The sequence below is a fragment of the Brotomerdimonas butyrica genome, from assembly GCF_025567305.1.
Classification (GTDB): Bacteria; Bacillota; Clostridia; order Peptostreptococcales; family Anaerovoracaceae; genus Lentihominibacter; species Lentihominibacter butyricus.
Genome location: NZ_JAOQJP010000013.1, coordinates 1 through 57,671, shown reverse-complemented (window position 1 = coordinate 57,671; position 57,671 = coordinate 1). Strand labels below are relative to the sequence as shown.

Below are 57,671 nucleotides of genomic sequence, written 5' to 3'. Positions count from 1 at the left end.
AAGTCTGTATCTTCATCGTAAAATTCTATCCTTACATTGCTCTTCTTTGCTGCGAGCTCCAGGTAGTTCCTGTTTTTCTCTCTGCTCCTGAGCACATCGCTTCCTGCCTTCGGATCGCTGAGACCCGCCGCATTCGCCGTTCCGCCCTGAGAGTTCTCCACTCCGGCATCATCGCCGCCTGCCGTCTTCATCACGAACAGGTACGCGTTCGACTTGCCATCTTCAGGGATGCTGATGACATCATCGTAGCCGCAGTCGGACAGTATCGCCCGCCAGCCTTCCACCGGCAGCGTGATCCTGTCTCTCTCAGGATCTCCGTAATAGTTCCACCATCCCGGCGCATATCCGAATATCATGTTCAGCATATCGCTGCCTCCACACGTCTGGACGAACGAGAAATATCCACCGTCAGACAGGAGCCACTTTATATTGCCTATCGTCTTCCTTATATCCGTCGTAGCCTGGATCACGTCGTACAGCAGGATCACGTCGAAGTATCTCTCTGTGAAGCCCTGCGCAGCCGGATCCTCGCTTATATCGATCACGCCGTATCTCATCATGTCCGCATGCTCAGGTTTTTCGTTCGCCTGTCTTTCGAGCACGAGAGATCTCTTTATATCTGTGAACCAGTATTCGCAGTCGCAGCCCTCGAGCATCGGCAGTATGCGGTCGGTCATCTCGCCGGAGCCCGCTCCGACCTCGAGTATCCTGACTTTCCTGTCAGCCTTCGCCGCTCTCGCGACAGTCTCCGCCAGCGCATCTATACAGCTGTCAGTGTAGCTGTACGCAGGCATCCTCTTTTCGAAGCTGTCCAGGAAATCGAATCTGCCGTCATGGTAGATCACCGTGCTGCCCTCGCGCTCGCCTCTGAACACTTCGCCGTAAAAATCCGAAGCGTACACAGCCAGCTCCATGTATGCGCAGCAGTCCGGCAGCCTTTCCGCACACTCTGCAAGCACCGTGCGCTTGTCAGGCAGCTCCGCGCCCTTTTCCATAAATCTCAGCAGCCCATGGTCATCCGCCGCATATCCGTTCTCACGCATGAACTTCACGAAGAAATCCACGAACGGAACGTACTTTTCGATCACGCCGCCCATATCCAGCAGCTTCCCGAATGTGTAGACTCCGCCTGCATCGAAGCCGTCAAGGCTTCTGAAGTAATCCATTATGCAGGCCGCCGTGAGCCTGTCGGCCATCTCGTCGTATCCCGGGATATCCTTGAGCAGAGTCACGCCTCTGCCGCTGAAATACTTCTCCCTGTACTCTTCCTTCGTACGCTCGAGATCCTCATAGATCCCCGCCGTGCTGAAGCTGCCGTCGTATTTCTCCGACACATGCTCGAGGAAAACCACATCTCCCGCGTGGTTTTCCACGATATATCTGCTCTTCTCTATATTCTTCTCGTCAAGACCGCCTGCTACCGCGAGCGTACCTGTGTCTGCCGCGCGCTGCGCCTTTTCCGAAAACTCCTTCACATAGCGGCTGCGCTCGAACGGGTACTCCGTGAGCTTGACTCTGTAAGGCTTCTCGTCGTAGAGCAGCTCCCAGTTTATCTGCTTTCCTGCGATCCACATGTTGCCGAGCAGCGAAAGCATGCCGCTGTAGAGATCGTCCGAAGCCGGCGAATCTGAAAATGCGAACGCTGTGTTCCACTTTCCGCCGTTTTTCGTCTTCCTCGTGATCGACGTCAGCATGTCTCCGAGTCCTATCTCGATAAAGATCGAGTCTTTGTCCTCTGCGATCCTCTGCACTGCGGCGTCGTATCTGACAGGCATGGAAAGGTGCGCTTTCCAGTACTCTGCGGTTTTCATCTCATCGCTGCTGCACGGTATGTCCGCGTATCCGGAATACTGATCGATCGCAAAATCGCCGAAGCTGATATCCGATATCGCCTCGCAGAAATCGTCCGCGATCTCGTCCATCAGATAGCAGTGGCCTGCCCTGTCCGCAGCTATGCGGCTGTATTTGAGGTCTGCATCGATGATGACTTTCTCGAATTCGTCTATCTTTTCACGCAGCCCCGACACCATGCATCGCGCCGGCCCGTTGTACGCGCCGATCACCACGCCGTCTGTCAGCATGCCGCTCACCTTTCCCGGGCTTTCCGCGATATTGATCATCGCGCCCTCCGGCAGTGTCTCGACGAGCTCCGATCTGATCCTGAGCATCCTCGAAGCATCTTCCACCGTCAGGATCCCCGAGATCACTGCCGCCGCGTATTCGCCATTGCTGTGACCTGTCACCGCGTTCGGCTTTATGCCGAATCTCGCCAGCGTGTTCGCCTGGGCGCACTCTATCGCGAGTATCAGCTGCAGTCCGTATACGTTGTCCATCTCGTCTGCCGCACGTTCCAGGAAAGCTTCGCGGATCCTGTCCGCTCCGGCTCTCTCGCACGCGTCCATCACGCTGTCCATCTCCGTTCTGAAAACGCTGCTGCTCCTGTAAAGCTTTCTCGCCGCCTCGATATCGAAGCTGCCCGCTCCGGAGAACACGAACACGGTCCTCTTTCCTGCAAATTCCGCAGTGTCGTGCGGTCGCCTCGATGTGACGACTCTCTTCCTGCTCCTGTCCGCTATCGCGAATGCTCTGTGCTGCAGCACGCGCCTGCCGCACTGGAGCGTGTATGCCGCGTCATCGAATCGCACGTCGTTTTCGGTCACATATGCTGCGACATCTTCCGATATCTTTTTCGCAGCTTCCTTCGAAGCTCCGCTGTATATGAACAGGTACGGCTTTGCCTCTTCCTCGCCGCGCTGTATGTCTTCCACGCATTCCCCAAGGACTGCCATCGCGTTCGCGCCGCCCATGCCTACCGCACCGCAGACTGCGATCCTCTGGCTGTCGCTTTTCCATTCCTCCGTCTTCGTGCAGACGGTTATCGCGCAGCCCGGTGTCTTCAGCTCGTCTGCCGGTTCACTGTGGTTTATGGTCGGGACGAAAGTCCTGTTCTCGAGCATAAGCGCGGTCTTGATCACGTTCGCCACGCCTGCCGCCATGTTCGTATGTCCTATATTGGACTTCACCGAACCTATCTTCAGCGGTCTCGAGCCGTAGACATTCTTCAGCATCCTCGCCTCGATCGCATCGCCCAGCTCCGTGGCTGTGCCGTGCGCCTCGTAGTATCCGACTTCGTCTTCGCCGACCTCGGAAACAGCGAGTACGCTCCTCATGCACTCCTCCTGTCCGAAAACGCTCGGTGCTGCAAAGCCCGCCTTGCGGCTGCCGTCATTGTTCACGAACGTGCCCTTTATGACTGCCACTATGTGGTCGTGATCCGCCACCGCATCCTCATATCTCTTCAGTACCACTACCCCTGCCGCCGATCCCGGCACCAGGCCGTCGGCTTTTTTATCGAACGGTCGTATCACTCCTGTTCCCGACTCTGTCGTCAGGTACGAAGGATAGCCTTCCTGTCTCAGCTCAGCCGTCACACCTCCGGAGACCGCCATGTCGCACTCGAAATTGAGCAGCGACTGGCATGCCTGGTGGATAGCATTGAGCGAGGACGCGCACGCGTACTCACTCATCACCGCAGGGCCTCTGAAGTCGAACTTGTATGCGATCTTCTCGGCTCTGGTGGCGATATGCACCTTGTTCAGCTGGTATGCATCGAACCAGTCTTCTCCGCTGTGTATTATGTTGTTCCACACATACGCACCGTTGTCAAAGCTGACGTACAGCCCCGTTCTCCCCCTGAACGCGAGACTGTCGTAGCCCGCGTTTTCCAGTGCGTTGTATGTAAGCTCCATCATGATCCTCTGTTCAGGATCGGAATCTCTCGCTTCCGCCGCCGGTATCCTGAAAAATCCGGCGTCGAAATCGTATATATCCCTCAGCACTCCGAATGCACCTACGAAAGTCCCGGTATCAGCTTCCGGCTTTCTGGTTATGCAGTTCTTTCCGGCTTTGAGGTTTTCCCAGAATTCGCTGACATTCCCCGCCTCCGGGAACCTGCCCGCCATTCCTATTATCGCTATGCTGTATTCGGATTCTGCCATTTACCTCTCCTTCGCTATTCGACCGCCTTGAGCGTCTCTATAGTGTTAAGCTTCTTGATCTTTCTTCTTACTGTCAGGTTCGCTATCAGCGAGTATACCAGTATCATGCAGAACGAGATGATCACATTCAGCAGTACCGGCGGCTTAGGATATGCGCATGTCGTTGTCTGTACCAGATCGAGCACGGAGAACAGCAGTCCTATGCCTGCCGGGATGCCCAGCAGTCCGCCGATCACCGACACGAACATGTTCTCTTTCACGAACACCTTGAATATCCTGCCGTTGCTGTAGCCTGTCGATTTCATCGTCGCCAGCACTCTCTTTCTTTCGATGTAGTTGATGTTCGAAATGCTCGATATCACTGCCAGCGATATCAGGAAGGCAACGATAGAAAGCACGATCGTATCCATTACTATCACCGAAGTGAATTCCACAGCATCAGCCTCGATATCGTCTATCATCCTTGCAGCTGACACCTCTTTCATATCGCCGAACTCTGCTGCAACATCTTTCGCCGAAGTTCCCTTTTCCACGTTCACGTACATGTTGAGCGGGTTCGGATCGATGTCATATGACTCCATGAATGCCTCTGTGCAGTAGATCTCCTGAGTGAGATACTGGTATGAGATATCGTTTATCTCAGCCTCGATGTCTGTGCTCTCATAGTTCGAATCTATCGTCCTGAGCTTTATCTTGTCGCCGGTCTTGTATCCATATTTGTTCGCGATGCTCTGCGATATCACGACGCCGTCATCCTTGAGATCGATGTTTTTGTCATTCTTGTCGAGTATCGAGATATAGTCCTCATAATCACCGTCGAATGATACGAGGCTCGCGTATATGATTTCTTCCGCATCGCCGCTTCCTACATGGACTTCACTCGGGATGCTCGTGTATGCGAGCGCTTTCGTTCCCTCAGGAAGCTCTATGTCTTTTACATCAGTGTAGTCGTACATGCCGCTGTCATTTCTGACCGCATAGTTGAAGTTGACCTCAACATCCGAGATCAGGATATCCTTGTACTGGATCTTCAGCAGCTCGTTGCATGAATCCTTGAGGCCGAATCCAACGACGATCAGCATCATGCTTCCTGTTATCCCGAGTATGCTGAGGAGTGTCCTCTTCTTGTTCGAGAAGATGTTTCTCATCGCCATCTTCGAATCTGTCTTCATAGATGACCAGAGGCCCGGGATCCTCTCCATCAGGATCTTATGATCCGCCTTCGGGCTCTTAGGTCTCATCGCAGATGCAGGACCTTCCTTGAGCGGCTTCCTGCATGAAAGAAGCGTCGCCACTGCAGCGATCGCCGACATCAGCAGTGCAGCCGGTATTATGTTCAGATAATGGAATCCGAAAGTCACCTCGGGAACGTCAAGCTGTCTGAGCAGCGCAGCTACCAGGATCCTCGGCATCACGATGTTTCCGATGACGCCGCCCACCACCGTTCCGAGTATGCTGACAGCGATCGAGTTGAACATGTAGTGTTTCACGATCATGCTCTTCCTGTATCCGAGCGCCTTCATGACTCCTATCTGCGTCCTCTGAGTATTGATGAGGTTGCTTATCGTTATGAAAAGTATCATCGCCGCGATCAGGAAGAAGATCACCGGGCATATGAATCCGAATCTCTTGTTCTGATCAACGTTGGCGCTGAATGATGCATAACCCGTGTTCATCTGTCTGTTTGCCGCGTTTATATAGTTATAGTCTCCAGTCTTGTCTTTTATCTCGTCCGACAGCTTGTAAACGTCTGTATCCTTGTCAGCCGTCACGATCACCTGATTGTAGTCGGGCTGCGCGCCGAACTCGGCCTTTATAGTATCAGTGTAAAAATACCCGATACCGTATGCCTCATGATCAGGGATGTCCGAAAGCGAGTTCGCCAGCTTGAGCATGTGCTCCACGCTTTCCACTGTTCCAACGACTTCCATGTCGATGTCGTAGCCTTCAAGGCTCACTGTCAGCTCGTCGCCGATCGAGATATCGTTAGCGTCCGCGTATTCTCTGTCCACGGTCATCTCGTGGTCGTTCTCAGGCAGTCTGCCCTTGCACACGTACGGCTCTGTTATATTCGAATCCTCGTCATAGCTCGTGAGCGTCAGCTTGGACTGATGTCCGTCATCGTAATCGACGCTGACGTCATACGTATATCTCGCTTCGATCTTGTCGACATCGTCGATGTCAAGGATCTCATCTGCCTGATCTTTTGTTATTCCCGAGTAGTACACCCAGAGATCCGGCATATTGTAGTCTTTGCAGTAAGTCTTCAGGTAGTTATCCATGAACGACGACGTCGTCGAAAACCCGAGAAACAGTGCCGTTCCAAGCAGGATAACGATAAATACCGAAATATACTGCAGTTTGTTTTTTAGTAGATCTCTTAATGATTTTTTATATATCTTTTTCACTGTCTATCACCACTCCAACTCTGTCACAGATACCTTCACCGAATTTTCCACCACGCTCTTGATCTTTCCGTCATGAACGGTGATCACCTTGTCTGCCATCGGGCAGAGCGCATCGTTGTGCGTTACGAGAACGACTGTCATGCCCAGGTCTCTGTTGAGGCTTTCGATTATCTCGAGCACCTGTTTGCTGTTTTCGTAATCGAGCGCACCTGTCGGCTCGTCGCAGAGCAGGATCCTCGGCTTCTTGGCTATAGCTCTCGCGATCGCAACTCTCTGCTGCTCGCCGCCCGAAAGAGTCGACGGGAAAGCCTTGAGCCTCTTGTCCATCTTCACTTTTTTGAGGACTTCCGTCGAATCAAATGTGTCTTTCTTCACTTCGATGCCGAAATCCACGTTTTCGACTACATTGAGGTTCGGGATCAGGTTGTAGAACTGGAACACGAAGCCGATCTTTCCTGCGCGGTATTCCGTCAGCTGCGCTTCTTTGTATCCCGATATGTCGTCTCCGTCTACAACGACTTTTCCTGACGTTGGCGTATCCATACCGCCGATGATATTCAGTATCGTACTCTTTCCCGCTCCGCTGGTGCCGACGATGACAGCAAGCTCGCCCTCATCCACTGTAAAGTCCACTCCATTGAGCACCTGAGTGCTGAGAGTTCCAACGGTATACTCCTTTTTGACATTTTCAAATCTGATAATTTCTCTGCTCATCTTTTTCTCCTCACATCGTATTTCTTCTTGATCTTCTCTTTGCCAGCACGCTGCTGCCGCCGTTGTCTTCAGGTGTTTCCTCACTCTGCAGCTTTTCGCACAGCATGTTTATATTCGGATACATCATCAGATCCATCGGTGACAGCTCCACTGCATATTTTTCTTTTGACAGTGCGCTTATCTTGTAGATCATCAGCGAATTGCCTCCGATATCCATGATGTTGTCGTTATCCGAGAAGTCGCTCGTACCAAGTACGGATTCCCAGACATCCCTGAGTTGTTCTTTCAGACTCATTCTCTCCTCCTGTCGATCTGATCTCTTTTCTCTCTTTTCCTGGATCGGCGCTATTAGCTTGAAATAACTCAATTAGCACCGACTAACCCTGCCGAAAAATTTAAGACTGGTGCCTTTATGTCTCGATCATATTGACTCCAATCTTTGTTTAGTATATTATTTACTCCAGTTAGCAGTTGCTAACTACGAAATTATACACGCTGCAGAAAACTTTGTCAATCATTCAGATAACAAAGTGCTTTCTGCTTTTTTTCAGTTAATTTGATCTGCAAAGCTGCACGTATCCGCTCTGCGACGTGTGTAGATACACGTCCGGGGAGAACATCCGCAGCATTTGCAGGAATGAAAGGAGGATATTCGTGGACGTCATATATCTGCCGATTTCAGAAAACTTCACTGCTGAAGATCAGGCGCTGATGAGCTTCGTATCACGGCGCCGCGCGGAAAGCATCGGAAAATTCCATCGCGGCTCGGACCGCAAAACGTCGCTGTATGCGACTCTGCTCGTCATCATGTATCTGCAGTCGCACTGCGATATCCCTGCAGGCGGACCGCGCTTCGAAAGGACACCTGACGGCAAGCCTTACGTTCCCGGACTTCCGATCCGTTTCAGCTGCTCGCATACAGACGGCGCAGTCCTCGCCGCATTTTCTGAGCTCGATGAGGCCGGATGCGACGTCGAGCTGATCGCAGATCCTCCTTATCAGATATCGTCTATAGCCTTTTCGCAAAACGAGCGCGATGCGCTGGACCGGTGCATCTCAGCAGGGGAATGCCTGACGAGTGCGGATAGCACTGCACCCGATGAAGACCTGCCGGCCGGCGGATGCGCTGCCCCCGGCATCTCCATCGATCCCGAGGAGCGCCGCGCGCTGACCTTTTACACGATATGGACCCGCAAGGAAGCATATCTCAAATACCTGGGCACCGGCCTGTCCGGCGATATAACGAAGATCGACGTATGCGATCCCGCCATTTCCGGGCGGTTCATCTCAAAGTGTATGGGCACTCACATGTGTTCCGTGTTCAACGGCGCCGGCGAACCGGTGGACTTCACCACTATGGATGAGTCCGCGGTGCGCAGATTTTTCCTCGGCTGACGCCGGCCGCCCGACAGCATCACCAAAAACCAGCCCGACGATCGCCATTCCTGGTATTTTTTATCATGAAGAGCGCCGATTTCTTCTCAAAAATATACCAAAATCGCCCATCCACAACGAGGATCCTGGTAAATCCACCCTCCGCCAGCAGCGATAAAATACCAAAACCAACCCCTCGACTGCAGCTTTTTAGCATAAAAACAAGCCGCAGAAACCGATATCGCCAGAAAAAATCACCAAGATCCGGCAACGCGAGCCTCCATTTTGGTACAAAAAAGCAGTCTCGCCAGACTTCACCTGCCCCACGCTGATCCACCACTAGCGCATACAGTTATCCATCACTAACTTTTTTATTGACTTTTATCTTACCATGCGCTATCATTGTTTTATATTTAAGTTAGTTAATTCTAACCGAAACCATGCTCATTGATCAAGCGGGCAAGAATCAAATACTAACAGAAAGGAGTGACACGATGAAGAACTTTACAGAGATGACTGAAAAGGAAATGATGAACATCAACGGTGGTATGAGCGTTCTCCAGAAGCTTTATGCATGGAGCGTGAAACTTTTCGGATACAAGCGCTAGGCTTTGTTCGACACCGATCAGAGACTGTACTGCTTGCAGGCAGTCTCTTTTATTTCATCTGCGGGAGGTAACGAAAATCATGAAATACATCTGCATAAGGCAGCAGGATGAAATGGACTGCGGCGCGGCGTGTCTGGCTTCGGTCGCCGGATACTACGGACTGAAAATGCCCGTTGCGCGGCTGCGCAGGCTTGCCGGTACTGACAGAGAAGGCACCAGCATATACGGACTCGTGAAAGCCGCCGAAAAGCTCGGCTTTACAGCTAAAGGCATGAAAGGCGATCCCGGAGCGCTGCTTTCCGACATCCCTCTTCCGGCCATCGCGCATGTGATAAAAGACGGGAACATCCTTCACTTCATGGTGATATACGAGATCAGCGCAGAGCGGGTCACTGCAGCCGATCCCGCCAGAGGCATAGTCAAGTACAGCTTTCAGGATTTCGTCTCGATATGGACCGGCGCGCTGATATTCATCGAGCCCGGCAGTCACGGCACTGCGGTCAGCTCCGACACAGCAGGCCCCGGCAACCCCGAGTACCCATCATTCGGCAGCAGGCTCAGAAATATTCTCGCACCCGCGAAAAAACAGATCCTGCTCCTTTTCATGCTCTCGCTCCTGATAACCGGCGCAGGCATCGCAGCATCGTTTTACTTCGCGCTCATCACCGACACGATCGTGCCGTCCGGCAGCCGAGGTATGCTCATCCGCATCACCGCCGGCATCACAGCCCTGTACCTGCTGAAGAACCTGCTTTCCGTAATGCGCCAGAAACTGCTGCTCCACATCTCCGCCCACATCAGCGGATCCCTGATGACCGGCTATTTCAGACACGTGATCCGCCTGCCGATGGACTTTTTCAGCACCCGCAGGACGGGCGAGATCATCTCGAGATTCAGCGACGCTTCGAAGATCCAGGAAGCTGTCTCGAGCACCGTGCTGACCGCCCTCATAGACACCGTGATGGTGATAGCTGCGGGCATCGTGCTTTACATGCAAAGCGGCAGGCTCCTGGTTTTCAGCATCCTCACGGCAGCCGCATACGCGTGCGTCGTGCTGTCATTCAGCCGCAGGCTCAAGCAGAACAATGAGGAGCAGATGGAACAGAACGCACAGGTATCGTCGTATTTCATCGAAAACATCGAAGGCATCGAGACCGTCAAGGCATACTCTGCAGAGTCGCGTTCATCGCGCAAAGCCGATATGCTTTTCAGCAGACTCATCGGCTCCGTGGTCAGAGGCGGCCGCATCAGCAGCGTGCAGATGACCCTTGCCGGAACGATCTCGGAGATCGGATACACGCTCATCATTTTCGCCGGAGTGCTCGAAGTGCTTTCCGGGAACATGAGCATCGGATCGCTGATGACATTCTACGTGCTGCTGGCGTACTTTCTCGAGCCGGTGCACAACATCGTCGATCTGCAGCCCGTGATACAGACCGCCAGAGTTTCGGCGCAGCGCCTCGGTCAGGTGCTCGACCTCGAGACAGAGGATCTTGAGTCTCATGCAAAACCGCAGGCCTCCGGCTCTCTTCCGGAAAATTTCCGTCTGCCGGTCAGCATCCGTCATCTCGATTTCAGATACGGCATGCGTGAAAAGACGCTGGAAGACATCTCTCTCGATATATGCCCGGGAGAAAAGATCGCGCTTGTCGGCGAAAGCGGCTCCGGCAAGACCACCCTCGCAAAGCTTATGCTGCGATTTTACGAATGGGAGCATGGAGATATCTTCATCGGCGACCACCTACTGGATGAACTCCCGCTCGAACTGATACGCCGCAAAACCGCCTACGTATCACAGGACGCGTTTTTCTTCAGCGGCAGCATCATGGAGAACCTGACGCTTTCGGACAGCTCCATCACCCGCGAGGAAGCGGAAAACGTCTGCAGACTTTGCAGTGCAGACACTTTCATAGAAAAGCTCCCGGTGAAGTACGATACATACCTCACGGAAAACGCATCCAATCTCTCCGGCGGCCAGCGTCAGCGACTCGCGATCGCAAGAGCACTGCTCAGAAAGCCTGACATACTGATACTCGACGAGGCGACAAGCAGTCTCGACACCGTAACCGAAAAAGCCGTCAGCGACAGCATCATGAGCCTTCCAGAAGGCATGACCTCAGTGATCATCGCACACAGGCTTTCCACGGTCATGCAGTGCGACCGCATCTACGTTCTCGAGAACGGCCGCATCGCCGAACACGGCACTCACGACGAACTGATGAGCAGGCGCGGCACGTATCACGGCTTCTGGCAGGCCGCCGGCGAATAGTTCGAATCGTTTCACTATTTGATTGACAACCTGAAAAGTATGAGGTATACTTTTAAAACGCTAGTTAGCTGAGGCAAACCTTTTTATTTACACCTCAGCGTCATTGCAGGAGGAAACATAATTGGTAACCAGAACATCCAAGCTTTTTGACGTGGGCACTCTGCCTGAGCTCGGAACGCTTCCCGAAAAAATGCACGCCTGGACGCTGCGAAATGAACGTCTCGGAGATCCGGCGACTGCATTTAGAGAAGAGATCGTTCCCGTGCCTGAACCAGGCGATGACGAGATCATCGTCGCGAATTTTTACGCAGGCGTCAACCACAACGGCATCTGGGCCGCGCTCGGAAAGCCCAAAAACGTGATAAATGAAAACGGCAACTTTTCGGATCCGCACGAGGATTTTCACATCTGCGGCTCCGAGGCGTCCGGCATCGTCTACGACATCGGAAAGAACGTCACTGAATTTCAGATCGGTGACTACGTGACTGTCGGTGCGGCGCAGTACGATGACGACTGTACGCTGATCCGGGCCGGAGCCGATCCCGTGAACAGTCCGACATTCAGAGTATGGGGATACGAAGGGAACTGGGGCTCTTTCGCACAGTTCAGCAAAGTGATGACCAAGCAGTGCCACAAGATCCCGCCGACGCTCAACATGGCAGAAGCTGCATCCTTTACAGCTGCAGGCGTTGCAGTATACAGGATGCTCACGCACTGGGAAGGCAACCGGATCAAAGAAGGCGATGTCGTGCTCGTGTACGGAGGCGCAGGTGCTGTCGGCAGCATCGCGATCCCGCTCGTCGACGCTATGGGAGGCATCCCTGTCGCGGTTGTGTCGAGTGACGAACGCGGAGAATTCTGCAAATCGATCGGCGCACGAGGATACATCAACAGGAAAAACTTCACGCACTGGGGCAGCGTCGCGGATTACACAGATCCGGACGTCCAGCGCAAATGGCTGTACGAGGCGATGAAATTCAGGAAATCCATATGGAAAGCTGCAGGCGTGCGCAAGGATCCGGCAATCGTCATCGAGCACCCCGGGGCTGACACGATGCCAACGTCGATATTCGTATGCGACAACAACGGCATGGTCGTGATATGCGGCGCGACGTCTTCATACTGGACGAATCTCGATCTGCGTTTCCTGTGGCTCGGACAGAAAAGGCTGCAGGGCAGTCATTCCGCGACGCCGGAGGACTACGACAGATTCGTCGACTTCATCGTGAAAAACAATATCAGACAGCCGGTCGGCCAGGTCTTCTCATGGGACGAGATCCCGCTCGCACACAAGCTGCTTCACGAAGACAAAGGCGCAGCCGGACGGATGGTAGTAAAGATAATATAAGACAAGCACAGGAGGATTTACGAAATGGACAACATCGAAAAGATAATCGAAATCATCAAAGAGGAGCTGGGCAGCGAGCTTGACCCGGACATCACCATCACGCCTGATCTCGATCTGGCGGCAGACCTTCACGTCGACTCACTCGACAAGGTTCTGATCGTCGGAGACATCGAAAAGGCATTCGACATAGTTTTCAGCAACGACGATCTGTCAAACGTGCGTACTATCAGCGACATCGTTGAAAAGATCGACGAGATAAAGGGGAGAGCAGCCGATGCGTAGAGTCGTGATAACAGGCATGTCCGCGATATGCTCGGCCGGAACGGAGCACAGCGAAGTCTTCCGCAATCTCTGCGACAGAAAAGTCGACCTCCACGAGATCGTGAAAGACAACCCCGCAAAGGAAAAGCTGCACAGCAGATTTTACATACCGTATCCTGAGTTCGACGATTCGGAATATGCAAAGAAACTCAAGCAGGTGAAACGCAGAGGCTCAAAGAGCGCCTGCACTGCGTGCTTTTCAGCGCTCAAAGCGCTCGCTGACGCGGGCATCGAAACGCCTGATGACGATACCAGAGTATACATGGGCGTCGGCGCTCCCAACATGTACGAGCTGATGGACCAGGCGTTCCAGCTCGAATATGAAAACAGCATCAACACGCTGCTGATCCCGATGACGATGCAGAGCTCACTGGCAGCATGGATCTCCATCGTGCTCGGCATCCACGGCAGAAGCTCCGTACTCAGCATGGCATGCGCTTCCGGCACAGAGGCTGTCGGCGGCGGATACAAGAGCATACTGAACGGTCAGTGCGACATGGCGCTTTGCGGCGGCAGCGACTACCTGCCGGACAAAAACCTGCTGCTCGTAAGAGGCTTCGAAGCTCTCAAATGCGCATCGCTCAGCGATGAAGGCTACGCATACCCGTTTTCCGAAGAAGGCAACGGCTTCCTTTTCAGTGAAGGTGCTGCATCAGTGCTCGTGCTGGAGGAGCTGGAGCACGCTCTCGCCAGAAACGCTCATATCTATGCGGAAGTCACCGGTTTCGAAAGCTCATGCGACGGATACAGCATCGTCGCTATGCGCGAGGACGGCAAGGTCATCAGGGATATGCTTCAAAAGCTTATCGGCGATAAGCATGTGGATTATTACAATGCGCACGGTACCGCCACGAATCTCAACGACAAGACTGAGGCGATGATAATAAGGGAGCTGTTCGGAAGCAGGGAAAACCAGCCGGCGATCAGTGCGACCAAGTGCCTCATCGGCCACACGCTCGGCGCCAGCGGCGCTATCGAGGCGATGGTCTGCGCAGAATCGATCCAGCACAACAAAGTGCACGGCAACACCTGCAAGACTGTCTTCGAGGATCTGAACATCACGGCTGAAACGCGTGACATCCACGTCGATACGGCGGTTTCCGCCTCATTCGGCTTCGGCGGTCACAATGCGGCAGTCATGATCGAGCGGTATAAATAGGTATAAACAGGCGCACATCGATGCACGCCACTACATACCGATACACATGAATAAACATCAGAGAAACTCAAAGGGGATGCGGTCTCGCATCCCCTTGTTCTATTATGTAAAACATATCGCCGGTATATTAAATCAAAGGAAAATCATACGTCTGCTGTGTAAAATCTCCGCTCTCCGGATGGGAAATCTCCCCCGGCAGTGCTATAATGGGTTTATCAAGTCTGATCAGATCCGGAAAGGAGGATTGCAGTATATGGATATTACAACTGATAAAATAGATTTCAATGAGAAAAAAGGCTTTATCTGCGATATGGACGGTGTGATCTATCACGGCAACCGGATCCTGCCCGGTGTGGCCGAATTCATTCAGTGGCTGCACGATGAGGATAAAGAATACCTGTTTCTGACAAATAACAGCGGATATACTCCGCGCGAGCTGAATCAGAAGCTTGCGCGCATGGGGCTCGATGTGCCCGAAGACCGTTTTTACACCAGCGCGCTGGCTACAGCGGCTTTTCTGAAAGAGCAGGCTCCCGGATGTTCCGCGTTCGTGATCGGCGAGGCAGGGCTTCTGAATGCGCTTTACGACGCCGGCATCACCATGAATGATGTGAATCCGGATTACGTCATCGTCGGCGAAGGCAGATCTTATTCGCTCGACACACTGACGAAAGCCACCAACCTCGTCATGAGCGGAGCTAAACTGATCGGAGCCAATTCCGATGTTTCCGGCCCCATCGAAAACGGCATCGCCCCCGCCTGCCGCGCACTGATCGCCCCTATCGAGATGGCGACCGGCACTCAGGCATATTTCTGTGGAAAGCCCAATCCGTTGATGATGCGTACGGGCCTCCGCCTGCTCAACTGCCACTCTGCCGAAGCTGTGATGGTCGGCGACCGCATGGATACTGACATCATCTCAGGTATGGAAAGTGGCATGTCCACGGTCCTGGTGCTTTCCGGAGTTTCCTCCCGAGATACGCTCAAGACCTACGCCTACCGCCCGAGCATCGTTTTGAACGGAGTCGGCGATATCGCCGTCGCTGCACGCGCGAGCAAAAAATGATCAGGGATGCGATTTTCGCATCCCCGTTTTGTTCTTATTATTAACATTGTGTACTGGCTCTGTTCTACAGATACGATATCATATGCTCCTAAATTCAATGTGTATCATCAGCCATTACAGTGTCTCAAAATCTATCTTCTCTACATATTCTTTCAGTCCGGTCGCCTTGAGTTCTTCAACAAACCGGCTTATCACTTCCTGCAGCATGTCGCCGTCCGAACAGTACATATAAAACATCCCTGCTTCTGAATCGAATTTTATGCGTTTTCGTATATCAGAAAATCTGTCCTTTACGAAGAGTTTCATCACTTCTTCCCACTCGTAGCCGTTCCCTTCTATGTCACTGTCCTTCCAGGTGAATATATATCGCAGCTTCTCAAAATCCTCCAGCGTCACGCAGTATCTTCGCCCGTGCTCTTTTTCAAACTCGAACGGTGCGATGCTTTTGTCGAATTCACTTGGCTCCTTCTGAGGCGGCACATAACTTACCGCCTCAGCTATGTACCTGCGAAATGCCCCCCGATCCTCTTCCTCCATGAATGAATCATCTATTATCAATTCGTAGCGCAGCATACTTCCAATGCCTGTCATAGTTACTATTCCAAAAGATTGCTTTAACTCTGGGGTATGATCGATCAAAGCTCCATATTCGTTGACATAGGCTTTATAATGATTCCTGTAAAATCCATAGTCTATATCAATGCTGCCATTGATGTTTTCTCCTGTATTGTAGAAAAATCCGTTGCTCCAGTATGCTCTTGAAACAATGCATGGCTTTATAAGAATATCTTCAGTCTTCAGCGATTTAACTTGTAAAAAGTCCGTTGCTCCTGTTCCTCTTGAATATTTTCTTATCAAACACACGCACACAAGATTACTTCCCAATGGGTGTACATCGATACCTGCATTCAAAACGACCCCATAATAATATGTATCATCAAAAAGATTAGTTACGAAAACATCGCCTCTGCATAGTTTAGGTCTCTTTCTTTTTATCAACTTAGGCTGATATATACTGTCATATATATTCTCCAGCTTTTTTAGCCTGTACTTCGTTTCATCATTTAAACTCTCATACCTCTTTCGCGAAGCTTCTCTTATAGGATTATATATACCGGTCATCTGTATTTCTCCTTAATGAAATATTCTCATAGCCTTTTAATCCCTAATTCTTATAAATTCGTTTCCGGTCCCGGATATATGCCATCTTCAAATTTCCTCACTCTTCCTACCGCCGGAAAATCAGGGTATCTAAATTCCCATAGCGTTCCGCATGCATTGCATCTATACCACTTATCAGCATACCAGTATAATGGGTCTGAATCTTCACTATAACCGATATAATACGGTTCTTCCACCGGAACATCCTCAAATATACCTTTCTGGACCTGTCCCTCAAAAAACTCTTTCAATTCAATGAAAAAATCATATGAATTTATCTTTATCCCTATTCTCTCTGCACAATCACATTTCATCAGTTAGACCTCCTTTACTCTGGATCATGGTACTTTACAAGAGCATGCATGCTGACTCACTTTTACTTTATCGTGATTATAGCATATTTTTTCTGAATTTTTTATATTTTAAAAAAATACATCGTCTTTTTCTAAATAAGGTGCTTATTCAAAAATGGAAATGCCGCATCAGGGTCTGTTTCTGATGCGCAAATATGTGCTTATTCTATATCTTCTTGCCAGACGTAATATCTGTCATATAGTCGTTTTTCATTCTTTTCCTCTTCAGAGCTCAAAGTCAATACATACACCGTTCGGCTTGGATCCAACTCTTGCCCTGCTTTAAACCCTGAAACAACAGGTCTGTTTACATTAATATAATTTTTAGGTTTTGTCACATATCCCCAGTGCAGTTTTCCATCACTATTGCGTATCATGACTTCCGCAAAATATATAGCTATATCCATGCCGAACTTCAATGTATTCATCGATATCTTTTCATCTGATATCTGACTGTGCAGCCATTCCGGCACTTTGTTTTTCTCTGCCTCAATCTCTTCTTCAGTCTTTTTTTCCGAAACTATTATCGTTTCATACCATCTCCACAAGGGGATCAGAGATTCAGGCGAGTAATCAAAATCAATATCCACACCTGCATTATGCACATATTCTTCCAGCATCTCTATCCGGTGCCCCTTTTCTTCCATATACCAGTTAAAATATATTTTCGCATCCTCTTTAGTAAACTCAAAGAAATCATAGTTTTTAACCGGTGGTATCATATATTCGTATTCCATATTATCCCTCCTATTTCAATCATATATCGTATATTTAATGCCATGCTCTTCAAGAAATTTTTTCAATGGTTCTGATGGACCTATTTTTCCTGCGATACTGCTTCTAAAGAAATGCCAGTGTGCGCCCTTTATTCGTACCTCATTTACTCCGGATCATGGTACTTTACAAAAGCAGGCAAGTTTACTCACTTTTACTGTATCGTGATTATAGCATATTTTTTCTGAATTTTTTATATTTTAAAAAAATACATCGTCTTTTTCTAAATAAGGTGCCCATTCAAAAATGGAAATGCCGCATCAGGGTCTGTTTCTGATGCGGCAAAATGAGTGTATTACAATGTCTCAAAATCTATCTTCTCTACATATTCTTTCAGTCCGGTCGCCTTGAGTTCTTCAACAAACCGGCTTATCACTTCCTGCAGCATTTCGCTGTCCGAACAGTACATATAAAACATCCCTGCTTCTGAATCGAATTTTATGCGTTTTCGTATATCAGAAAATCTGTCCTTTACAAAGAGCTTCATCACTTCTTCCCACTCGTAGCCGTTCCCTTCTATATCGCTGTCCTTCCATGTGAATATATATCGCAGCTTTTCAAAATCCTCCAGCGTCACACAGTATCTTCGCCCGTGTTCTTTTTCAAATTCGAATGGTGCGATGCTTTTGTCGAATTCACTCGGCTCCTTCTGAGGCGGTACATAACTTACCGCCTCATCTATGTACCTGCGAAATGCCTCCCGATCCTCTTCACTCATGAATGAATCATCTATTATCAGTTCATAGCGCAGCATACTTCCAATACCTGTCATAGTTGTTATCGCAAAATAATTTTTTATCTCAGGAACCAGTTTCAGTTCCTCTCCGTAATCATTTACATATAATTTATGGCAACTACTAAAAAAGCCATAATCTATATCGATGCTGTTACGTATGTTTTCTCCTGTATTATAGAAAAATCCGTTGCTCCAATATGCCCTTGATACAATATTAGGCTTTATGAGAATATCTTCAGCCTTCAGCGATTCTACCTGCAGAAACGTCGTTGCTCCTTTTGAATACTTCTTTAAAATGGAAATAGAAACAAGATTCTTACCCATAAAATCATCATTGATATCTGTATTCAATACTACGCCATAGAAATAGATGTCATCAAACAGATTCATTACGAAAACATCGCCTCTGCATAGTTTGGGCCTCTTTCTCCTTATCAGTCTCAGCTGAAAAAGATCACTATCTATATCCTCTAATTTTTTGAGCAATTGTTTTGTTTCATCATTTAATTTCGCATATCTTTTTCTATATAATTCTGTTATAGGATGATACATATCTATCATTTAACTGATTCTCCTTAATTACTTTTGATATAACTTTCCGCCCATTGCATTGCCTGATCATAGAATCGATTTTTAGGGCTAATACTGTTAATTAAGTTCCATTCATTTGGTCCATTTTCTATAAAAAACTGTTCTATTGCCCTGGCTTGATTTCTTGTAAGGTGATCATATTTTTTATCTAGTATGTCGAATTTCCTTGGATGTGCTTTATTGTTCTTATGCTGCATTCTCCTTAATTCTAAATCTTGTTTTGTTATTCCTACATATTTTGCTTCATTTTCTACCATACCATGATAAACAGAATAATTTGCTTCCCCTTTATTCAGCCATATTTCAAATTCCGAGTCATTTGATGCTGATCTGGCTACAGTTTTATCTACTGTTGTAGATGCCGCTGTATTTTTCGCTGTCATTGCACACATATTGTGTACAAGAACTTTCTGCTCGGACACGTAATATGTATGGTAATCTTCGACTTCAAAATTGTATACGGTTACAGGTTCTTCAAGCTGTATATCCTCTTTTTCAGTGACTGTCCCTGCACTTCCGTCTTCAAGTCTGACTTCAGTTCCTGCAGTCAGTTCACCTGCAGCTCTCCATCCCTTGCCTTCGACGTAGAATGGATGCTCTGAAGTCGTCTCTATGACTTCTCCGTTTATAGCAAGCCGTACTATACTGTCCTTTTCTCTTACGAAGATCTTCTTGACCTGCTTCAGCGCCTTTTCTTTTGTCTCAGGATTTTCCGACCATACATAATCACCGGCTTTGATTTTTTCTATATTCTTGAAGCCTTTCTCTGTATGTATCTTAGTTCCTGCCGTGAAGCATGCGACTTTTGCCTGTTTTGCATTACTTGCGGCTATCGTATTCAGCTTGATCGTTGTCCGTGGCTTGGCTTTGACTCTTACGGTCTTTTTAGCCACTATCACAGGCTTGGCTTTAGATACCACTTTGACGACGGTTTTGGATCTTTTCACCGTGCTGACTGCAGTCTTTGTGTATTTCGCAGCCTTGTATGCCTTGTATCCGGTCTTGGCGACTTTTACTACTTTGAACGGATTCACAGCACCCAGCGTGGCTCCGCCGACTATTGCTGCCGCTTTCTTCCATCCTTTTAATTTCTTTTTCTTCGCGTATTTGTAGCCGTCATATGCTCCAAGTGCAGCGCCTACCACTCCCCAGATCCAGTGTCCACTCGGATCTGTGTATTTCACAGGGTTACCCGTGCAGTACGCATAGAGATTAAGCGTCGCTGTTCTCGAGCGATTGCCCCGATATGTGTCCTGTGTCATGAACACGCCGTTTTCGGGATTGTAGTATCTTGCGTTCAGATTGTACAGGCCTGTAGTCTTGTCATATATGCCTGCAGTGTAGCATACTTCATTGTAGAATGGCGATGCACTGTCTTTGTCATATGTCTTCGTCTCGCCGTAATCATCATAGTCATATGTCACCTGAGAAGTGCCGTCCGCTCCTACGATGTTTATCGTGCTTTCCCTGAGATCCTTTGTATACGTGTAGAAATTTACTGCGTCATCCTGGTCTGCTCTTGCAGTCTGCAGTATGTTGTCTTCTGCACCGATCAGGTTGAAACTCGTCACTTTGTCCTGAGCATCTTCCGTATACAGCACCGTGCTTCCATCGTAGAAGTATTCAGTGACATCGCTGCCTTCTTTTTTCTGCACGCGCTGTCCAAATCCATTGTACTGATTTTCCTGGACATAATCAACTGTTTCCCCGGTCCTGCCTGTAGCTTTTCTTAACCGGTTATCCGCGTCATATTCATATACTATCTGCTTTCCTGCCTCCTGATCCGTTTCGCTTATCTGATTGCCGTTTGCATCATAGGCATATGTTTTGCCGATAAGGCCGCCGGTTTCCATATCAAGGCCGTCGACTGCTGTAAGCTGGTTGAACTCGTTATATGTATAATATTTATTCGAGAGCAGCTCTACAGATCCTGAACGCTGACGCTGTACCACGTCACTTGTCTTGTTTCCTGCAGCATCATAGCTGTAATAGTGCGATTCTGCTGCGGACATCGCATCTTCTGCTGTACGTCTGCTTATCGAGCTTACTGTCAGCCTGTCGTTCACATCATATGAATAGTCACGTCTCTGACCGTAATATGTGCTGTTGGCTGTGCCGTATCTGTCGATGACATCTTCGCTTGTTATATTACTGTTTTTATCATATGTATATATGTGTGACTGTTTTACAGCGGTGCTGCTGCCGGTCATGCTGTCAGTATAAATGATTCCCGTCGGTCTGTTCAGCTTGTCATATGTATATGTCCGCTTCAGCCATTTGCCCGTACCCGTAAGTCCGTTCAGGAAGTCTGTATAATCCTTGATGGTTTCGACCTTGCCGTCTTCAGTATATGTATACTCTCTCAGTGTCCTGTCTGAGCCGTTCTTGCTGACAGCATCCACTTCCGTGAGCCAGCCGTGTATATTATACGTGAATTTCAGTCCGGATACGCCTAAAGCACAGTCCGGATAATCTATCGATACGAGTCTGTCTTTTCCATCATATCCATATGTGATCCTGTTTTTCTGTAATATCTCATCTGAAGGCAGTGCGTCGGTATCACACTCTGACACCGATATGAGCCGGTTGAAATCATCATACTCATATGCCGTGTAGCGGTATATGACATCCTGTCCGTCTACATGTTTCTTATCTGTCATCGACGTCATATTGTCCGCATCGTCATAAGTGAACTCACATCTCAGACTTTTGACAGCGCTGCCATTTTCACTGTCGTAATAGTCTACAGCGGTGAGACGGTCACGTACATCGTATGTATATGCCCTGTAGTTGCCCTTTTTATCTGTTGCCTTTATCAGATTATCTCGGGCATCGTATTCATATGATGTGCTGATCGATGTTCCGTCAGTCTCGCTTACACCCAGATCTTCGACTCTTATCGTCTTGTCTGTGCTGTCTTTTACCACGATACTCTTTGCCGTTGTCGTTACTGTTTCACTGCCCTGCTTGACAGTTCGCGGCTCTATGATGACATCCTTTGTCGTACGGTCCGTATCAGAAACATCATACTGATATTCATACTTTACATTGTCCGGAAGCGTTACTGAGAGCAGATTGCCGGATTTATCATAAGCATAGTGCGTGGTATTTCCCAGAGGATCCGTCTTCTCTGTAGCATTGCCGTCCGCATCATAGCTGCTCCTGCTTACTATGCTTCCCTGTATCTGACTGCCGTCTGAGCCTGTGCTGTCTTCCCTGACTTTGTATCCGGTGGTATTCGTACCCGGTTCATAGTCCGGATCCGTCACTGTCGCAGTGAGATTTCCCTTGTCATCATAAATATAGATCTCTAAAAGTCCGTCAGTGCCGGACAGCGTCTGACCCATTATCCATTTCGTTACAAGATCTCCCTGGAGACTGTATGTCATATCCGTATACAGTCCGCCCTGATAACTTCTTACGACATTTCCTTTATGGTCAGTATATGTTTCAGATATTATCGTTCCATCCGCATATGTCTGCTTCGTTACGTATGCATTGTTCACGCTTACCGTATCGTTTCCTTTTCCCTGATATATGCTGACATCCTGATACCTGTATGTCGTATTTATATTTTCTTCTGAATCGCCTTTCTTTATCTTTGTATTTGTAACCCGACCCATGCTGTCGTAGGTATACCATTTTTCTATACCGTCTTCCAGCTTCTCATAAGTTACCATGCCGTTTTTGTCATACTCTTTAGCCGTACTCTGCTTCAGCTGATTGCTGTCTGCGTACTTATAAGTAGTGGCTGTCAGTCTGCCGAATCCGTCATACGTACTGGAAGTCTGGTATCCTCTGCTGTCAGTTTCCTTGATGAGTCTGCCCATCACATCATAAGTTTTCCCTGTGGTTATCGTTTCGTTAGTACCGTCAGGCTTAGGTATGCTCTGTGTGCAGCTTTCGGTCTTCTGTGTAACTCCATCTGCAGTATTATACTGATACGTGTAGACGGATGTGCTTTTTACGGATTCAGATGTTATCTCATATGCATCGTTCACGGTTATCAGACTTTCTGTCATGCTGGCAAGCTCGCCTTTGAAATCACCTTCCGTATGATATGTGTTCGTTATTTTCGTTCCTGCCACATAATTTATAGTCTCAGTTACATTGCCGGACTGGTCATATGAATACTTTTTGTATTCAGTCACTTTGCCATCGCTGTTCGTCTCTTTCACAGTCTTTATCAGCTCGTCAAGGTTGGCGCCGTCTTCCGCGGTGTAATATGTGTATTCGCTTACAGTTCCATCGTCTTCCGTTTCTGTGACCGGAGTGCTTCCTGAATATTTGGCTTTGTTTTCTTTGATGCCGCTTTTCTCGACTATGTATCCGCTGCTGTTTATCTCATAATACTGTGCTGTATTCGTTGTCTGTATCAGCTGGTTGTCCTGATATGTCCTGGTCATTACATCAAGACCGGTCTCATCTGTACCGTTCAGCACGCTGACATCCTCAGCGCCTCGTATACTTTTTTCGCATTTACCGTAAACCCTGTCAAAGAAATCTTTCTCGCCAAGCACCACCTGACCGCCTGAATATTTCTTTGTTATAGTCGATGTATTATCTTCTGCATATTCGAAAGTGAATTTTTCACCGTCAGGATATTTTACCTCCTTCACCTGATCTGTATCGAAATCGTATGAAATGTCGTATTTGTTTTTGTTCTGTGCTTCTTTTATACACGTAAGGTTTCTAGGCTGAGAGCTCAGAAGAGGTTTGTCGTACTCATATACATACTCGATACTGTCATCGCCGGATACTTCCGTTACTTTTGTAAGAAGCCGTTCTGATGATAGCAGCGGTTTCGTATAATCATACTCGATCCTGCTGCCGTCAGGCATGCGCACTTCTTTTACAGTAAGCGGATCTGTTCCATTTTTGCCATCGTTATATATGAACTGCAAAGTGATATCATTGTTCGTTCGCATCGCCGAAAGAACGCCTTTTTTCGCATCATGTTCGAATATAACGAAATTGCCGTTGTTTTCCTCCATGAGGATCAGCTGTCCGCCGCTGTTGAAATAGTATTTAAGTCCGTCTTTCGTGTGCAGCATGAACTGGTATCTCAATGTCACTTCCGTATTGCTGCCGCCCGAAGATACTGTAACTGTCTTGTTCTGTTCAGTCTGCTCCGCTGTAAGGTTCACGTAGCTTCCGAATGAAGAAATGAAATGTTCATCACCGGTTCCTCTCGTGAAATGATATATCGTTCCGTTGCCGTCTTTCAATACTACATGAGTGAAGTCAAGTGTATTGTTTTCCGATACGTTTATCAGCTCCATATCGTAATCATGACTCCATCCGGATCCGAAAGTCCCTCTACTGCTGCTCTGGCTGTTGTATGTCCTCATCAGCTTTATATCAAAGCCTTCATTAGGGATCTGAGCGTCACTCTGCTGATAAACGAAATTGCCGCTGCTCTTTTCGATATATCCATTGCCATTAGGTGTATTGAATTCAGTAAACTCCCAGAAATCCTTTATACCCAGTCTCTTGACCGATTCATTCGGGTCTGCAGCTCTCCCTGCCATGGTTTCCGTGAATGAGCTTCTGTCTTCACGGTTCACTCCTGTATTGATGCTGTATTTCTTTACTGCACACACCTTATAGTAGAGATCTTTTCCATGCCATGCATTGATCTCCGTATAGTATCCTGCCTTTATATCAGATGCCACTCTGGTGCTTTCATCAGGTATGAAGTCCTCATTCGTGCTTCGGTAGACTTCATAAGATATATTGTCCGGCAGATCGTCAGGTATATCCCATTTAAGATATGTCTTATAATTGAGCTTGTCCTCGACGCTCAATCGCTTCGGAGCAAAATCTTCTACATTCGAATAGATAAACGATTCATTAAAAGAAGTATCTCCATAGAAGATCACCGGTATGTCACTGATGCTTTGCCCTTCTGCTGCCGTGACTTTGATGTCAAAATTGTATGCAAATGCGCTGCTGCCTGTTAAATCCGTTACATAGTATGTCGTATCAGGCTGTATAGTTACATACTGCCCTTCCTGTACGGCATTTGCCTTTATCTGATAAACGGCCGCATCAGACTGCGCTTTTATGCGAAAGCTCAGCACTGAATCATGGCTAGAGAAATTTTTTGTTCCGGTATTGCCCGATATTTCACTTCCCGAAAAAGATATCGAATTTTTATACCCGTTTTCCATAACAGGCACGCTGTATTTGCGGCTTCCGTCCGACTCTTTCTTGAGCGCCAGAACATCCCACCATCCGAGTGCATCATAAAGTGCATTGCCGTTTTCATCTTTGAGAGCAGGCGAAGATTCTCTGTTCGCTATGTACCATACGACTCCGGGTACATCTCCGACAACACTGAGTCGTTCCTTGTCCGATCCCACTATGAATGATCCTTTGTAAGGCAGATTAGATTCGCCCTTATCTATCTCAAGACCTGCTTCGATTATCTTCGGTTTCGTATTATCTGACGGCACCTTCATATCTGTAGTCTTCTCAGTCTTGTTTCCTGCCTTGTCTGTCGCTACGATCTTGAGTGTATATTCTTTGTTTTCCTCGAACGGAGCTTTGTTTATATCTATATATGCGATCAGATAGTTGTACACTGAACTGCTGCCTTTAGCAACAGGCTCTTCGTTGTACGCCGAAGCATCCTTTTCTTTCGCATATACTGTCCACTCCTTGAGATTGTCATCTTTTACTGTTCCCTGAAGATAACACTGATTGAAGGTTATATCTTTTACTTCAGGAGCAGTCTTATCAACTACACAAGGCACGATCATTTCTTCTCCCGGATGACCGTTTTTCGATTTGCCCCTTATAACTACTTCCCATTCGCCTTCTTCATTAGGAACATTTATCGTTGCACTTCCGTCAAACGGCAGAGTTCCGTTTTCCCCTGCGGGTACGAGTGTTTTAAAGTCCTCGTCATCTGGGAACATGCCTTCTATGCTTCCAAGCTTTATCTTTTGCTGAGGCGTGTACGAAAAGCCCCATACCATAGTAGCTGTACCACCTTTTGAGTGTTCTATCTGTACTTTATCAGGCACGGGCAGTGTATATGTCACCTCAAAATCTTTTGTGATTTCTTTCGTCCTGCCTACTGAATCTTTAAGATACAGCACCAGTCGGTACTTGCCGTAGCTGTCGCACACATCAAGTGTGTCCATCACTATATTTTCACTTATCGTGATGTTCTTTGTCAGTGTTTTTACTGATGAAGAATCCACACCCGTTACTGTTCCTGCCTGGTTGGTCGTCAGCTTATAAAGCTTCAGTGTACTTTCCTTTATCGGACTTCCTGTTCCGCTGACTCCAACTTCAATATTTACCGGCTTATAGATCTGTGTGACCTCATTTCCCGTAACCAGATCTGTGAGTATCAGGCTTCCTAACGGATCATCTACATCTTTCTGATATGAAAGTCTCCTGACTTTTTCGTTTCCCGCTTTATCAGACGCTTTGACATGTATCGTGTATGATCCGGACGTCAAAGACCTGTCTGACTCAACGAATCTGAAAGAACCACTATATGGTTTTGCTTCATTTATCGAAAGTTCCGCCGGAGCTTTGAAATCACTGTCAGACACAGGTGTCCCTTTTGCCTTTACTGCATATGAAACAGCTGATGCATCGATATGCTCATCAGTTACGCCTGAAAATTCTATGACAGGATTGTTTTCCTGTGTCCATTTCCCCTTTATATCTTCTCCCGAACTGTTTTTAAGCGCTGCAGATCCTATCTCCGGTGCAGTATTGTCGACATGAAGTATCCCTGCAGATACAGCCTCTCCCGCTGCACCACTGCTGCTCACGCCTCTTACATAAACTTTATAGCATCCTGCTTCCAGCACAGGCAGGCTGCTGCCTGAGGTTATCGCGGTATCCTCGCTGAAATCCCGTATAACACTTCCCTCTGACTGTGATGCTTCATCATATGCAGTCAGCTTATACTCTGCTCTCGCTATGCCTGCTGATGACAGTCCCGAAAATGTCAGTTTTGCATCTGTACTGTTTTTCACATATGCAGGCGATACCTGTGCGCCTGTTGCTGCAGGCGGCTCCTCTGAATATGTCACTGTAAGTTTCGGTCTGTACACGGCATATGATGAACGGCTTCCAAAAAACACCGCATATCCCGGAGAAGCTGTTATGTTCTTCAATGCCACTCCGTTATCCGATGCCGTACCATTAGCAACGCTCTTTACATAAGGCAGTATATCAAGCGCATGCGCTACCGCAGCAGGCTGTGTCCTGATCGATGACATCGCACTGCTTTCACATGACGGTCGATTATTGTACGTAAGTGATGACGGACTCCAGCTTCCCGTGACTCTAAAAGCACCGACTGTCTGCCCGTTTTCTCCGCCACTCACTTCATATGCACTCAAAACTGCAGATGAAATATTTTTGCCCGAAATCTGACTCTGCAGATTTACAAACTGGATATACGTCTCATGAATACCGGTGCTGTTCGAACCGGCAGGCATCACGACAGTTCCACTGTCATAAAAATTTGTCCCTGCATAGCTTCCGCTTATGACGTATACATCCCGCATCTGACTGGATCCTGTCCATGTAGTTGTAGGATCTATCGTTACCGGATATTTTCGCTCACTGTCATTCAAATAATCACTGTCAACGGTCATCTTCAGGATATATGAACCATCCTCTTCGCCTTCAGAAAGATCGTATGTGATATCCTCACTGTAAGCATCTGCGCCTGCATCGTTCATCCACGGCTGAGCTATCGCTGCGATTATTTCATCAGTCGAATCATCATATATGGTTATTCCCTCACTGGTCGAATTCTTTTTCGCCTTGAGACTTCCTGTCTTCAACACATACTCAAAAACATTGCTTTCCGGCTTCTCATTGAGTATGATCGTTTCTTTTATTCCGTTGTCGCCTGAAGTATATTTGAATACAGCAGGTTTGCGCTCATCTCCATATACCGCATTTACCGGCAGCTTCTCTTCATCCTCATAGATCGTCGGCACTTTTTCTTTTTCAAGCTTTACTTCTGACTGTTTTATACCTGTATTTTTCAGAGTCTTACTGCTTGGAGTTATTTCTATCCTGTATGACTCCTTTTCCAGGAGTATAGGCGTCTCCTCAGAAAGGAGCTGCGGCATGTACTGTTTCTTGTCGCCCTGCCTGTTTTTGTAGGCATAATCTTCAAGTGACTCATTTTGTTCCGTCTTTTCCCCATTCGCTATTGCAACAAGGGATGGGTCATAATCGACCAGTTTCCCGGAATCATCTTTATAACGCACATCTCCACCATGAAAAACACTCATCGTTTCTCCCTGCCCGAGATCGTATGTCGTTACTGATTCCTTCTTCTCAATAACATTTTTTTCACTGACTTCATCCGGCGAAATCTTTTCTGCACTGGCCTTTTCAGATCCCGCTGGTTTCTTTTCAGTCTTCGCTGCGTATCCTACATTAGGTATCAATGTTATCGTAAGACAAAACATTAATACCCATGCTATGACTTTATGTCTCAGCTTAGTATCCATACCTTCTTCCTTTCTTCTGACATGCCATATCAGTGACTGTGTCAGAATTTTTCCCTTCACTAAAACACGTACTAAAATGTTTTGTGATTATAGCACAGTATTTTTTTAATGCAATTTATTTTTTAAAATTTTCGCTATTTTTTGATAATTTTTTAATGCTTTTCATTACGGGGGGATTCACTTTTGATAAAAAAATATTTTTGTTTCTTTTATCGACAACTCAATTTATGAGATATGGGTACAAAAAAGGCTTTCAAAAAACCTCTCAACGATCGCGGCTGGCAGCTTTATACAAGCACATTCCCGGCACGTCCGACGGGCAAAAAAACGATGGGGTGGCTGTCGCATTAACGATTTGTGATCGTTAGCGCGACGCCACTTTCTTTCTGCAAAAACACCAACGGCGGCATAGTCTAAATGACCGCGCCGCCGTCTGTTATCTTTATATCCGTACTGTAAAATCTCATGAGCGCATCGACTGCGTATTTCGTGTCCATGCTGCCTGCCGTCTCGTAGCTCGAGTGCATCGCGAGCTGCGGCAGCCCGATATCGACCGCATGCATGCTAACCTGTATATTGGAAAGGTTGCCGAGCGTCGATCCGCCTGCGCTGTCGCTGCGGTTTGCAAAGTGCTGCACGGGCACTCCCGCTTCACGGCATATCTCGCCGAAGACCGCACGGCTGAACGCGTCCGTCGTATACTTCTGGTTGGCGCTCTCCTTTATCACTACGCCTTTATTGAGGAAAACGCGGTTCTCCGCATCCGTCTTTTCCGGATGGTTCGGGTGGACGGCATGGGCATTGTCGCAGCTGACCATGAATGATCTCGCCACTGCCATGCGGTAGTCTTCTTCTGACCTGCCGAGCCCTGAATTTATCCGCTGCAGCGTGTCGTAGAGAAACGTAGACATCGCGCCCTGCTTCGTGTTCGAACCCACTTCTTCATTGTCGAAGCAGCAGTACACGTTTACCGATCTTTCGCAGCTGCTCTCTGCGAACGCTTTGAGCGATGCGAATGCGCACTGCAGATCATCGAGTCCCGGCGCAGAGATGAATTCCTTCTCAACGCCCCACAGCACAGGCTTCTGACGGTTCACTAGGAACAGATCCTTTCCGAGTATGTTCTCCGGCTCCACTCCCAGCTCATCAGCGATCATCCTGTCGAAAGCACCCTTTTTCAGCGCACCTGCCGAAAAGAGAGGGCACAGATCTACCTGTCTGTTGAACTTGTATCCACTGTTTATATCGCGGTTCATATGGATCGCCACATTCGGGATCAGCAGTATGTCGCGGTCTATATCAAGCAGTCTGGACCTTATCACGCTGCCGGAATTTCCGGCACTGCTGCTTCGTCCGCACTGTTCTGCAGTGCCGCCCGTCGCTGCGCTGTGATCCCAACGCTCCGTACCGTCTGCCTTTTCCCTCACGAGCACACGCCCCGCAACGCTCAGCGGCCTGTCCAGCCACGTGCTGTCTATCATCCCGCCGTATGCCTCGACATTCAGGCGCAGATATTCACCCGGCCCCTCAAGCTCTGGCACATTTTTTATCTTGTACGTCGGCGAATCGCTGTGTGACGCGCAGATCCTGAATCCGCCGCCACTGCCGGCACCGTCACCGCCATCACGGGCACTGCCACTGACATCCTGCCCGATCCTGAACGCGACGATGCTCGATCCGTTCCGCGTCGTATAATAGCTGCCGCCCTTTGCAACATCCCACTTCTCCGTCTCCGGCAGATATCTGAAGCCCCTCGTCTCAAGATACCCCGCTATGTTCGCGACCGCATGGAAAGCACTCGGGCTCTTTCCTGCAAAGTCCAGCAGTTCTTCCGATATCCTTATATGATCCATTTTCGTATTACCTCTTTTCATCCGTGATTCGCACTCATGATGCGCTCCGCTTCAGTCATCAGCACGTCCTTCGAGTTTTCCAGCTCACCGTCCGTGACCTTTTCCAGCAGCACCTCCAGCATCGCTCCGACCGCAGGTCCCGGCTCCATCCCCGCAGCCAGCAGATCGCTGCCGCCGACCGCCAGAGCCTTTAGCGAAAAACACTGCTCCTGCTCTAGTATTCCACGCATCATCATTTCTATCTCGCTGAATTTCACTTTGAGCGCTTCTGTCATGTTGCCCGTCGCCAGATTGTCCGCAAACTTGATCGCAAGTATCTCGAACAGCACCTCCGGCGTGAATTTTCTCATCCATTTTTTCAGCAGCCGCTCGTCGCTTTCGAACAGCATGTCGTGATACTTCACCAGCAGCACCACCCTGTCCGCAAACGCCTTGTCGACCCTGAACCGCTTCATTATCTCCGCAGTGACCTCCGCGCCCTTCGCCGCATGCCCGAAGAAATGGCCCCGGCCCGTATCATCCGGCGAATAAGTGAGCGGCTTTCCTATATCGTGGAAAAGCGCCGCAGTCTTCATATATTCGCGGTTTTCAGGAGTCGTCTTCACTGCCTCCATAGCATGTATGCAATGCTCCAGCACATCGTATTTGTGGTACTTGTTGCGCTGATCGAAGCCTTTCATCGCGTAAAGCTCGGGGAACACTTCGCCTAGCACGTCTATGTATCTCCGCACCACATTAGGCGCATACTTTCCTGTCACCAGTTTCCTGAACTCCGAAAAGACCCGCTCCACCGACAGTTTTTTAAGCAGCCCGCCGTTCCTGAACATCGCCGCCTCGGTCTTCTCCTCGATCCTGAATCCCAGCACAGACGCAAACCTCATCGCGCGCATTATCCTTAGCGCGTCTTCTCTGAACCGCTCGTCAGGATCTCCCACCGCACGCAGCACGCGATTCCTAAGGTCTTCCGACGCCCCGAGGATATCCGTGATGCTGCCGTTTTCATCCATCGCCAGCGCATTCACCGTAAAATCCCTGCGTTTCAGGTCCTCCTCGAGCGATCTCGTGAATCCCACGCTGTCCGGGTGCCTGCAGTCAGAATATCCCGATTCTGTCCTGTACGTCGTTATTTCCAGCGGCACCATACGCACACTTTTATCCGACTCTCCGCACTCTGCCAGGATCTCCGATCCAGCCTGCCCGCCGGTTCTCTGATCCGCTCCGCTCTCGTTCTGCGGCGCATCACCACCGTCTGCCTCAGCGATCAGAGTGATCGTTCCGTGTTTTATACCTGTCTTGATTATCTTCATGCCATGGAAAATGCGCATCATCTCTTCGGGCGTAGCGCTCGTGGTTATGTCGATATCTATCATGTTACTGCTTCCGCGCAGATGCGGCTCATCTGTCAACGCACGCGCATACCGGCAGGAGCCGAAAATATCTTCCGCAGACGGTCTGCTCATCCGCCTCGTCATCTCGTCCCGTACACATCCGCCGACAAAATACGCCTTATGCCCTGCCGCTTTCAGCATTCTCACCGCCGTACACCCTGCTCTGAATTCATATATCGATCTGATGTCTCTCATACCTTGCGCCTCCATGCATACTGAGTCTAACAGTATGATTATACCACGCATGCCATTCACCCTGTGTGATTTTTTGCAAAGCGGCAGCCCTCCTGCACGTCCGGGCGCTTCTTTCATTTGTCTGGCATGCAGTTTTTTCCATTTCAGACCCGAAAAAATGTAGTCATTCAGCCAAATCAGGCCCGAAAAAATGTGATGACTCGACTATATGCATCCGATAAAGTTAGCAATTTCAAGCATTCTCCTATCACAAACCACTTGATACACAGCCGCGAAACCTGTACAATACTTTTGAATAAAACAACAGGGGATATAACAATGAACAATACAGAACTGAACTACGAAGAATTACTGAAAACACACAGGCGAAACCTGCACATGATACCGGAGCTTGACCGCGACCTGCCGGAAACGAAAAAATATCTGCTTTCCGTGCTCGAGCAGCTGAACTGCAGACTCACATTCCTCTGCGGATCCGGCATCTGCGCATATTTCGACAAAGGACAGAAAGAAACGTACGCGTTCCGCGCCGACATGGACGGACTGCCTGTCCAGGAAACGAACACGTGCAGCTACCGTTCCACACACGAAAACAAAATGCACGCCTGCGGGCACGACGGACACATGGCGATGGTCCTGACGCTCGGACAGTACGTGAACACCCTCGACGAGCTGAAATGCAACGTGCTGCTGATCTTCCAGCCGGCCGAGGAGACGCTCGGCGGCGCCAAGGAGATATGCCAGAGCGGCATCTTTACAACATATAATGTGACAAAAGTCTTCGGCATACACATGTGGCCGTTCATCGACGCAGGAAAGATCGCATCCAGACCGCACGCGCTGATGCCGAAATCAGCCGAAATCAACATAGACATATACGGCAAAGCCGCACACGGCACAGCGCCTTACGAAGGCATCGATGCGCTTTACATAGGCACCGAATATCTCAGACGTGTTTATGCAAAGCACGCACAGATCCCGGGTGCAGTACCGCGCTTCCCAGAAGGGGTCGGCGATCTGCCGCGCGCACCGCAGAAAGAGCCGGAAGACAAGACTATCATCCACATCGGCAAGATGGTCAGCGGCTACGCCAGAAATATAGTTTCCGACTACACGCATTTCCTCGGCACGGTCCGCGCATTCAGCGAAGAGAATTTCAACATGATAATAAACCTGCTCAGGAGCACGCTCACCGAGATAGCAGACGAATACGGCTGCAGCACAGAGTTTTCCAACAGCGAAGGCTACCCGCCTGTGATCAATGACGTCGATCTCTACAATGAGATACTGCCGGTGCTCAGAGGACTTCCGGGCGGATACGAGGAATTCGCAGAGCCGCTCGTGATCTCAGAGGACTTCTCGTTCTACGGTCACTACGCGCCCGCAGTATTTTTCCTGCTCGGCACAGGCACAGGCATCCCGCTCCACAGCGTCGATTTCGACTTCGATGAAAAAGTACTGCTGAGCGGATTCGAGCTCTACAGACGCATACTCGCATAGTCCCGAAAGGAGGCTCCGGTGTACAGGATATTCATCGTCGAAGACGACGAAACAATAGCATATTCGATCGCAGAAAAGCTCACGAGCTGGGGTTTTGAGTCAAAAGTCTGCACGGACTTCAGAAACGTGCTTTCCCAGACCATCGCACTGGAGCCTCACCTCGTGCTGATGGATATATCCCTGCCCTTCTTCAACGGCTACCACTGGTGCCGCGAGATCCGCAGGATATCCGAAGTCCCCGTCATGTTCATATCTTCCGCGGGAGACAACATGAACATCGTGATGGCGATAAACATGGGCGCCGACGATTTCGTCGCAAAACCTTTCGACATGGACATGCTGCTCGCCAAGATCCAGGCGCTCCTGCGCAGGACCTACGACTTCACCGCGAGCCGCCCCGCCGTGCTGCAGCACAACGGCGTGATCCTCAACAGCTCCGCATGCAGCGTCTCGTTCGAAGACCGAAAGCTGGAGCTTTCCAAAAACGAGAACAAGATACTCACGATACTCATGGAAAGCAAAGGGCAGGTCGTCACGCGCGACACGCTCATGAACAGGCTGTGGGAGACCGACTGCTTCGTGGACGAGAACACGCTGTCGGTCAACATCACGCGCCTTCGAAAGGCACTGGCGTCCATCGGGATCACCGACCTGATAAAGACCAAAAAAGGAATGGGGTATATAATAGAATGAAAAACAACATAAGATCTATCGCCATCCGGACATACATCCGCAGCCGACTGCCCCGGATCATACGCTTCTGCATCTTTTCGCTGATCTTTGCAGGAGTGTTTTTTCTTTATGATGCAAATACCTACGCTGTGCTCTACGCGGCGCTGATATGTGCCGTCATATGCGTGTTCTGCGCGATATATGATTTTTCTTCATATTATAAAAAGCTGAGCGCGCTCCTGCTTGCCGCTGATGTGATCACCGAATCGCTCGATTCACTGCCCCGCCCCGAAAACGCTGTCGACCGTGCATACACAGACCTGATCCGCAGGCTTTACAAAGACCGCAATGCAGTGATCGCCGAAAGCACAGGATCTAGGAACCAGATGCAGGACTACTATGCGATGTGGGTGCACCAGATCAAAGTTCCGATCTCCGCGATGCATATGCTGCTGCAGGATCAGGAAAAGAGCTCGCCGATGAATGTGCAGCTGTTCAAGATAGAGCAGTACGTCAGCATGGCGCTCTCATATGTCAGGCTCGAGGCCGAACAGACTGACTACGTGATAAAGCAACACAGCCTCGACTCCATCGTGAAACAGTCGGTCCGCAAATACGCTCCGCTTTTCATTTCCAAAAAAATACGTCTCAACATCGAAGATACCGCTCTCATCGTCAATACTGACGAGAAATGGCTCGGCTTCGTGATAGAGCAGATCCTGTCGAACTCCCTGAAATACACGAGCAGCGGCAGCATTTCCATATCATATGAAACTCCTAAAACTCTCATTATCAGCGACACAGGCATCGGGATCGCACCGGAAGATATCCCGCGTATCGGCGAAAAGGGCTTCACCGGCTACAACGGCCGCACTTTCAGAAAATCCACCGGGCTCGGCCTGTATCTGTGCAAAGAGATACTGATGCGTCTCTCGCACTCGATGACGATCAGCTCGGAAGTCGGCAAAGGCACGACCGTGAAGATCGACCTGCAGACATACGAGATCACGCCCGAATGATCCTTCCCATCTGAGGCCGCCGGCACGACTGCCGGCGAACATTACAAAAATGAAAGATACGACGCAGCGATCGTAAGACAGATGAATGGCTGCGTCGTTTTTGATCTGTTACCATTGATACATGATAGATCAACAGGATTCAAGGAGGCATAAATATGACTGTTTTACTCGAAGTAAAAGGCCTGCAGAAAGTGTACACCACACGATTCGGCGGCACCAGCGTGACTGCTCTCAGGAACGTGAACCTTTCCGTAGAAAAAGGCGAATACATCGCCATCATGGGAGAGTCAGGCTCAGGCAAGACGACACTGCTCAATATACTCGCGGCGCTCGATAAACCGACGCGCGGCCAGGTACTGCTCAGCGGCAATGATATCACTGCGATCAGTGAAAAGGAACTGTCCGCATTCAGGCGCAGCAACCTGGGATTCGTGTTTCAGGACTTCAACCTGCTCGACACGTTCAACCTCAAGGACAACATTTTCCTGCCGCTGGTGCTTTCCGGCAAAAAATACGGCGAGATGAGCAAGAGACTCAAGCCGCTGGCAGCGATGCTCGGCATCTCCGACATTCTCTACAAATACCCTTACGAGGTCTCCGGCGGACAGAAACAGCGTGCAGCAGTCGCCCGCGCACTGATAACCTCACCGCAGCTGATCCTGGCAGATGAACCGACAGGCGCGCTCGACTCGCGTTCCGCAGACGAGCTGCTGAAGCTTTTCAGCATGATCAACCGCGAAGGACAGACCATCGTGATGGTGACCCACTCGGTCAAGGCTGCAAGCCACGCAGGCAGAGTCCTCTTCATCAGCGACGGAACGGTATTCCACCAGATGTACCGCGGAAATGCCACTTCTGAAGAGATGTTCCAGCGCATTTCCGACACACTCACGACTATGGCGACAGGCGGTGGTCACAATGATTAGGATCTACCTCGGCATGGCGTTCAGCAACATCATCAAAAACCGCAGGATATATCTGCCGTACATGATCGCCTGCACGTTCACGGCGGCGATATATTACATAATATGCTCGCTCGGAGACAACAGCAGCCTGACCGATCTGTGGGGCGGCAGCATCATCAGGAGTTACATGAACATGGGACAGCTGATCGTCTCGATCTTCGCTGTGATCTTCCTGTTTTATGTCAACAGCTTTCTGCTGAAACGCAGGCAGGGCGAGTTCGGGCTTTACAACATCCTAGGTATGGAAAAGCGCCATATCGCGAAGATCATCGCGTTCGAGACTTTATATACTTATATAGTCGTCGCAGTGTGCGGTACGGTTTTCGGGATACTGCTCGACAAGCTGATATACCTGATACTATTGAAAATGCTCGGCGCTGCGGTTCCTGTGGGGTTTTACATATCAGGCTCTGCTATAGCAAAAAGCCTAATTCTGACAGGAGCCATATTCATGCTGATGCTGCTGAACTCCATCAGGCTGATACACAAAGCGCGCCCAGTCGAGCTCCTCAGGAGTGACAGCGCAGGCGAACGCGAGCCCAAAGCGAAATGGGCGCTGGCAGTGCTCGGAGTCATCCTTCTCGGCGCCGGTTATTATATCGCTGTTACTGTAAAGAATCCGATCACGGCATTCATGCTGTTCTTCGCGGCCGTAGTGCTCGTCATCGCGGGTACATACCTGCTGTTCACCGCAGGCAGTATCGCACTGCTGAAGCTGCTGCGAAAAAACAAGAATTACTATTACAGAACAAAGCACTTCATCAGCATCTCGTCGATGCTTTACAGGATGAAACGAAACGCGGCAGGCCTCGCGAACATCTGCATCCTTTCCACTATGGTGCTCGTAATGGTTTCCGCAACTATGTTCATGTACCTCGGATCGAATGAAATGCTCAGGATACGCTACCCTGCCGAGTTTGTGATGACCGCATCGGTCGATGACCCGGGTGCTCCCGAAGCAGCCTCACTGCTGGATGATGCGATCAGCAAAGAAGGCCTTGCCGGAAAAGACGCGATCACATACCGGGATCTTTCAATAAACGCATTCTACGATGAAAAGTCAGGCGGATTCACTACAGATCCCGACATATATCAGAGCTCGTCTGCAGTGGATATGCTCGACCAGATCTCGACTCTGGTATTCATCCCGCTCGAAGACTACAACCGCTGCAGCGGCCGCCACATGAAGCTCGACAGTGACAGCGACGTGCTTGTGTACTATACCGGCTCATCTGAGGCTCCCGGATCAGGCAGCGATACATTGACTATCGACGGACAGCAGTTCGATATCAGTGGCGAGCTCGATTCCATGATCAGAAACAGCAATATCGTCGCATCTATAAACAGCGGCTGCTTCATCATCGTGAAGGATATTTCCGTGATCGAAAAGATCCTCGAGACATCAGCCGAGCTTTCGGGCGATGACCAGTCGTTTATCAGCTTCAACTACATGACTGACATCAAGGGCGATCCCAAAGAAAACAGCGATGCCATCGGACGTGTATATGATCAAGCCCTGGCAGCGATCAGCGGTCTGGATGCGGGCAGCAGTGCGGATCAGAACAGCAGCCCGGATGCGAAGAGCCACTCGGATCAGAACAGCGGTGCCGCTACCAATGATAGTGCCGGCGAAAACGATACAGCGCCGGGCAGCACAGTCTCCCTCCAGTGCAGGAGCGTAGAATCAGTGTCTTATACAGCTGATTTTACCGGTCTGTTCTTCATCGGCATCTTCCTCGGCCTGCTGTTCCTGATGGCTACCGTGCTGATAATGTACTACAAACAGCTGACGGAGGGCTACGAGGACAGAAAACGATTCGAGATACTGCAGAATGTGGGGATGAGCCATACCGAAGTCCGCAGATCGATCAACTCGCAGATACTGATCGTGTTCTTCCTGCCTCTCGTCACGGCCGGCATCCACGTGGCGTTCGACTTCCCGTTCATTTTCAGGGTGATGACGCTGATGAACCTGTTCGACAAGAAGCTGTTCGCGCTTTGCACAGCGGGATGTTTCCTGGCATTCACGGTGTTCTACATCGTCGTGTATCTGCTCACATCCAGGCTGTATTACAGGATCGTCAGAAAATAGGAAATCTTCACCTTTTCTCCATTTGAAATCATCACATATTTGTGATAGTCTGTCCTTATGTTAGGTTATGTAAAGATCGACAAGGGTGAACTCAAGGTCCGCGAATACGAGGTATATACAGGTTACTACTGCGGCGTATGCAAATCCATAGGCCGCAGATACGGCCAGCTGCCGCGCATGGCGCTGAGCTACGATGCGGCTTTCCTGGCGATACTGCTCGCCTCGCTCAGCGATGAAAGCGATACCCCCGTTCAGGAGCACTGCATCGCGCATCCTGTCATAAAGAAAAAGACAGTGATCCGCAATCGTGCCATAGACTATGCGGGAGACGTCATGCTGATACTCGCCTGGTACAAACTTGCCGATGACGCAGCTGACGAAGGCAAGGCCTACGCAAAGCCTGTGATGCTGATGATGAAGCGGATCTTCCGCAGACTGAACCGCCTGTACCCGGAGCTTTGCAGCAGCATAGAAAACCACCTGTCTGCGCTTTCCGCACTCGAACGAGAAAAATGCGCCAGCATAGACATGGCGGCCGAAGCATTTTCGAAGATAATGGAAGACATATTCACCGAAGGTCTGCGAACAGTCTACGGGAGCGAACCGCCGCAGCATAAACATCACGGTGACCGAGGCGATCCCGGTATTTCCGGCATGCAGGACGATCGTACATACATCGGAACATCGCCCGGCAGCAGCGAACGCTCTGATGATCCGGATGCTCCCGGCGCTTCCGGCATGCAGGACGAACCGTGCGGCTTTGCATCGCCCGGCAATGACACGCGCGGGCTGCTGGCACGCGCAGGATATCACCTCGGCAAATGGATCTACATGATAGACGCGGTCGACGATATCGATGAAAATATAGAGTCAGGCGCATACAACCCGCTGCTCTTTCGATTCAAGTTCGACGCCGCGAACGAGACCGCAGACGAATTCCGCGCACGGATCGAACCGGATCTGCGCTTCAACCTGTACCATTACCTTGCGATGCTCAGCCGGTGCACCGACTCGCTCGACATCAGAAAAAATGCCGGCATCATAGAAAACGTGATATATTTCGGACTCAATCGGAAAACCGAAGAGATAATAATGAGGACGGATAAAGATAAACAGATTTGATTTCAATAGAAGAAGGAGATTTAGATGAACCCTTATGAAGTACTGGGCGTGCCTGAAAACGCCTCCGAAGAAGAAATAAAAAAAGCGTACAAAGAACTCGTCAAGAAATACCATCCGGATAAATATCAGGATAACCCGCTTGCCGACCTTGCAGAGGAAAAACTGCAGGAGGTCAATGAGGCATACGACATGCTGATGAAGAACAGGAACTCCGGTCCATCAGGCAGCTACAGCTACGGGAATTACGGCAGCGGCTCAGGTTCCGGCGGCAGCTATGGCACGCCTGACTACATGGCAGTACGCCGTTACATCGATGCAGGCAACCTGACTGCAGCAGAAAACATCCTGAACAGCACCAAGGACAGAAGCGCCGAATGGTTCTTCCTGTCAGGTATGCTTTCCTACAGAAAAGGCTGGTACGATGATGCTGTCAACAAACTCAAAACAGCTAACGACCTGGCTCCTAACAACATGGAATACAGCCAGGCTTACGGCCGTATAATCAACATGGGCGGAGCCTATCAGAATCAGGCTTACGGCCGCGGCTACGGAAGCAGCAATGATATGTGCTGTCAGGCGCTGCAGTGCTACATCTGCGCTGACTGCTGCTGCGACTGCATATGATAAAGGGGATATGAATTGAAAAACAGCAATTACCGAAAAAACACGGATAACACCGGTCGAAAAAATCAGTCATCTGTGATCGCACTTGGAGGCATATGCCTTGCGCTGACTCTCGCCTTTCTCTTTGCGGGTTCTGTCGCGCCCGGCATCGAGCTCACGCTGTTTGCGCTCAGCTCGCTCTTCACCGCGGTCATGCTGCTCGAATCAGGAGTCGGCGCAGCTGCGCTGCTTTACGCTGCCGCAGTGATCCTGGGATTTTTCATAGTGCCGAACAAGCCAGCCGTGATACCATACGCGTTTTTCTTCGGATACTACGGTATCCTTAAATTCTATGTGGAAAAGCTGCACAGCGGCATCCTTCAGGTCATAATAAAAGCAGCCTTTTTTGCCGCTGTCCTCTGCACTGGACTTCTCGGCTTCAAAAAGCTGCTGCTCGGAAGCATCCATCTTCCGGATTACCCTGTATGGATCCTCATCATCGCAGGCATCCTGATGATGCTTGTCTACGATTATATCTACACGCTCTGCATCAGTTTCTATCTGAAGCGCATACGCCGCAAAGGCGCAGACAACATGAAGCTGAGCTAGAGCTGACTAGAACTCCACTTCATCATCTGCGTTGCCGGCCGTCTCGGCGCTTTCGTGCGCCCCTGAAACGCTAGCCTGCTCTGCTTCCCCAATCGCTCCGGCGTCTCTGCCCTGTCCTGCTTCCCCGGCATCGCTCGCATCGGTGCTTATATCGATGCCGTTCACTTCAACGCCCTCTCCCATCGGGATCAGTATGTACCTGCTCCCGTCTATCACTTTAGTCGTTATCGTATATGTAAATTCCGGGTCGACGGTTATCTTCACCTGCGGCGTCACCATCTGGAATTTGTTGCTCTCCATCAGATTTATCGGATTGAGCACCGACTGCTCTCCGAATTCCCTGCGGCATGCTTCATTGAATGTGCCGATCTTTTCATCAGGCACTCCGCTGCTTTTCAGTATATCATCCACATCTTCGACGTATATCTCCGGCACCTCCGGATCCTTGCTCTCCTTGTGGATCAGCAGCCTTTCCCTGATCTGCCCGTGCACAGCCTTTACTACATCCAGACTGCAGTCATTTCCGAGAGACTCGCACAGCACATCGCTGAAAGCATGCTGCTGCGCGCCTGCAGACATCGGCACCTTTTCCGTATTGAAAATGCCTGCGATGAACTCCTCGTGTATGTCCGCCAGCCCGCGGCTGTAGTAAAGCGCATTATATATGTTCGTGCTCCTGTCGTCAAATGTCGGAAACATGAATCCCAGCTCCGGAGTTCCCAGCACATGGCCTGAGGATGCTCCCCTGAAATTTCTCTCTTCCGCAAAATACCGCAGCGACGCTTTCGCATCCTTCACTGGACAGATGCAGCATATCATGTAGTCGAACACTTCGTTCGAGCCCTCTTCCCAGATCTCGTCATCGTTTCCCTTGAACGGGATATCGTATGAATCGGAAGCCAGCAGTATAACATAGCTCTCGTCGCCGAAATCAAGCGATTCTATGACGCGCTGGTAAAACAGCTCACGCATGTCTTCGTCTCTGAGATGCGACAGTCTGAGCGCCTGCAGCAGCCTGTGCTCATCGCTGTCCTCGACCTGCTTCGTCGAAAATCCTATATCGAGCAGATTCTTTCCGAGCGTTCCCGATATCGCTTTTTTCAGCTGCTTGAGATACAGCTCTGCCTCTTCCTGCTCCATCAGCCCCATCGACATATCCATCCTGGCAACGATATCCTTCGCTGCGTTCACATAGCAGCCGTAAACATGGCTGATGCTGTCTTTGTCAAGCTTGAAACGTTTTCTTATCTCTCTCAGTTCTTTCTGATTCATAAATCTTTTCTCCCGGTCTTCTGACGATTTGAAGCTGCCGCACACATGCCGCCGGCAGCCATGACATTTATTTTAAACCAGCCCGGGCAGATATGCAAGCGAATCGGCACATACCGGCAGCATCAAGTTTCGGCATATATCGCTGCATATGAAAAAATCGCCGGGAAGTGCGGACGAAAAAATCCCTCTGCATCACCATCCTGAAAATACCGCAAAGCACGAACAGTGCCCCCTTTATAAAAAACAAAAAAGCCGGGGAAACTCGTCATAATTTCCCCGGCCGCTGCGCCGTTATCTCACCAGCACTTATGCCTGTGCTGATCTGTCTTCATTATTCAGCTGTAAATGTCAGCTTGTCACCGTCGCAGTCGATGAGGACTTTGTCGCCGTCCTTGACACTGCCCTTTATGATCTCGCCTGCAAGCTCTGTCTCGACATTCCTCTGCAGGAATCTCTTTACAGGTCTTGCACCGTAAGCCGGATCGTAGCTTTCGTCAGCGATGAACTTCTTCGCTCTGTCTGTGAGTGTGAGCGTGATATTTCTCTCTTCAAGACGTTTTTCGATGTCCTTCATAGCGAGCTCGATGATCCTTACGATCTGTGTTTCTGTGAGCGGCGAGAACACTACGATCTCGTCGATCCTGTTCAGGAACTCAGGTCTGAAGTATTTCTTCGTCTCGTCTTCGACTTTCTGCTTGACTTCTTCGTCGACCGTTCCGTCCGATCTGATACCGTCGATCAGGTAGTTGCTTCCGATATTGGAAGTCATGATGACGATAGTGTTCTTGAAGTCCACGGTCCTGCCCTGGTTGTCTGTCAGACGGCCGTCATCCAGCAGCTGGAGCAGGATATTGAATACATCCGGATGTGCCTTTTCGATCTCGTCGAACAGGATGACACTGTAAGGTTTTCTCCTTACGGCCTCTGTGAGCTGTCCGCCTTCATCGTATCCAACGTATCCCGGAGGCGCACCTACGAGTCTCGAGACTGAATGTTTCTCCATGTACTCTGACATGTCTATACGCACCATGTTTTTCTCGGAGTCAAACAGCGCTTCTGACAAAGCTTTCGCAAGCTCGGTCTTGCCGACGCCCGTAGGTCCGAGGAATATGAACGATCCGATCGGTCGCTTCTCGTCCTTGAGCCCTGCTCTTGCTCTGAGCACAGCCTCTGCAACAGCCTTGACGCCTTCTTCCTGGCCGATGACTCTCTTGTGAAGTATCTCAGGCAGCTTTAACAGTTTTTCCCTCTCGCTCTCTACGAGCTTGCTTACAGGGATACCCGTCCAGCCGGAGATGACTTCCGCGATCTCCTCTTCGGTGACTTCTTCCTTGAGAAGTCTGGATTCCTTGGCCTCTTCAGCCTTTTCCTTCTCTACCTCAAGTTTCTTTTCGAGGTCAGGCAGCGTTCCGTATTTGAGCTGTGCCAGCTTTTCGAGATCGTAATGCCTCTCGGCTTCTTCCATCTGATGCTTTACATCCTCGATCTGCTGCTTTACAGCCTTTACCTCGGTGATCGCTTTCTTTTCGCCTTCCCACTGTGCGCGCATCGCATTGCTTTCATCGCGAAGCTGTGACAGTTCTTTTTCCAAAGCTGCCAGCCGTGCTTTCGAGCCGGCGTCTGTCTCTTTGCCGAGCGCCTGCTTTTCTATCTCGAGCTGCATTATCTTTCTCGATATCTCATCGAGTTCAGCCGGCATGCTGTCGATCTCGGTCCTGATCTTCGAAGCCGCTTCGTCCATCAGGTCGATCGCCTTGTCAGGCAGGAATCTGTCGCTGATGTATCTGTCGGAAAGCGTTGCGCATGCGATCAGCGCGCTGTCTGTTATCCTTACGCCGTGATGGATCTCGAATCGCTCTTTCAGACCTCTGAGGATCGATATCGTGTCTTCCACTGTCGGCTGGTCTACCAGCACCTTCTGGAAACGACGTTCCAGTGCGGCGTCTTTTTCTATATATTTCCTGTATTCATCGAGCGTAGTCGCACCTATGCAGTGCAGCTCGCCTCTCGCAAGTTTCGGCTTGAGCAGGTTGCCGGCGTCCATTGCTCCTTCTGTCTTGCCTGCGCCGACTATGTTGTGTATCTCGTCGATGAAGAGGATTATCCTTCCTTCGGATTTCTCGATCTCGTTAAGTACAGCCTTGAGCCTTTCTTCGAACTCGCCTCTGAACTTTGCACCTGCGATCAGCGATCCCATGTCCAGTGCAAATATCGTCTTGTCCTTAAGGCCTTCAGGCACGTCTCCGTTCAGGATCCTCTGTGCCAGTCCTTCTACGACAGCCGTCTTGCCGACGCCCGGTTCTCCGATCAGCACCGGATTGTTCTTAGTCCTTCTGGAAAGGATCTGGATCGTATGTCTGATCTCGCTGTCACGGCCGATCACCGGATCGAGCTTGCCTTCTCTTGCCATCTCTACGAGGTCTCTGCCGTACTTGTTCAGCGCATCGTAGTTTTCCTCAGGATTCTGGCTTGTCACTCTCTGGTTGCCGCGCACTTTGTTGAGCGCATCCAGGAATTTTTCCTTCGTGATGCCGTATCTCTTGAAAATCGCAGCTGACGGCGTGTTGCGCTCATCGAGGAGTGCCAGATAAAGATGTTCGACGCTGATGTATTCGTCTTTCATCTTTTCGGCTTTCTTCTCCGCATTGAGGAAGATCTGCTGCAGCCTCCTTGTCGAGTACATGTTCTCAGCACTTCCGGAAACCTTAGGCAGTTTATCTATCTCGCTTTCCAGAGCTCCGATTATCTCACCCGTGTTCACTTCCATGAACTTGAGCAGTTTCGGGATCAGCCCGTCCTTCTGCATAAGGAGCGCCAGATGAAGATGTTCTCCATCTATCTGCTGATGCCCTTCTTCTATTGCTATATTCTGACAATCTATTATCGCACTCTGTGCATTCTGTGTGTATTTTTCTATGTTCATAAACCCCACCTCCGTATGGTTTAATAATGTTCCGCAGGTATATTTTCCCTTGCTGATTATTATTTTAAACCTGGAAAAAGCAAAAGTCAACAGTTTTTTAGCACTCACCTTAAAAGAGTGCTAATAATTTTTAAAAATTATGCCTTTTGCCTTGCTTTTATGGCGGAAACCGGAATATCCTGTTACCATTCATTCACTGCCATAAAAATAAAATGAGGAATGATACGATTTCCCGAATAGTCAATTGACACTTCGGGAAATATGCTGAACCTTTCTTCTTTGTATTATACAATTGACATGATTGAATATATCATGGCTTTTATATAAAAAAGAAGCTAAAATACAGAAGAGTTTTTATTGCGGCAACAGCCGCAGAAAGGAGCAAACCAATGAAAACAAGACCCGTGAGGACCAAGCTGCTGACAGTCCTGCTCACACTGTGCATGGTGCTGTCGCTGGCGCCGATGACGGCGGCTACGGCCTTCGCTGCCAATACAACCACCGTCAATAACGAAACAGAGTTGACGACGGCACTTGAAAATGCGGACTGCACCGAGATCAAGTTAGGCGGAAACATTGAGACCACTTACGAGCTCGATGTGAATCGCACCGTGATACTGGACCTGAACGGATATACCCTGAGCTGCAGCTCGACAGATGAGGATATAATTCGGGTGCGCAGCAACGGAAACCTGACAGTAAAGGACAGCGGAACCGGCGGCAAGATCGACGGGCAGAACAAGAACTGCGGAATTGAAGTCAAAGGAGGTACGCTGATTCTGGAAAGCGGCAGTATCGTGAACTGCACGGATGCCGACGGTGACGGCGGCGCTGTGGATGTAGCCAACACCGGTGTAACAGAACCACCTACCAGGTATGGTAAGTTCATTATGAACGGTGGAGCCATCATGGACTGCAAGGCCGCCGATGACGGCGGCGCAGTGGACATTGGCAGCGGCTGCAGCTTCATTATGAACGGCGGCTCCATCGGCAGTTGCAGAGCCGACGATGACGGCGGCGCGGTATATATCAAGCAGAGCGGCACCTTTGAGCTGAACGGCGGTGTCATTCAGAATTGCTCTGCCGGTGCCAACGGCGGAGCTGTGAATATTTACAGAGACGGTCACTTCACTATGACCGGCGGCACTATAAAGAGCTGCAAAGTGGATCTGGGTGGACTTGGCATGGCGGTATATGGCAGCAACGATGAAGCCGTGGTCACCATGACCGGCGGCACTTTTGAAGACTGCGGTGCATTCCCTTATTCCTTTGATGAATTCACCGTAACCTTTGATTCTGACGGCGGCAGCGCCGTGTCCGAGCAGAAACTGCGTAACGCTCCGGCAGTCAAGCCCGCTGACCCTGAGAAGAACGGCTATGATTTTGCCGGTTGGTATCTGAATGATACGCAGTATGCCTTTGACACCAATGTCACCAAGAATATTAACCTGAAAGCCAAATGGACACCTGCGGCTGCATCGACCATCACCACTGCTGCCGTTGAAAATGCGAAATTCAACTATCAGCCGGGTGATGCTCCACAGGCAACGGCTTGGGTTTCAGAGGCCGATACAGATAAATACGAGATCGCTTATGAATGCTGGCAAGAATTTGAAAACAATGAACCCGTTGCCGCCTGGTATTCCGATAACGGCTCACACGGTTCTCTGCCGACCATCACGAAATTTGAATGCGGGAAAAAATATGTGTATTCCCTTATGCTGAAGCCGAAAGACGGATATTCCTTCAGCAGTGAAACCGTTATTACAGTGAATGGGGAAAAAGTAGCGGCGCCATTCGTCGGCGGTTCTATGTATATCCCTGCCATTAAAACGATCACTATGCCTACTGTGACCGTCATTGATGTGGTGGAGATCAACGATGTCACCGTCAGCTTCAAGGACGGGGATAAACCGGTGTTCACCGGTAAGGTGCCTGATGGCGCAGACTACGCTTTCCGCTGCGAGTGGTGGGAGCTGGACAGCAAGACCGGCGCGATGTCTACGGACTTCGGGAATTTCTATGAAAACAAAATCACCGCTTTTGAAGCCGGGAAGACCTATCATTATGGCGTGTATGTGACGACTTACGGCGATGTCGGAAATATCCGTTATATATTCGGACCCGACACCAAGCTGAAGATCAACGGCAAATTAGTGGATTATAAGCGCTACGAAGGCGATACTAGCGATGGTTCCGACGGCACTATGTGGGTCCTCACCGACTTGACGATGACACCTGAGGCAGGTGCTGTTACTCCTTCTGATAAGTACACCGTTACCTACACCGACGGCGTAGAAGGCGAAGAGATCTTCAAGGATCAGACTTACACGGTAGAGTCCGGCAAGGCTACCCCTGCATTCAACGGCACACCAACCCGTAAGGGATATACCTTTGCCGGCTGGAAGCCTGAGGTTGCGGCTAAAGTGACAGGCAACGCAACCTATGAGGCGGCCTGGAAGTCCAACGATGCATCGGCGACAACGCCGAGCGATAACAAGCCAGGCAAAGGTGAAACAACAGGTACAAATACCGGCGACACCAGCAATATGCTTCTGTGGTTTGCTCTGCTGTTTGTCAGCAGCGGAGTTGTTATTGGTACTACGATTGTAAGCAGAAAGAAAAAGTATAACAGATAATAACTGATAACAGAAAATCTTGACCTGTGCGGCGGCTATCGGAAACGGTAGCCGCCATTGTATTTTAATATGCATTGTGGCCTTGCAATTTTAATTCCGCTAACGTTTAAATTTCAATTGACAATGGTCCAAAAACTCAATATACTTATAAAGTATCCGTGTTTCGGCACAGCACAATTACATAACCCTGCGCCTTTGGTGGAATTGGCAGACACGCTAGATTTAGGTTCTAGTGGGAGACCGTGGGGGTTCAAGTCCCTCAAGGCGCACCACATAAAAAAGACCGTCAGGTCTTTTTTTCATATTATTTGAACCCGAAAGGCGTGACCATTGTAAAGCAGCCCTGCGTTCTGCGCACGCCCCTCAGGGCGCACTACAGTTATCCTTGAAATTTCAACGTTTTCAAGGGTTTTTAATGCAACAAAAGTATTACGCTTTCATGATTTCTATTACAGTCCTGTTACAAACTTAAGTTCAATACACTCAGTACCTGATTATATCGGTTTGTGTATGATTTTTGCTCATCTCCAGATCTTACACAAAGGGTAGATATGAACACTTCCTGAGAATATATATCGCCATATTTTTATACCCAATAGACTACCCCCCAGCCGCGCGAGCTACGCGCATCACCCAAGCTTGAAATCTCATCTCTGCCCCAGAAACTCCCGTACCGCTTCATTGAACAACGCCGCTTTCCGGTTCGCAATAAAATGATTTCCTTTTATGAACACAAGTCTGGAATCGGGCAGACTGGCGGCTATCAGCTCTGTATGCCGGCGTTTTACCATATCTCTTGTCCCGGCAATGACAAGCGTAGGGACCGTGATCGCCGCCAGCTGACCGGGCTCGATATGCGGCTCATTTACCATCAGCCCCAGCATTTCAGCATTTTGCGCTGCCGACATGCTTTTTCCCGCAAAAAATCCAGCTATCCTGGATCCGATCTCTATAGGAAGCTGCACGCTTTTTCGTATCCCTGCCGGCGACAGATTCCCGCCGTTCAGGATCAGTTTTTCTATCATTTCCGGATGCCTCAGCACAAAGATCATCGCGATATTCGCACCGTCGGAAAATCCCAGGATATGAGCCTTTTCTATGCCCATCAGCTTCATAAACTCATAGAGATCGTCAGCAAACCGGCTCAACGTGAACTCTCCGCCACCGCGCGGCGACTTTCCATGACCCCGAGTATCAAGCGCGATCACACGGTATCTGTCCGAAAAGAAACTCACCTGGTTCTCAAAATACGTGTGGTCCTCGCCGTTTCCATGCAGCAGTATCAGCGGAAACCCGTTTCCGCTTTCCTCATAATAAAGCGCCACTGCTATGCACCCGCTGCTGCTATCGCCTGCTCATACACCTGCATGGTGTTGTCATCGAACAGGACCCATTCCACAACATCAAATGCATCCGGATGCTCCTCAAGGAATTCAGCCACCGTACCTACAGCGATCTTCGCCGCTTCCTTTACAGGATAATGATACACGCCTGTAGATATCGACGGGAATGCGATGCGCCTGATCCCGTGTTCTGCAGCGACCTGCAGACTCCTGCGATAGCATGAAGCCAGGAGCTCAGCTTCGCCATGATCCCCACCGTGCCATACCGGTCCGACAGTATGGATCACATGACTGCATGGCAGATCATAAGCGCCGGTCAGCTTTGCATCACCGGTATCACATCCGTTGAGAGTCCTGCACTCTTCAAGCAGCTTCCTGCCCGCTGCTCTGTGGATCGCTCCATCCACGCCTCCGCCTCCAAGCAGCGTGCGATTTGCAGCATTCACGATAGCATCCACGTCATTTATCTTCGTTATATCTCCTCTTACCGCTTTTATCATAGCGACCTCCTGTCTAAACATATGAACTTTTTGCGATCTCGCTTTTTAATATCGCTTTTTTACATTATAATATAAACAAACCGTAACCCGCAATTTTTACATAAATAAATCCGAAAGTGAGGAGAACATGGCACACAGACTTACTATACCGGGAACGACATACATAGGAGAAAACGCGCTGGCTGATGCGCTGGCTGACATCAGCGCACTCGGAAAGCACGCGCTGATAGTTTCCGGAAATTCCATGAAAAAAGCCGGTCACCTCGAAATGCTGACCGCAAGACTTCAGGAAAGCGGAGTCTCATCGACCGTATTTTCAGGCATTACAGGCGAGCCTACCGACATCATGGTGGAAAACGGCACAGCGCTTTACCGCGAATGCGGTGCAGACTTCATCATAGGCTTCGGTGGAGGCAGCCAGCTCGACGCCGCCAAAGCGATCGGGATCCTGGCCTCAAACCCCGGCTCTATCTCCGACTGCTGCGGCAAGCCGATCCACGCTTCACTGCCGCCGGTCGTCGCTATACCGACCACATCCGGCACAGGCTCAGAAGCGACAGACGTCACGATCATAACCGACACGGCAAACGACGTCAAAATGCTGATCAAAAACAGACTCCTGATGCCGGACATCGCAGTCGTCGACCCGATTTACAGCATGAATGCCCCCGAAAGCGTCACAGTTGCCACAGGGCTAGATGCGCTTACCCATGCCATCGAAGCGTATACATCCGCAAGGGCATTCCCGGAAAGCGACATCTTCGCGCTTTCCGCGGTCAAAAGGATATTCAGTTTCCTGCCAGCAGCGGTCGCAGATGGCACTGATAAAAACGCTCGCACTCAGATGGCTATGGCCGCATACGAGGCAGGCATCAGCTTCTGCAATTCTTCAGTGACAGTCGTTCACGGTATGAGCCGCCCGATAGGTGCGATTTTCCACGTTCCTCACGGCATCTCGAACGCGATGCTGCTGGATGAGTGCATGAAATACGTGGTGAGCGGCGCGTACGACAGATTCGCCGGACTCGCCCGTGCGATAGGCGTCGCTGGCAGCACCACAGACGACATTCATGCTGCATCATCATTCATCGATGCAGTATCCGAGATATGCAAAGTCTGCAGCGTTCCGTCCTTCAGGGAATACGGCATAGATGAAGACAGATATTTTTCTTCGATAGAAAAAATGTCTTCTGACGCGATCGAAAGCGGCAGTCCCGCCAACACTCGCATGCCGCTTTCGAAAGAAGACATCAGCACTATTTATAAAAACGCATGGAAATAACACAGCGCAAAACAAACATCAATGACTGCACCGGACAGCTAACTGCCTTAGCCGTCATGCAAACAGAAAACGGCTCACGAGAGACACCACATCTGATGTGCTCTCCATGAGCCGTTTCTGTTTTATGTTATTTCTGCCTGATCATTTTTTCATTTCCTGCTTTTCCGGCCCTCGCACTGCCCTGCCCTTTCTCAAGTTACCGTTCACTCGCTCGAGATAAGAGATGAAAGCCTCACGCTCTGCATCGGAGAATCCTTCAAATACATGTTCTTCGACATCACTGAGCACATTGACCGAAGCTTCGGCACGCGCTCTGCCCTTTTCAGTCAGATATACGAGGATATACCGCTTGTCATCCTCCCTGCTGCGCCTGTCGATCAGCCCGGTCTTCTCCATCCTGGCAAGCAGACTCGTTGCCGTCGCCGGCTCTATGATGCACGCTTCAGCTATATCCTTCTGCGCGACTCCGTCATGCTCTATCAGATATTCCAGCACCTTAGGCTGCCCGGCAGAAAGCTCCTGCCCCGAAAGCCTCTCAAATACCATCTTCGAAAACAACGTGTGATTTTCCATCATCAGCTTGTGATATGACATAGGTTTATCCTCCCATCAGGTGCACCGGAGAGCATGATTGCCCTCATACGACCAAAGCCTTGTCTTCCAGTATAGTAGTTAGTCTTCTAAATGTCAATCCCGAAAATCCGGATACCTGCTGCATCCAACACTTACGGCCTGCCTGCATATCGCCAGCACCGACGGTGCATGACATGATCCGATTCGCCCCGCTTTAAAGGTGCCTCTTCTGCGTGTTTATTCCAGAGTCCAGTTCTGGCTCTCGGTCTGGAGTTTCACCATGTGTGAATATATGCCTCCCTGCTCCATCAGATCTGAAGGCGTGCCCTGCTCAGCGACATTACCGTCTTTGAGCACGACGATCTTGTCTGCGCCGGAAACCGTTCTCATACGATGTGCGATGATGAGAACAGTCTTGTCCCTTATCAGTCTGGAAAGCGCAGTCTGTATCGCAGTTTCGTTTTCCACGTCCAGGCTGGCAGTTGCCTCATCGAGAAGTATGATCGGTGCATCCTTAAGGAAAGCTCTGGCGATCGATATCCTCTGGCGTTCTCCCCCGGAAAGTTCGCAGCCGTTTTCGCCGATATTCGTGTTCCACTTGTCCGGAAGCTTTTCTGCAAACTCCTCGACATTTGCCATTCTGGCCGCAGCGATGACCTCTTCATCTGTCGCATCGGCTCTGCCAAGCCTTATATTTTCCATGATCGTATTGTCAAACAGCGTTACATCCTGGAACACTATCGAATAAAGCGACATCAGCTTTTCCGGATCTATTACCGATATATCCATGCCGCCGACGGTTATCCTGCCTCTGTCTATATCCCAGAATCTGGCCGCAAGTCTCGAAACTGTAGTCTTGCCGCCTCCCGAAGGACCGACGAGCGCAGTCACCTGCCCCTGTTTTGCAGTGAAAGACACATCATCAAGGACAGTCTCACCGTCTTCATATGCGAATCCAACGTGATCGAAGACTATATCGCATCCGTCATTATCCAGCGGCTCTGAACCTGTCTGCACATCGCAGTCAAGTATCTCGTTCATGCGCTCTATGTTGCTGTTCGTTCCTATTATCGCCGCAAGGTTCTGCAGCGCTCCCTCGAGCGGATCATACAGTCTCGACACGACGAGCAGGAACATGAACATAGTCAGTACATCGATCTCACCTTTTATCAGCAGATACGAACCGGCAAGCGCTGTAGTCGCGATCCCAAGGCGCAGTATCAGCCCTGCCGAAACCACGAAAACGGAAGTCCCGAGCTCCGATATTATCAGTCTTGATTCCACATTTCTTATTTTCTTTTCCAGTCCGCTGAGATATCTTTCTTCCGCATTGTTTGCACGCAGGTCACTCATCATCTCCATACATTCCTGTATGCCGTCTTCGCAGGTTATCTTAGCCTGCATCGATTTTCTCGAAAGATTATGCTGTACTTTTGATGCCAGCGCTACAACGGCAAATGCCACAGGGAGCACCCATACAGCTGCGATACCCATCCTCCAGTCAAAGAACAGTATCGATATCGCGATCAGTGTCGTCGATATTATCGAACCGATGAGCGGCGGCACGTGATGCGACTGGCTGGTTTCCAGCACGGCACAGTCGTTCATTATAGCCGATGTCAGGTCGGCCAGGTCTTTCTTGCCGAAAAACGACAGCGGTATGCGTCTGAGCTTTTCTGCCAAACTCACTCTTCTTATCCCCGTCTCGACATAAGTCACCAGGAACGTCCCGTCGTACTGCAGCCGCGTGAAGATCAGTATCAGCGCGATACAGATGACGCACCCTGCTGCATAGAACGGTATGCGCCCGTTTTCCAGACCGCCCTCCATCATATCCTTTACCATGAAATAAAGCAGCCCCACAGGGAACATGAAAGAAATATTCTGCAGCGCACAGAATATGCTGCCCTTTATCGTATCGATCGCACCTCCTCTGGAAAGTGCGAATCGTCTTTGCAGTTTCTCTATCACAGAGCTACACCTCCTTTGCAACTTTCCACTGTACCGAACTCCTGTAGTCATCCCACATCGTGCTGAACAGTCCGTCTGCGGCCTTGAGTTCTTCAAAGCTGCCGCTTTCCTCGATCCTGCCGTCCCTGAGCACGAATATGCGGTCCGCATTCGTTACAGTAGACAGACGATGCGCTATCATGATGACCGTCCTGCCCTCTGCCAGTCTGCTCAGCGCAGTCTGCACCCTGACCTCATTGTCAGGGTCCGCAAATGCAGTCGCCTCATCCAGTATGATCACAGGGGAATCCTTCAGGAAAGCACGCGCGATGGCTATCCTCTGCGTCTCGCCGCCTGACAGATATACACCTTGTGATCCGATCACAGTATTCACGCCATCCGGGAATTTTTCTATTATATCCATACACTGCGCATCTTCGAGCGCCTTGATCACTTCCTCCTCCGAAGCCTCAGGTTTTCCCATCCTCACATTGTCCAGGATGCTCGCCTTGGCAAGGTGACTGTTCTGGAATACGAAGGAAACCGTATCCATCAGCTCAGCCTTGTCGATTTCCTTCGCATCTACGCCTCCGATACGGACGACACCGCTCTGAGGATCGAAAAATCTCGCGATCATGCTTGCCAGCGTCGACTTGCCGCCGCCCGAAGGACCTACGAATGCCACAGTCTGCCCGTCTCCGATCTTCAGAGAAATGTCAGTCAGCGCATTTTTCGTACCATCATAGCTGAAAGTAACGTGTTCGAGCACGACAGAATTGTCTGCAGGGTGCTTTGTCTTGTCAGCCTGACTGAGCGAAGGCGACTCCAGCACGCTGTCGATCCTCGCGATCGCATCTGCCACGATCATGCCGTTCTCACTCATGAACATCATCTTGGTCAGCGTCAGCGAGATCACCGGCGTTATTATTATGTAAAAAAGCATGCTGAGCAGGAACTCATTCGTCATGCCGCCATGCGAAAGCCAGTATCCGCCTGCGATCAGGAAGATGAACACGCTGTTGATAGCCAGCGTGTAAAGAGTCATCGGTCCTCTCATCTCTTTCGTGTACGCTATCGTCCACTTTTCATAATCGTCTATCGTAGCCTTGAATTTCTTGAAGGAAAACACAGTCTGTCCGAATGTCTTCACTACCGGTATGCCTCGCACGTATTCGACTGCCTCATTTGACATATCTGCGAGCGCATTCTGATACTCTGTCATTTTTTCCTGCATGCTCTTGCCTGTCATCTTCGTCATGCATGCAAATCCAAGCACTACAGGCACCAGGCTGATAAGGCCCAGTCTCCAGTCAAACACCGCAAGCAGTGCCAGCAGACCGACTGTCGTCGCTATAGCTCTGTATTTATCCGGCAGCTGATGAGCCAGATATGCTTCTGCCGCTCCTGAAGTCTCTGAAATCGTCCTTCGCAGCCTGCCGCTGCCGAACTGCTCTATTTTCCCAAGTGGCAGCGTCGCGATATGCTTTGTCATCGCTATCCTCATATTGGTCGCGATACGAAATGCCGCAAGATGCGAGCACATAAGCCCGCCAATGTATACCAGCACTGAAATCACTGCAAACAGTACCGCCATCCACCCGTAATGAGTTATATGCACTGCATCTTCGAAATGTGGTGCGACCTCGATCACTTCTTTCAGTATCCTCCACACATACCAGAACGGCAGCAGCGCGATAAAAGCACTTGCCGCAGAAAGCACCCATGAAAGATACGTCAGTATCCTGTGGCTCCCCGCATATTCGAGAAGCTTGTTAAGATTTGATTGCTTTTTCAAAAATAAAACCCCCTTACCTGCTGATCTGTCGATCTGTTGTTATTCGGCATCCTTCTCCGCCGATAACTCGCAGCCGATCGCCAGCCGTTCTTTAATTAGCTATAACTAACTATCGTGCAAAAATTTATGGGTCTACTGACCCATTATTTTCAGCCATCCTGCAGTATAAAAATCATTCAGCTCCTTTAGATAACGCTCGGCATAGTCCTTAGGCGTATCATGTATTATTATTTCGAAATACGCATTCATCATTCCTGTGACCAGGATATGCTCAAGCCTTCTGTCAATCATCGGCGCCGGCTTGCCCAGCTTTTCCAGTACAGCGTAATACTTGTGCGTAGCTTCTACCTCAAGCTCCGCCATTTCATCGATAAGGAAAGCATACCTCGTGCCCTCTGCACACTGCAGCAGCATATAACACTCTTCCCTGTGATCGTATGAGTAATCCAGGATCTCATACATGCATCTGCTGGATGCCTTCGCTATATTATCCGGCTGCTCTTCCATCGGCAGGCTTTCGAATTCGTAAAGAGCTGCCGTGTATGTGTCCACTATGAATCTGTAGACCTCGCTGACGAGTGATTTGAACAGTTCTTCTTTGCTTCCGTAATATCCGTAAAGCGCTCCGGTCGTCACACCTGCAGACTTTGCTATGTTCCTCAGCGATGCCTCCCTGAAGCCCTTTTCCATGAATTCAGCCTTTGCAGCATCATGTATGAGTTCAAGTGTCGTTTTTTCATTTTCTACCACAGTGTCACCTCCCATGCACTTCGGCAGCTCGGCAGTTATACGATTTTACACATCGCCTCTCGTTCTCCAGGCATATTTGTCCTTTTGCAAATATGTCGGATACACCGTGAGCTGCCTGCTTTCCGCAATCATATAACACCGTTATATTATATTTAGCGCTTATGGTTTTGTCAAGCTAACTGAAATTTTTTCTCAGATACTGCTTAAGCCCTTTCACTGAAACTAAGCGTTCAAGACCCGATACGTGCACTTTGCATAAATAACAAAAGTGGCTTCGACACATATTTTAATATGAAACTTTGTTGATATTCCGAAAATATCGAAAGTGATATTTCCTACATGATAGAAAAGCGCACCTTTAAAATGATCTTCTAAAGATGCGCTCTGCATTACCTCTTTTATTTTGTTGTCTTAATTAAATATACTGAACAGGCTATTTTCCGGCTGCTTTGCTGTACGGCCCGCCATTGCTGAAAAATGCAGCTGACTCCTTGTCTGACAGGATCCTGTCTGTCTGGATGCTTTTTGATGATTCTTCATCGTCTGTGAGTATGCCATGACTGATCGCCCAGTTCATCGCCGCCTTCTCAAAATCATCCAGCCCTTCAAAGCCTGAATACTCGCCGGAAACATCACTGCATGCAGTATCTTTGCCGTACAGTAATGCCGCCTTGTATGCGATCTCTGCAAATTCCAGTTCTGTTATCCCGCTCTGAGATGCCAGAAGCTCGCGATCCATTTCATCAAAAAGGCCAGACTTCATGCCCCATACTATAGCATCCGCCTCGTATTTGACCTTTGTTGAATCGCTGTCGATCTTATCCGATGCCAGCTGCATCAGCGCCGCAGTATATATGCGTTCGTTCAGATCAGCATCCGCTCCGAGGCTGTTCTTGACGAAAAGCACCGCCTGTGCTATCGAACACTGTCCCGGCGCACAGTCGAGCGCGCTGACAAAGTCGTTTTCATCAGATTCACTGATCTGTGACATAGCGTTATTTTCATCTTCCTGAGAAATATCGCTGTCCGGCTGATCTGCTGTTACATCCGTTCCCGAATCCGCATCAGCATCTGTATCAGCATCTGAAGTACTTCCCTCTGTCACAGTGATATGTATGATCGGAGATGATTTCACATCTGACGGCTTTACATATTCAGTCTTCCCTGCCTCCTCGGAATAAAGCGTATATGCCTCCTTCTTTACAAAATACTTGACGTTCGCCGTACATGCTTTTTCGCCGTCCGAAGCATTGTTCAGCTTCACTTTGTTCAAGGTGTAGAGCGGCAGTATCTTTCCCACGCTTCCCTGCGCGCCTTTGCCTGTACGCTTCAGTTCTCCTCCCGTTATAGAGATCGCTATGTAATCGGAAAGCTTGCCGGTCGCATCGTCATATCCCGGGCTGACGCCAATCTCATTCATAGCTGACTTTATCTGACTGTAATCCAGATGCTTCACCCACGGATTATCCCAGGTATAAGTCGATCTGCCGTAGCCATGCTTCACCTTTATACCTCTGGTAAGTCCGTGTGATTCGTCATAGCCTACATCTCTGCTCTTCCTGTCTCTGAGATTCTGATTCGCGTTCTTGAACTGCGTCATGAATCCCGACTGTGAATATCCCTTGCTTGTAAAGTATGTCGTCTTCGCATTGTCATCGTAATAGCATCCGTTATATGAAAATATAGTTACAGTGTACGATATTTCCACAGGGCAGTCATACAGCATCGTATCCACATAATCCGTCTGGAATATGCTCTGCACTACTCCGGTGTGTCCCGGCAGCGTGACTCGCTAAGTGCTGGTCGTGCTCTCCGAATTCGTTGTGCTGTTGGTATCGCTCACACTGCTTTCCCAAAGCTCACCTTGTTTGCGAGTGCATTTCCGCTCATTTCCGGGCATATATCCATTTTTTAGCATCAATATTACAGGCCTGCCGAGCAGGCTTTTCTCTGATTATTTTACTCCATGCGTAAACGCCGAAACCCGTTGAAAACACTCGCTTTCACTGGAATTTCAACATAATAAAAAACCTGTCTTTCAATTAAGAAAAACAGGTTTCGGTCTGGTGATCCTACCGGGAATCGAACCCGGGTTACCGCCGTGAAAGGGCGGTGTCTTGACCGCTTGACCATAGGACCAAAATAAGCGGCAACGTCCTACTTTCCCAGGCGGTCTCCCGCCAAGTATCATCAGCGCTAAGGAGCTTAACTTCTGTGTTCGGTATGGGAACAGGTGTATCCTC

37 protein-coding genes, 2 tRNA genes and 1 rRNA gene (1 of these 40 running past the window's edge) are annotated in these 57,671 nt (G+C 49.5%); 18 read left to right on the top strand and 22 right to left on the bottom strand.

The window, feature by feature from the left end; all coding sequences use genetic code 11:
• The 4 genes in view from OCV59_RS09950 to OCV59_RS09935 are tightly spaced (at most 14 nt apart) and all read right to left on the bottom strand, a layout consistent with a single transcriptional unit that may run on beyond the window.
• A protein-coding gene (locus tag OCV59_RS09950) for a type I polyketide synthase (RefSeq protein WP_147594326.1) crosses the window boundary here: on the bottom strand, positions 1-3,998 show its 5' portion. It extends 403 nt beyond the left edge of the window; only the first 3,998 of its 4,401 coding nucleotides appear in the window; its start codon is at positions 3,996-3,998; its stop codon lies off the left edge, out of view.
• A gap of 14 nt (positions 3,999-4,012) precedes the next feature.
• Positions 4,013-6,406, bottom strand: coding sequence for an ABC transporter permease (locus OCV59_RS09945; RefSeq protein WP_147594325.1), 2,394 nt, complete (start codon positions 6,404-6,406; stop codon positions 4,013-4,015).
• Positions 6,407-6,412: 6 nt separating this feature from the next.
• On the bottom strand, positions 6,413-7,120 hold the full coding sequence (locus OCV59_RS09940; RefSeq protein ID WP_147594324.1) for an ABC transporter ATP-binding protein: 708 nt from the start codon (positions 7,118-7,120) through the stop codon (positions 6,413-6,415).
• Between the two features lie 10 nt (positions 7,121-7,130).
• Positions 7,131-7,415, bottom strand: a complete 285-nt coding sequence (locus OCV59_RS09935; protein WP_147594323.1) for an acyl carrier protein — start codon at positions 7,413-7,415, stop codon at positions 7,131-7,133.
• Positions 7,416-7,774: 359 nt separating this feature from the next.
• Between OCV59_RS09935 and OCV59_RS09930 the strand changes: the two genes are divergently transcribed.
• The 7 genes from OCV59_RS09930 (at position 7,775) to OCV59_RS09900 (ending at position 15,265) form a co-directional block, all read left to right on the top strand.
• The gene (locus OCV59_RS09930; protein ID WP_147594322.1) at positions 7,775-8,515 is read left to right on the top strand and encodes a 4'-phosphopantetheinyl transferase family protein; all 741 of its coding nucleotides are present in this window, start codon (positions 7,775-7,777) and stop codon (positions 8,513-8,515) included.
• 473 nt (positions 8,516-8,988) lie between these two features.
• Positions 8,989-9,102 carry a bacteriocin class II family protein gene (locus OCV59_RS09925; RefSeq protein ID WP_262584320.1) on the top strand — a complete coding sequence of 38 codons (114 nt, stop codon included), beginning with the start codon at positions 8,989-8,991 and terminating at the stop codon, positions 9,100-9,102.
• A 79-nt stretch (positions 9,103-9,181) separates the two neighbouring features.
• Positions 9,182-11,371, top strand: a complete 2,190-nt coding sequence (locus OCV59_RS09920) for a peptidase domain-containing ABC transporter (RefSeq protein WP_147594320.1) — start codon at positions 9,182-9,184, stop codon at positions 11,369-11,371.
• 121 nt (positions 11,372-11,492) lie between these two features.
• Entirely contained in the window at positions 11,493-12,719 is a 1,227-nt protein-coding gene (gene ccrA / locus OCV59_RS09915) for a crotonyl-CoA carboxylase/reductase (RefSeq protein ID WP_262584319.1), read from the top strand.
• Positions 12,720-12,743: 24 nt separating this feature from the next.
• Positions 12,744-13,001, top strand: a complete 258-nt coding sequence (locus tag OCV59_RS09910; RefSeq protein WP_147594319.1) for an acyl carrier protein — start codon at positions 12,744-12,746, stop codon at positions 12,999-13,001.
• Positions 12,994-14,199: a beta-ketoacyl-[acyl-carrier-protein] synthase family protein gene (locus OCV59_RS09905; protein WP_147594318.1), complete on the top strand. Its 1,206-nt coding sequence runs from the start codon at positions 12,994-12,996 to the stop codon at positions 14,197-14,199. Before OCV59_RS09910 ends, OCV59_RS09905 begins: the two co-directional genes overlap by 8 nt.
• Before the next feature lie 253 nt (positions 14,200-14,452).
• Positions 14,453-15,265, top strand: coding sequence for an HAD-IIA family hydrolase (locus OCV59_RS09900; protein ID WP_262584318.1), 813 nt, complete (start codon positions 14,453-14,455; stop codon positions 15,263-15,265).
• 114 nt (positions 15,266-15,379) lie between these two features.
• On the opposite strand, the gene OCV59_RS09895 is transcribed toward OCV59_RS09900, so the two are convergent.
• From OCV59_RS09895 to OCV59_RS09865, 7 genes are all read right to left on the bottom strand, one after another.
• Positions 15,380-16,387 carry an Imm51 family immunity protein gene (locus tag OCV59_RS09895; protein ID WP_147594317.1) on the bottom strand — a complete coding sequence of 336 codons (1,008 nt, stop codon included), beginning with the start codon at positions 16,385-16,387 and terminating at the stop codon, positions 15,380-15,382.
• Between the two features lie 50 nt (positions 16,388-16,437).
• Positions 16,438-16,740, bottom strand: coding sequence for a hypothetical protein (locus OCV59_RS09890; RefSeq protein ID WP_262584317.1), 303 nt, complete (start codon positions 16,738-16,740; stop codon positions 16,438-16,440).
• Positions 16,741-16,940: 200 nt separating this feature from the next.
• On the bottom strand, positions 16,941-17,516 hold the full coding sequence (locus OCV59_RS09885; protein ID WP_147594315.1) for a hypothetical protein: 576 nt from the start codon (positions 17,514-17,516) through the stop codon (positions 16,941-16,943).
• A gap of 332 nt (positions 17,517-17,848) precedes the next feature.
• Positions 17,849-18,775 (bottom strand): immunity 51 family protein, encoded by a 927-nt coding sequence (locus OCV59_RS09880; protein WP_262584316.1) that lies wholly within the window; start codon positions 18,773-18,775, stop codon positions 17,849-17,851.
• A gap of 89 nt (positions 18,776-18,864) precedes the next feature.
• Positions 18,865-28,383 (bottom strand): polymorphic toxin-type HINT domain-containing protein, encoded by a 9,519-nt coding sequence (locus OCV59_RS09875; RefSeq protein ID WP_147594313.1) that lies wholly within the window; start codon positions 28,381-28,383, stop codon positions 18,865-18,867.
• Between the two features lie 413 nt (positions 28,384-28,796).
• Positions 28,797-30,236, bottom strand: a complete 1,440-nt coding sequence (locus tag OCV59_RS09870) for a M18 family aminopeptidase (RefSeq protein WP_147594312.1) — start codon at positions 30,234-30,236, stop codon at positions 28,797-28,799.
• A gap of 17 nt (positions 30,237-30,253) precedes the next feature.
• Entirely contained in the window at positions 30,254-31,819 is a 1,566-nt protein-coding gene (locus OCV59_RS09865) for a CCA tRNA nucleotidyltransferase (protein WP_262584314.1), read from the bottom strand.
• Between the two features lie 318 nt (positions 31,820-32,137).
• On the opposite strand from OCV59_RS09865, the gene OCV59_RS09860 reads away from it, so the two are divergent.
• The 8 genes from OCV59_RS09860 to OCV59_RS09825 all read left to right on the top strand — a co-directional run bounded on the left by OCV59_RS09860 (position 32,138) and on the right by OCV59_RS09825 (position 40,401).
• Complete coding sequence (locus OCV59_RS09860; RefSeq protein WP_262584312.1) at positions 32,138-33,319, top strand: M20 metallopeptidase family protein; 1,182 nt, start codon at positions 32,138-32,140, stop codon at positions 33,317-33,319.
• Positions 33,320-33,337: 18 nt separating this feature from the next.
• Positions 33,338-34,012 (top strand): response regulator transcription factor, encoded by a 675-nt coding sequence (locus tag OCV59_RS09855; RefSeq protein WP_147594309.1) that lies wholly within the window; start codon positions 33,338-33,340, stop codon positions 34,010-34,012.
• Positions 34,009-35,010 carry a sensor histidine kinase gene (locus OCV59_RS09850; protein ID WP_147594308.1) on the top strand — a complete coding sequence of 334 codons (1,002 nt, stop codon included), beginning with the start codon at positions 34,009-34,011 and terminating at the stop codon, positions 35,008-35,010. The genes OCV59_RS09855 and OCV59_RS09850 overlap by 4 nt, the downstream gene beginning before the upstream one ends.
• Before the next feature lie 155 nt (positions 35,011-35,165).
• Entirely contained in the window at positions 35,166-35,936 is a 771-nt protein-coding gene (locus OCV59_RS09845) for an ABC transporter ATP-binding protein (RefSeq protein ID WP_147594307.1), read from the top strand.
• Positions 35,929-38,067, top strand: coding sequence for an FtsX-like permease family protein (locus tag OCV59_RS09840; protein ID WP_262584310.1), 2,139 nt, complete (start codon positions 35,929-35,931; stop codon positions 38,065-38,067). Before OCV59_RS09845 ends, OCV59_RS09840 begins: the two co-directional genes overlap by 8 nt.
• Positions 38,068-38,124: 57 nt before the next feature.
• Positions 38,125-39,189: a DUF5685 family protein gene (locus OCV59_RS09835; protein ID WP_147594305.1), complete on the top strand. Its 1,065-nt coding sequence runs from the start codon at positions 38,125-38,127 to the stop codon at positions 39,187-39,189.
• Positions 39,190-39,213: 24 nt separating this feature from the next.
• Positions 39,214-39,813: a J domain-containing protein gene (locus tag OCV59_RS09830; protein WP_147594304.1), complete on the top strand. Its 600-nt coding sequence runs from the start codon at positions 39,214-39,216 to the stop codon at positions 39,811-39,813.
• Positions 39,814-39,828: 15 nt separating this feature from the next.
• On the top strand, positions 39,829-40,401 hold the full coding sequence (locus OCV59_RS09825; RefSeq protein WP_147594303.1) for a hypothetical protein: 573 nt from the start codon (positions 39,829-39,831) through the stop codon (positions 40,399-40,401).
• Between the two features lie 6 nt (positions 40,402-40,407).
• Here OCV59_RS09825 and OCV59_RS09820 read toward each other — a convergent pair whose 3' ends face one another.
• Together OCV59_RS09820 and clpB are read right to left on the bottom strand one after the other, a co-directional pair.
• On the bottom strand, positions 40,408-41,673 hold the full coding sequence (locus OCV59_RS09820) for a DUF4317 domain-containing protein (protein WP_147594302.1): 1,266 nt from the start codon (positions 41,671-41,673) through the stop codon (positions 40,408-40,410).
• Positions 41,674-42,004: 331 nt separating this feature from the next.
• Positions 42,005-44,596: an ATP-dependent chaperone ClpB gene (gene clpB, locus OCV59_RS09815; RefSeq protein ID WP_147594301.1), complete on the bottom strand. Its 2,592-nt coding sequence runs from the start codon at positions 44,594-44,596 to the stop codon at positions 42,005-42,007.
• 389 nt (positions 44,597-44,985) lie between these two features.
• Here clpB and OCV59_RS09810 point away from each other — a divergent pair, with 389 nt between their 5' ends.
• Both OCV59_RS09810 and OCV59_RS09805 read left to right on the top strand, forming a co-directional pair.
• Positions 44,986-47,235, top strand: a complete 2,250-nt coding sequence (locus OCV59_RS09810; RefSeq protein WP_147594300.1) for an InlB B-repeat-containing protein — start codon at positions 44,986-44,988, stop codon at positions 47,233-47,235.
• 189 nt (positions 47,236-47,424) lie between these two features.
• Positions 47,425-47,507, top strand: a tRNA-Leu gene (locus OCV59_RS09805).
• Positions 47,508-47,882: 375 nt separating this feature from the next.
• Here the strand turns inward: OCV59_RS09805 and OCV59_RS09800 are convergent.
• Positions 47,883-48,560 carry an alpha/beta fold hydrolase gene (locus OCV59_RS09800; RefSeq protein WP_317240371.1) on the bottom strand — a complete coding sequence of 226 codons (678 nt, stop codon included), beginning with the start codon at positions 48,558-48,560 and terminating at the stop codon, positions 47,883-47,885.
• A 2-nt stretch (positions 48,561-48,562) separates the two neighbouring features.
• A complete protein-coding gene (locus tag OCV59_RS09795; RefSeq protein WP_147594298.1) occupies positions 48,563-49,078 on the bottom strand; it encodes an O-acetyl-ADP-ribose deacetylase in 516 nt (171 codons plus the stop codon).
• A 127-nt stretch (positions 49,079-49,205) separates the two neighbouring features.
• Here OCV59_RS09795 and OCV59_RS09790 point away from each other — a divergent pair, with 127 nt between their 5' ends.
• Positions 49,206-50,360 (top strand): iron-containing alcohol dehydrogenase, encoded by a 1,155-nt coding sequence (locus tag OCV59_RS09790; RefSeq protein WP_147594297.1) that lies wholly within the window; start codon positions 49,206-49,208, stop codon positions 50,358-50,360.
• A 141-nt stretch (positions 50,361-50,501) separates the two neighbouring features.
• Here OCV59_RS09790 and OCV59_RS09785 read toward each other — a convergent pair whose 3' ends face one another.
• From OCV59_RS09785 to rrf, 7 genes are all read right to left on the bottom strand, one after another.
• Positions 50,502-50,954: a MarR family winged helix-turn-helix transcriptional regulator gene (locus tag OCV59_RS09785; RefSeq protein ID WP_147594296.1), complete on the bottom strand. Its 453-nt coding sequence runs from the start codon at positions 50,952-50,954 to the stop codon at positions 50,502-50,504.
• 216 nt (positions 50,955-51,170) lie between these two features.
• Positions 51,171-52,904: an ABC transporter ATP-binding protein gene (locus tag OCV59_RS09780; RefSeq protein WP_147594295.1), complete on the bottom strand. Its 1,734-nt coding sequence runs from the start codon at positions 52,902-52,904 to the stop codon at positions 51,171-51,173.
• Between the two features lie 4 nt (positions 52,905-52,908).
• Positions 52,909-54,678 (bottom strand): ABC transporter ATP-binding protein, encoded by a 1,770-nt coding sequence (locus OCV59_RS09775; protein WP_147594294.1) that lies wholly within the window; start codon positions 54,676-54,678, stop codon positions 52,909-52,911.
• A gap of 132 nt (positions 54,679-54,810) precedes the next feature.
• Positions 54,811-55,428 carry a TetR/AcrR family transcriptional regulator gene (locus OCV59_RS09770; RefSeq protein WP_147594293.1) on the bottom strand — a complete coding sequence of 206 codons (618 nt, stop codon included), beginning with the start codon at positions 55,426-55,428 and terminating at the stop codon, positions 54,811-54,813.
• Between the two features lie 433 nt (positions 55,429-55,861).
• Positions 55,862-57,190, bottom strand: a complete 1,329-nt coding sequence (locus OCV59_RS09765) for a hypothetical protein (protein ID WP_147594292.1) — start codon at positions 57,188-57,190, stop codon at positions 55,862-55,864.
• Positions 57,191-57,492: 302 nt separating this feature from the next.
• Positions 57,493-57,567, bottom strand: a tRNA-Glu gene (locus tag OCV59_RS09760).
• A gap of 5 nt (positions 57,568-57,572) precedes the next feature.
• Positions 57,573-57,671, bottom strand: a 5S ribosomal RNA gene (gene rrf, locus OCV59_RS09755); the annotation flags it as partial.

Bases quoted from the DNA above. Each gene is read 5' to 3' on its own strand.
- OCV59_RS09935 (WP_147594323.1), bottom strand. From the start codon at position 7,415: ATGAGTCTGAAAGAACAACTCAGGGATGTCTGGGAATCCGTACTTGGT.
- OCV59_RS09790 (WP_147594297.1), top strand. From the start codon at position 49,206: ATGGCACACAGACTTACTATACCGGGAACGACATACATAGGAGAAAAC.
- OCV59_RS09840 (WP_262584310.1), top strand. From the start codon at position 35,929: ATGATTAGGATCTACCTCGGCATGGCGTTCAGCAACATCATCAAAAAC.
- OCV59_RS09920 (WP_147594320.1), top strand. From the start codon at position 9,182: ATGAAATACATCTGCATAAGGCAGCAGGATGAAATGGACTGCGGCGCG.
- OCV59_RS09870 (WP_147594312.1), bottom strand. From the start codon at position 30,236: ATGGATCATATAAGGATATCGGAAGAACTGCTGGACTTTGCAGGAAAG.
- OCV59_RS09810 (WP_147594300.1), top strand. From the start codon at position 44,986: ATGAAAACAAGACCCGTGAGGACCAAGCTGCTGACAGTCCTGCTCACA.
- OCV59_RS09835 (WP_147594305.1), top strand. From the start codon at position 38,125: ATGTTAGGTTATGTAAAGATCGACAAGGGTGAACTCAAGGTCCGCGAA.
- OCV59_RS09820 (WP_147594302.1), bottom strand. From the start codon at position 41,673: ATGAATCAGAAAGAACTGAGAGAGATAAGAAAACGTTTCAAGCTTGAC.
- OCV59_RS09925 (WP_262584320.1), top strand. From the start codon at position 8,989: ATGAAGAACTTTACAGAGATGACTGAAAAGGAAATGATGAACATCAAC.
- OCV59_RS09865 (WP_262584314.1), bottom strand. From the start codon at position 31,819: ATGAGAGACATCAGATCGATATATGAATTCAGAGCAGGGTGTACGGCG.
- OCV59_RS09885 (WP_147594315.1), bottom strand. From the start codon at position 17,516: ATGGAATACGAATATATGATACCACCGGTTAAAAACTATGATTTCTTT.
- OCV59_RS09795 (WP_147594298.1), bottom strand. From the start codon at position 49,078: ATGATAAAAGCGGTAAGAGGAGATATAACGAAGATAAATGACGTGGAT.
- OCV59_RS09875 (WP_147594313.1), bottom strand. From the start codon at position 28,383: ATGGATACTAAGCTGAGACATAAAGTCATAGCATGGGTATTAATGTTT.
- OCV59_RS09850 (WP_147594308.1), top strand. From the start codon at position 34,009: ATGAAAAACAACATAAGATCTATCGCCATCCGGACATACATCCGCAGC.
- OCV59_RS09890 (WP_262584317.1), bottom strand. From the start codon at position 16,740: ATGAAATGTGATTGTGCAGAGAGAATAGGGATAAAGATAAATTCATAT.
- OCV59_RS09940 (WP_147594324.1), bottom strand. From the start codon at position 7,120: ATGAGCAGAGAAATTATCAGATTTGAAAATGTCAAAAAGGAGTATACC.
- OCV59_RS09905 (WP_147594318.1), top strand. From the start codon at position 12,994: ATGCGTAGAGTCGTGATAACAGGCATGTCCGCGATATGCTCGGCCGGA.
- OCV59_RS09785 (WP_147594296.1), bottom strand. From the start codon at position 50,954: ATGTCATATCACAAGCTGATGATGGAAAATCACACGTTGTTTTCGAAG.
- OCV59_RS09895 (WP_147594317.1), bottom strand. From the start codon at position 16,387: ATGACCGGTATATATAATCCTATAAGAGAAGCTTCGCGAAAGAGGTAT.
- OCV59_RS09860 (WP_262584312.1), top strand. From the start codon at position 32,138: ATGAACAATACAGAACTGAACTACGAAGAATTACTGAAAACACACAGG.
- OCV59_RS09845 (WP_147594307.1), top strand. From the start codon at position 35,166: ATGACTGTTTTACTCGAAGTAAAAGGCCTGCAGAAAGTGTACACCACA.
- OCV59_RS09910 (WP_147594319.1), top strand. From the start codon at position 12,744: ATGGACAACATCGAAAAGATAATCGAAATCATCAAAGAGGAGCTGGGC.
- OCV59_RS09830 (WP_147594304.1), top strand. From the start codon at position 39,214: ATGAACCCTTATGAAGTACTGGGCGTGCCTGAAAACGCCTCCGAAGAA.
- OCV59_RS09900 (WP_262584318.1), top strand. From the start codon at position 14,453: ATGGATATTACAACTGATAAAATAGATTTCAATGAGAAAAAAGGCTTT.
- clpB (WP_147594301.1), bottom strand. From the start codon at position 44,596: ATGAACATAGAAAAATACACACAGAATGCACAGAGTGCGATAATAGAT.